54 protein-coding genes and 1 pseudogene (2 of these 55 cut by a window edge) are annotated in these 56208 nt (G+C 59.8%); 27 read left to right on the forward strand and 28 right to left on the reverse strand.

Translation table 11 applies throughout. The features are described 5' to 3' along the window. Together ACWKV9_RS21515 and ACWKV9_RS21520 are read left to right on the forward strand one after the other, a co-directional pair. Positions 1-634, forward strand: partial view of a sugar nucleotide-binding protein gene (locus ACWKV9_RS21515; protein ID WP_483838121.1) — the 3' portion only. 251 nt of this gene lie to the left of the window's left edge; 634 of the gene's 885 nt are visible here — the last part of the coding sequence; the start codon falls outside the window, past its left edge; its stop codon occupies positions 632-634. Beyond that, positions 627-1556 carry an NAD-dependent epimerase/dehydratase family protein gene (locus ACWKV9_RS21520; protein ID WP_483838122.1) on the forward strand — a complete coding sequence of 310 codons (930 nt, stop codon included), beginning with the start codon at positions 627-629 and terminating at the stop codon, positions 1554-1556. Before ACWKV9_RS21515 ends, ACWKV9_RS21520 begins: the two co-directional genes overlap by 8 nt. A gap of 114 nt (positions 1557-1670) precedes the next feature. Here the strand turns inward: ACWKV9_RS21520 and ACWKV9_RS21525 are convergent, their stop codons facing one another. From ACWKV9_RS21525 to ACWKV9_RS21545, 5 genes and pseudogenes are all read right to left on the reverse strand, one after another. Further along, complete coding sequence (locus ACWKV9_RS21525) at positions 1671-2354, reverse strand: OmpW/AlkL family protein (RefSeq protein WP_483838123.1); 684 nt, start codon at positions 2352-2354, stop codon at positions 1671-1673. A 195-nt stretch (positions 2355-2549) separates the two neighbouring features. Continuing rightward, positions 2550-3074 carry a DUF3299 domain-containing protein gene (locus ACWKV9_RS21530; RefSeq protein WP_483838124.1) on the reverse strand — a complete coding sequence of 175 codons (525 nt, stop codon included), beginning with the start codon at positions 3072-3074 and terminating at the stop codon, positions 2550-2552. Between the two features lie 8 nt (positions 3075-3082). Beyond that, entirely contained in the window at positions 3083-4348 is a 1266-nt protein-coding gene (locus ACWKV9_RS21535; protein ID WP_483838125.1) for an ABC transporter permease, read from the reverse strand. A 2-nt stretch (positions 4349-4350) separates the two neighbouring features. Next, positions 4351-5060: pseudogene (locus ACWKV9_RS21540) on the reverse strand (ABC transporter ATP-binding protein); the annotation flags it as partial. A 61-nt stretch (positions 5061-5121) separates the two neighbouring features. After that, a complete protein-coding gene (locus ACWKV9_RS21545; protein WP_483838126.1) occupies positions 5122-5700 on the reverse strand; it encodes a DUF2796 domain-containing protein in 579 nt (192 codons plus the stop codon). A gap of 231 nt (positions 5701-5931) precedes the next feature. On the opposite strand from ACWKV9_RS21545, the gene ACWKV9_RS21550 reads away from it, so the two are divergent. Continuing rightward, the gene (locus ACWKV9_RS21550; RefSeq protein WP_483838127.1) at positions 5932-6273 is read left to right on the forward strand and encodes a hypothetical protein; all 342 of its coding nucleotides are present in this window, start codon (positions 5932-5934) and stop codon (positions 6271-6273) included. Positions 6274-6395: 122 nt separating this feature from the next. Here the strand turns inward: ACWKV9_RS21550 and trxA are convergent, their stop codons facing one another. The 3 genes from trxA to ACWKV9_RS21565 all read right to left on the reverse strand — a co-directional run bounded on the left by trxA (position 6396) and on the right by ACWKV9_RS21565 (position 8609). Continuing rightward, positions 6396-7274 carry a thioredoxin gene (gene trxA / locus ACWKV9_RS21555; protein WP_483838128.1) on the reverse strand — a complete coding sequence of 293 codons (879 nt, stop codon included), beginning with the start codon at positions 7272-7274 and terminating at the stop codon, positions 6396-6398. Positions 7275-7503: 229 nt separating this feature from the next. After that, positions 7504-8157, reverse strand: a complete 654-nt coding sequence (locus ACWKV9_RS21560; protein WP_483838129.1) for a class I SAM-dependent methyltransferase — start codon at positions 8155-8157, stop codon at positions 7504-7506. Further along, positions 8154-8609 (reverse strand): hypothetical protein, encoded by a 456-nt coding sequence (locus ACWKV9_RS21565; RefSeq protein ID WP_483838130.1) that lies wholly within the window; start codon positions 8607-8609, stop codon positions 8154-8156. The genes ACWKV9_RS21560 and ACWKV9_RS21565 overlap by 4 nt, the downstream gene beginning before the upstream one ends. Positions 8610-8784: 175 nt before the next feature. On the opposite strand from ACWKV9_RS21565, the gene nrdR reads away from it, so the two are divergent. From nrdR to ACWKV9_RS21620, 11 genes are all read left to right on the forward strand, one after another. Continuing rightward, positions 8785-9249: a transcriptional regulator NrdR gene (gene nrdR, locus ACWKV9_RS21570; protein ID WP_268798185.1), complete on the forward strand. Its 465-nt coding sequence runs from the start codon at positions 8785-8787 to the stop codon at positions 9247-9249. A 2-nt stretch (positions 9250-9251) separates the two neighbouring features. Then, on the forward strand, positions 9252-10391 hold the full coding sequence (gene ribD / locus ACWKV9_RS21575) for a bifunctional diaminohydroxyphosphoribosylaminopyrimidine deaminase/5-amino-6-(5-phosphoribosylamino)uracil reductase RibD (RefSeq protein WP_483838131.1): 1140 nt from the start codon (positions 9252-9254) through the stop codon (positions 10389-10391). A 45-nt stretch (positions 10392-10436) separates the two neighbouring features. Further along, positions 10437-11108, forward strand: coding sequence for a riboflavin synthase (locus ACWKV9_RS21580; RefSeq protein WP_483838132.1), 672 nt, complete (start codon positions 10437-10439; stop codon positions 11106-11108). Between the two features lie 15 nt (positions 11109-11123). Then, a complete protein-coding gene (gene ribBA, locus ACWKV9_RS21585; RefSeq protein WP_483838133.1) occupies positions 11124-12215 on the forward strand; it encodes a bifunctional 3,4-dihydroxy-2-butanone-4-phosphate synthase/GTP cyclohydrolase II in 1092 nt (363 codons plus the stop codon). A gap of 142 nt (positions 12216-12357) precedes the next feature. Continuing rightward, positions 12358-12834 carry a 6,7-dimethyl-8-ribityllumazine synthase gene (ribH, locus tag ACWKV9_RS21590; protein ID WP_349800744.1) on the forward strand — a complete coding sequence of 159 codons (477 nt, stop codon included), beginning with the start codon at positions 12358-12360 and terminating at the stop codon, positions 12832-12834. Next, complete coding sequence (nusB, locus tag ACWKV9_RS21595; protein WP_268798180.1) at positions 12831-13328, forward strand: transcription antitermination factor NusB; 498 nt, start codon at positions 12831-12833, stop codon at positions 13326-13328. Before ribH ends, nusB begins: the two co-directional genes overlap by 4 nt. A 41-nt stretch (positions 13329-13369) precedes the next feature. Beyond that, positions 13370-14335, forward strand: coding sequence for a thiamine-phosphate kinase (gene thiL / locus ACWKV9_RS21600; protein ID WP_483838134.1), 966 nt, complete (start codon positions 13370-13372; stop codon positions 14333-14335). Next, entirely contained in the window at positions 14332-14859 is a 528-nt protein-coding gene (locus ACWKV9_RS21605) for a phosphatidylglycerophosphatase A family protein (RefSeq protein ID WP_483838135.1), read from the forward strand. Before thiL ends, ACWKV9_RS21605 begins: the two co-directional genes overlap by 4 nt. A gap of 228 nt (positions 14860-15087) precedes the next feature. Further along, positions 15088-15705, forward strand: a complete 618-nt coding sequence (gene ribA / locus ACWKV9_RS21610; RefSeq protein ID WP_483838136.1) for a GTP cyclohydrolase II — start codon at positions 15088-15090, stop codon at positions 15703-15705. Further along, complete coding sequence (locus ACWKV9_RS21615; RefSeq protein ID WP_483838137.1) at positions 15702-16121, forward strand: MFS transporter; 420 nt, start codon at positions 15702-15704, stop codon at positions 16119-16121. The genes ribA and ACWKV9_RS21615 overlap by 4 nt, the downstream gene beginning before the upstream one ends. Continuing rightward, a complete protein-coding gene (locus ACWKV9_RS21620; protein ID WP_483838138.1) occupies positions 16121-16915 on the forward strand; it encodes a cobalamin-binding protein in 795 nt (264 codons plus the stop codon). The genes ACWKV9_RS21615 and ACWKV9_RS21620 overlap by 1 nt, the downstream gene beginning before the upstream one ends. Before the next feature lie 155 nt (positions 16916-17070). On the opposite strand, the gene ACWKV9_RS21625 is transcribed toward ACWKV9_RS21620, so the two are convergent. The 5 genes from ACWKV9_RS21625 to ACWKV9_RS21645 form a co-directional block, all read right to left on the reverse strand. Next, complete coding sequence (locus tag ACWKV9_RS21625; protein ID WP_483838139.1) at positions 17071-18954, reverse strand: TonB-dependent receptor domain-containing protein; 1884 nt, start codon at positions 18952-18954, stop codon at positions 17071-17073. A 100-nt stretch (positions 18955-19054) separates the two neighbouring features. After that, complete coding sequence (gene dxs, locus ACWKV9_RS21630) at positions 19055-20956, reverse strand: 1-deoxy-D-xylulose-5-phosphate synthase (RefSeq protein ID WP_483838140.1); 1902 nt, start codon at positions 20954-20956, stop codon at positions 19055-19057. A gap of 215 nt (positions 20957-21171) precedes the next feature. Further along, complete coding sequence (gene ispA / locus ACWKV9_RS21635) at positions 21172-22059, reverse strand: (2E,6E)-farnesyl diphosphate synthase (protein ID WP_483838141.1); 888 nt, start codon at positions 22057-22059, stop codon at positions 21172-21174. Beyond that, on the reverse strand, positions 22056-22298 hold the full coding sequence (locus ACWKV9_RS21640) for an exodeoxyribonuclease VII small subunit (RefSeq protein ID WP_062384761.1): 243 nt from the start codon (positions 22296-22298) through the stop codon (positions 22056-22058). The genes ispA and ACWKV9_RS21640 overlap by 4 nt, the downstream gene beginning before the upstream one ends. A gap of 212 nt (positions 22299-22510) precedes the next feature. Beyond that, positions 22511-23518 (reverse strand): zinc-binding alcohol dehydrogenase family protein, encoded by a 1008-nt coding sequence (locus ACWKV9_RS21645; protein ID WP_483838142.1) that lies wholly within the window; start codon positions 23516-23518, stop codon positions 22511-22513. 138 nt (positions 23519-23656) lie between these two features. Between ACWKV9_RS21645 and ACWKV9_RS21650 the strand changes: the two genes are divergently transcribed. Then, complete coding sequence (locus ACWKV9_RS21650) at positions 23657-24562, forward strand: LysR family transcriptional regulator (protein ID WP_483838143.1); 906 nt, start codon at positions 23657-23659, stop codon at positions 24560-24562. Between the two features lie 117 nt (positions 24563-24679). On the opposite strand, the gene ACWKV9_RS21655 is transcribed toward ACWKV9_RS21650, so the two are convergent. Beyond that, complete coding sequence (locus ACWKV9_RS21655) at positions 24680-25528, reverse strand: oxidoreductase (RefSeq protein ID WP_483838144.1); 849 nt, start codon at positions 25526-25528, stop codon at positions 24680-24682. A gap of 326 nt (positions 25529-25854) precedes the next feature. Beyond that, complete coding sequence (locus tag ACWKV9_RS21660) at positions 25855-27639, reverse strand: IlvD/Edd family dehydratase (RefSeq protein WP_483838145.1); 1785 nt, start codon at positions 27637-27639, stop codon at positions 25855-25857. A gap of 188 nt (positions 27640-27827) precedes the next feature. Here ACWKV9_RS21660 and ACWKV9_RS21665 point away from each other — a divergent pair, with 188 nt between their 5' ends. Beyond that, on the forward strand, positions 27828-28880 hold the full coding sequence (locus ACWKV9_RS21665) for a LacI family DNA-binding transcriptional regulator (RefSeq protein WP_483838146.1): 1053 nt from the start codon (positions 27828-27830) through the stop codon (positions 28878-28880). A gap of 12 nt (positions 28881-28892) precedes the next feature. On the opposite strand, the gene ACWKV9_RS21670 is transcribed toward ACWKV9_RS21665, so the two are convergent. Next, positions 28893-30074: a fumarylacetoacetate hydrolase family protein gene (locus ACWKV9_RS21670; protein ID WP_483838147.1), complete on the reverse strand. Its 1182-nt coding sequence runs from the start codon at positions 30072-30074 to the stop codon at positions 28893-28895. Between the two features lie 127 nt (positions 30075-30201). Here ACWKV9_RS21670 and ACWKV9_RS21675 point away from each other — a divergent pair, with 127 nt between their 5' ends. The 4 genes from ACWKV9_RS21675 (at position 30202) to ACWKV9_RS21690 (ending at position 34857) form a co-directional block, all read left to right on the forward strand. After that, positions 30202-31158 carry a LysR family transcriptional regulator gene (locus ACWKV9_RS21675; protein ID WP_483838148.1) on the forward strand — a complete coding sequence of 319 codons (957 nt, stop codon included), beginning with the start codon at positions 30202-30204 and terminating at the stop codon, positions 31156-31158. A gap of 253 nt (positions 31159-31411) precedes the next feature. Beyond that, the gene (locus tag ACWKV9_RS21680) at positions 31412-32812 is read left to right on the forward strand and encodes an MFS transporter (RefSeq protein ID WP_483838149.1); all 1401 of its coding nucleotides are present in this window, start codon (positions 31412-31414) and stop codon (positions 32810-32812) included. A gap of 134 nt (positions 32813-32946) precedes the next feature. After that, positions 32947-33699 carry a maleate cis-trans isomerase family protein gene (locus ACWKV9_RS21685; RefSeq protein WP_483838150.1) on the forward strand — a complete coding sequence of 251 codons (753 nt, stop codon included), beginning with the start codon at positions 32947-32949 and terminating at the stop codon, positions 33697-33699. Between the two features lie 267 nt (positions 33700-33966). Next, the gene (locus ACWKV9_RS21690; protein ID WP_483838151.1) at positions 33967-34857 is read left to right on the forward strand and encodes a LysR family transcriptional regulator; all 891 of its coding nucleotides are present in this window, start codon (positions 33967-33969) and stop codon (positions 34855-34857) included. 8 nt (positions 34858-34865) lie between these two features. Here the strand turns inward: ACWKV9_RS21690 and ACWKV9_RS21695 are convergent, their stop codons facing one another. Genes ACWKV9_RS21695 through cbiE form a run of 3 tightly spaced genes read right to left on the reverse strand, consistent with a single transcriptional unit; the run spans position 34866 to position 37905 of the window. Next, the gene (locus ACWKV9_RS21695) at positions 34866-35609 is read right to left on the reverse strand and encodes a cobalt-precorrin-6A reductase (RefSeq protein ID WP_483838152.1); all 744 of its coding nucleotides are present in this window, start codon (positions 35607-35609) and stop codon (positions 34866-34868) included. Beyond that, positions 35606-36703, reverse strand: coding sequence for a cobalt-precorrin-5B (C(1))-methyltransferase (locus ACWKV9_RS21700; protein WP_483838153.1), 1098 nt, complete (start codon positions 36701-36703; stop codon positions 35606-35608). The genes ACWKV9_RS21695 and ACWKV9_RS21700 overlap by 4 nt, the downstream gene beginning before the upstream one ends. Beyond that, a complete protein-coding gene (cbiE, locus tag ACWKV9_RS21705) occupies positions 36703-37905 on the reverse strand; it encodes a precorrin-6y C5,15-methyltransferase (decarboxylating) subunit CbiE (protein WP_483838154.1) in 1203 nt (400 codons plus the stop codon). The genes ACWKV9_RS21700 and cbiE overlap by 1 nt, the downstream gene beginning before the upstream one ends. A gap of 128 nt (positions 37906-38033) precedes the next feature. On the opposite strand from cbiE, the gene cobG reads away from it, so the two are divergent. From cobG to ACWKV9_RS21740, 7 genes are all read left to right on the forward strand, one after another. After that, the gene (cobG, locus tag ACWKV9_RS21710; RefSeq protein WP_483838155.1) at positions 38034-39377 is read left to right on the forward strand and encodes a precorrin-3B synthase; all 1344 of its coding nucleotides are present in this window, start codon (positions 38034-38036) and stop codon (positions 39375-39377) included. Continuing rightward, positions 39370-39996: a precorrin-8X methylmutase gene (locus ACWKV9_RS21715; RefSeq protein WP_483838156.1), complete on the forward strand. Its 627-nt coding sequence runs from the start codon at positions 39370-39372 to the stop codon at positions 39994-39996. Before cobG ends, ACWKV9_RS21715 begins: the two co-directional genes overlap by 8 nt. Next, positions 39996-40727: a precorrin-2 C(20)-methyltransferase gene (locus tag ACWKV9_RS21720; RefSeq protein WP_483838201.1), complete on the forward strand. Its 732-nt coding sequence runs from the start codon at positions 39996-39998 to the stop codon at positions 40725-40727. The genes ACWKV9_RS21715 and ACWKV9_RS21720 overlap by 1 nt, the downstream gene beginning before the upstream one ends. Next, positions 40727-42457: a precorrin-3B C(17)-methyltransferase gene (cobJ, locus tag ACWKV9_RS21725; RefSeq protein ID WP_483838157.1), complete on the forward strand. Its 1731-nt coding sequence runs from the start codon at positions 40727-40729 to the stop codon at positions 42455-42457. The genes ACWKV9_RS21720 and cobJ overlap by 1 nt, the downstream gene beginning before the upstream one ends. 354 nt (positions 42458-42811) lie before the next feature. Continuing rightward, a complete protein-coding gene (locus tag ACWKV9_RS21730) occupies positions 42812-43636 on the forward strand; it encodes a hypothetical protein (protein WP_483838158.1) in 825 nt (274 codons plus the stop codon). Positions 43637-43692: 56 nt separating this feature from the next. Continuing rightward, positions 43693-44427 carry a hypothetical protein gene (locus tag ACWKV9_RS21735; RefSeq protein WP_483838159.1) on the forward strand — a complete coding sequence of 245 codons (735 nt, stop codon included), beginning with the start codon at positions 43693-43695 and terminating at the stop codon, positions 44425-44427. Continuing rightward, positions 44417-45061: a hypothetical protein gene (locus ACWKV9_RS21740; protein WP_483838160.1), complete on the forward strand. Its 645-nt coding sequence runs from the start codon at positions 44417-44419 to the stop codon at positions 45059-45061. The genes ACWKV9_RS21735 and ACWKV9_RS21740 overlap by 11 nt, the downstream gene beginning before the upstream one ends. A 21-nt stretch (positions 45062-45082) precedes the next feature. On the opposite strand, the gene ACWKV9_RS21745 is transcribed toward ACWKV9_RS21740, so the two are convergent. From ACWKV9_RS21745 to accC, 9 genes are all read right to left on the reverse strand, one after another. After that, complete coding sequence (locus tag ACWKV9_RS21745) at positions 45083-45679, reverse strand: MarC family protein (RefSeq protein WP_483838161.1); 597 nt, start codon at positions 45677-45679, stop codon at positions 45083-45085. A gap of 64 nt (positions 45680-45743) precedes the next feature. Next, positions 45744-48533 carry a hybrid sensor histidine kinase/response regulator gene (locus ACWKV9_RS21750; RefSeq protein ID WP_483838162.1) on the reverse strand — a complete coding sequence of 930 codons (2790 nt, stop codon included), beginning with the start codon at positions 48531-48533 and terminating at the stop codon, positions 45744-45746. A 90-nt stretch (positions 48534-48623) separates the two neighbouring features. Beyond that, positions 48624-49919, reverse strand: coding sequence for a phosphoribosylamine--glycine ligase (gene purD / locus ACWKV9_RS21755; RefSeq protein WP_483838163.1), 1296 nt, complete (start codon positions 49917-49919; stop codon positions 48624-48626). A gap of 144 nt (positions 49920-50063) precedes the next feature. Further along, on the reverse strand, positions 50064-51671 hold the full coding sequence (gene purH, locus ACWKV9_RS21760) for a bifunctional phosphoribosylaminoimidazolecarboxamide formyltransferase/IMP cyclohydrolase (protein ID WP_483838164.1): 1608 nt from the start codon (positions 51669-51671) through the stop codon (positions 50064-50066). 80 nt (positions 51672-51751) lie between these two features. Continuing rightward, entirely contained in the window at positions 51752-52072 is a 321-nt protein-coding gene (gene fis, locus ACWKV9_RS21765; RefSeq protein ID WP_007907419.1) for a DNA-binding transcriptional regulator Fis, read from the reverse strand. Then, complete coding sequence (gene dusB / locus ACWKV9_RS21770; RefSeq protein WP_483838165.1) at positions 52069-53082, reverse strand: tRNA dihydrouridine synthase DusB; 1014 nt, start codon at positions 53080-53082, stop codon at positions 52069-52071. Before dusB ends, fis begins: the two co-directional genes overlap by 4 nt. Positions 53083-53353: 271 nt before the next feature. Continuing rightward, complete coding sequence (locus ACWKV9_RS21775; RefSeq protein WP_483838166.1) at positions 53354-54823, reverse strand: DUF3426 domain-containing protein; 1470 nt, start codon at positions 54821-54823, stop codon at positions 53354-53356. Positions 54824-54880: 57 nt separating this feature from the next. Further along, positions 54881-55759, reverse strand: a complete 879-nt coding sequence (gene prmA, locus ACWKV9_RS21780) for a 50S ribosomal protein L11 methyltransferase (protein ID WP_483838167.1) — start codon at positions 55757-55759, stop codon at positions 54881-54883. A 295-nt stretch (positions 55760-56054) separates the two neighbouring features. Beyond that, positions 56055-56208 carry the end of an acetyl-CoA carboxylase biotin carboxylase subunit gene (gene accC, locus ACWKV9_RS21785; RefSeq protein WP_483838168.1) on the reverse strand. It continues 1196 nt past the right edge of the window, so only the last 154 of its 1350 coding nucleotides appear in the window; its start codon lies beyond the right edge, outside the window — the gene reads right to left on this strand; its stop codon occupies positions 56055-56057.

The raw sequence follows: 56208 nt of genomic DNA on the forward strand, positions 1-56208 counted from the left end.
GCGCCTGTCCGAACTGTGTCAGCACCACAACATTGTCCTCGTGCAGCCTTCGAGCTATCGCGTGTTCGATGGCTCGCGAGCCACGGCCTACAGCGAAAAAGACGAACCCGTGCCTCTGGGCTCCAGAGGTCAGGCGTTATGGCGTATCGAGCAAAGCGTGCGCGCGACCTGCCCACAGCATGTACTGCTGCGTTTTGGCTGGTTGCTCGATAACAGCGCTGATGGCGTGCTCGGCCGCCTGCTAACTCAGGCCCAATCCCCGGTTGAGCTGCTGTTGGCAGATGATCGCCGTGGTAATCCGACGCCGGTGGACGATGCGGCGCGGGTGATCATTTCCGTGCTCAAGCAACTCGATTGCGCAGCGCCGCTGTGGGGCACTTATCACTACGCAGGTCACGAGGCGACCACGCCGTTGGCGCTGGGCCAGGCGATTCTCACCGAAGCCCGGCTGATGCACCCGCTGGCCATCGAAGCACCGACGGCTCAGGCTCACGCCGCACGCCCCGACGCTGCCGAAGAGCCGCAAAACGCAGTGCTGGCCTGCAAGAAAATCCTTCACACTTTCGGCATCAAGCCGCGCGCCTGGCGTGCTGGCCTGCCGGGCTTACTGGATCGCTATTACCGTCATGTCTGATGCACCCGTCTTGATCACCGGCGGTGCCGGTTTTATTGGTTCACACTTGGCCGACGCCTTGCTGGCCGAGGGTTACTCGGTCCGAGTGCTCGATGACCTTTCCACCGGCAAGCGCAGCAATCTGCCGCTGGACAATCCTCGAGTAGAGCTGATTGAAGGCGATGTCGCGGATGCGGCTGTCGTTGCCCGTGCGGCTCTGGGCTGTCAGTCAGTGGTGCATTTGGCCGCTGTGGCCTCGGTGCAAGCGTCGGTGGATGACCCGGTCAAAACCCATCAAAGCAACTTCATCGGCACACTTAACGTGTGCGAAGCCATGCGTAAGGCGGGGATCAAACGCGTTATTTTTGCCTCCAGTGCGGCCATATACGGCAATAACGGCGAAGGCGATTCAATCAGCGAAGACACCCCCAAAGCGCCGCTCACGCCTTACGCTTCAGACAAACTGGCTGGTGAGTACTACCTGGATTTCTATCGGCGTCAGCACGGTCTGGAGCCGGTGGCGTTCCGGTTTTTCAATATTTTCGGGCCACGTCAGGACCCTTCCTCGCCCTATTCCGGCGTGATCAGCATCTTCGCCGAGCGCGCCGAAAAAGGCCTGCCGATCAGCGTGTTTGGTGATGGCGAACAGACGCGCGACTTCTTCTATGTCGGCGATCTGGCCGGGATTCTGGTGCAGGCGCTGGAGCAGCCGGTTGTGCAGGAGGGCGCGATCAATGTCGGCCTGAACGCCACGACTTCGCTCAATGAGTTGCTGGCGGCCCTGTCGGAAGTGGTTGGCGATTTGCCTGAGGTCACTTACTTGCCGGGGCGTTCGGGGGATATTCGTCATTCCCGCGCGGATAATCAGCGTTTGGTCGAGCGTTTCGACATGCCGGAGCCGACGCCGTTGAGGGTTGGGTTGGCGAAGTTGCTCGGTCGCTGAGAAGCGGCTCTGTGTAGGAGCGCGCTTGCCCGCGATTGCGGTATGTCAGGCACTAATGAGTTAACTGACACGCCGTATTCGCGGGCAAGCGCGGTGCTACAGGGTCCACCGTTTTCAGAACTTGTAGCCAATCCCCACCATATAAACCCATGGGTCCACATCAACATTGACCTTGGTGCGTCCGACGCTCAGTGCTGATGGCCCGTCCATGGTCGCTTCGGTGGCGATGTCCACGTACCAGACCGACGCATTGACCATCATCCGATCGGTGAGCATGTAGTCCATCCCCACTTGCCCAGCCCAACCCCACGAGTTCTTCAGATTCAGATTGCTGAAGCCTTCGTTCTTGCGCGTGCTGCTCAAGTCTTCGTCGTAAAACCAGGTGTAGTTCACGCCCAGGCCTGCATACGGCTGAAACTTTGACGCAGATTCCATCGGGTAGTACTGCAACGACAAGGTTGGTGGCAGCTGTTTGATGTCAGCCAGCTTGCCGTCCAGGCCTGCGCCGAGCCCCTTGACCGCGACGGTGTGCTGGAACGGCGTGGCCGCTAGCAATTCAAGGCCGACATGATCGGTGAGCATGTACGCGAAGGTCAGGCCCAACTGAGTGTCACTGTCCAGCGTGGCTTTAGTGCCCGCGACTTTCGCGCCATCGAGCTTGATGTTGCCACTGTCTTCGTTCGGCGCTGTAGTAGCCGCGCCCGCGCGAACGATGATGTCTCCAGCCTGGTGAGCGTTGGCAACGAGGGGGCAAAGGGCTAGCGCAATCAACGATGCGCCAAGCAGTGAGGTGTTCATGGGGGCTCCGTAAAGGCATCAGAAAAGGATGTCTGATGTTACGAAGGCTCTAACGCGGGAGTTTTGATCTGAGGCAAGGAAAAGTGTCTTGGTGGCGAATAACTGTAGGAGCGCGCTTGCCCGCGAATGCGGTTTGTCCGCCACATCTGTATTGACTGATACACCGCAATCGCGGGCAAGCGCGCTCCTACAAAATTATTGATCCTGCAGTTCATATATCAGGATTTTGTCGGCCTCCATCTGGTATCCCGCATCCGCCAAGTCCGTGGTCGAGGATTTGACCTGCATCGGCCCTTCGATCCAGTAAGGCTGGTACAGCTCATCGACTTTCACCCCCAGCTCGCTGGTGACGTGAACGATCTGGTTCGGCGGCGGCGGGGGAACATGGATACAGGCGCCGAAATACGGCACCAGCAGGAAATCCGTCACGCGGCCTTCTTCGCTCACTTCAAGTGGCACGATGTAACCCGGCAGGCGAACGGTCTGGCCGTTCAGGGATTTGACCACCGGCGCGTGGGGCGCAAGCTGATGCGCGGCGGGGGCGGACTCCATCGACAGCGTGTCCGCCATCTTCGACAGGTCGTGCATGGGCGCGGTAATCAGCTTCACCGGCGGGGCGTCGGCGGGGATCATTTCCTGCCACGTAAGCACACGAATCTGATCGGCCCACACAGGCGCAGCGATCACGATCAACACCATCAACCACAGCCAACGCATCATCCACTTCCTCACAAACGAATCGACAAACCATCGGCCAGCGACTGCCGATAAGCGCGCCACGCAGGCACGACCCCCATCAACACGGCCGCGCCGAGAATACCGCCGAGCAAGGTCCATTCATACTCGCTGGGCAGCGACAACGGCAGGAACAAACCGTAATTGGCCTGCACATAACCCTGCGCCGCCGCGATACCGATATACAGCAGCACGGTGCCGCTGATGACACCGGCCAGCGCCAGGGCGAACGCTTCAAGGATCAACAGACTGGCGATGTGCCAAGGCCGCGCGCCGACCGAACGCAGGATCGCCATCTCCCGACGACGCTCATTGAGGCTGGTGAGGATCGCCGTCAGCATGCCGATCAGCCCCGTCAGCACCACAAACAGCGAGATCACGAACAGCGCTTTTTCCGCCGTGCCCATCAGACTCCACAGCTCCTGCAGCGCCACGCCCGGCAGGATTGCCAGCATTGGCTCGCCGCGAAACTCATTGATCTCGCGCTGCACGGCGAAGGTCGCGATTTTGCTGTTAAGGCCCAGCATGAACGCAGTGATCGCGGTCGGCGTCAGGTCCATGTTTCGCGCTTGATCGGCGCTGATCCGGCCCGCGCCTTGGGCTGGGACGCCGTTATGCCAATCGATATGAATCGCCTCCATGCCGCCGAGGCTGATGTGCAACGTGCGGTCCACGGGTGTGCCGGTGCGCTTCAAAATACCGACCACGGTGAATGGTTTATCGTCGTGCTTGACCAGACTGATCGCCGCCACGCCGTGGGCCAGCACCAGCTTGTCGCCCAGCTTGTACTTCAGCGCATCGGCTACTTCGGCGCCGAGCACCACTTCAAAAGGGTCGGTGGCGAAGGCCCGACCTTCAGCCAGCTCAAGGCTCTGGTGCCTGCCGAACTGGTAGTGCTCGAAATAGGATTCGTTGGTGCCCATCACTCGGTAGCCGCGATGGGAATCGCCCAGGGAAATCGGGATCGCCCACTTCACCTGCTTGCTCTGGGCGAAGTGCTCGAAGCTGTCCCAGCGGATGTTGTTGGTAGCGTTACCGATGCGGAACACCGAATACAGCAGCAGATTCACCGAGCCGGAACGCGCGCCGACGATCAAATCAGTGCCGCTGATGGTGCTGGCGAAACTGGCCCGCGCTTCGGTGCGCACGCGTTCCACGGCCAACAACAGGCAGACCGACAGCGCAATGGCGAAGGCCGTGAGAAATGCGGTGAAGCGGCGGTTGGCGAGGCTGGCCATCGCCAGACGAAAAAGATACATCTCAAACCTCGGGGGCGACGGCGGCGCGATTGAGTTCGGACAACGACAGGTTCCGGTCGAATAGCGGCGCCAGGCTTTGATCATGGCTGACGAACAACAGACTAGCCCCGGCGTCGCGGCACTCTGCGAACAGCAAGCGGATAAACGCTTCGCGGGTGTCAGCGTCAAGCGCAGAAGTCGGCTCGTCAGCAATCACCAATTCTGGCTGACCGATCAGGGCCCGCGCGGCGGCAACTCGCTGTTGCTGGCCGATGGAAAGTGAGTCAGCGCGTCGGCTGAGCATTTCCGGATCTTTCAGGCCCAAGTGCGCAAGCAGCGTAGCGGCGGCTTGATCGACACTGCCGTGGCGCTGTGTTGCTCGTTGCGTGCGCAATTTGGAGAAATGACACGGCAGCTCGACGTTCTCGCGCACTGACAAAAACGGCAGCAGGTTGAACTGTTGGAAGATGTAACCGGTGTGATCGACCCGAAAACGGTCGCGGGCGCCAGCGGATAATTGCGTGAGTTCCTGCCCCAGCAGCCGGATGCTGCCGCGATTGGGCGCCTGCACGCCGCCGAGCAGACCCAGCAGCGTGGTTTTGCCGCTGCCGCTGGGGCCTTTAAGGAACAGCGTTTCGCCGGGCTCCAGACGGAACGCCGGAATGTCCAGCAACTGAGGGTGACCCGGCCAAGTGAAGCCAAGGTCGGACAGTTCGATGAGTGCTTGAGTCATGGCCTGCGTCATGTCGAAAAATGAAGCGACCGAGTGGCCGGTCGCATGTGAGGCAAGCGGTTTAGAACTTGATCACCGGATTGCTGGCGCGCACTTCGGCGCCCAGTTGACGCTTGGCAGTGATCAATTGCACCTGAATTTTCTGGGTGGCGGGGAAGGTCTGGAAGATCTGCGTCAGGTCCAGTTGGGTCAGTATCGATGGCACGTTGCAGGTGAACCGGTAATTACCGTGGATCTCGCTGTGCTCATGGTCGTGGTCATCGGCATGTTCGTCGGCATCGCCGTCTTCATCCTTGTCGCCGAACAGCGGGCTGCTGAGTTTCTGCGAAATTACCGAGCATTGCGCCGCTTCCGGGACGCTGAACAGGCCGTGTGGCTTGAGCAAGGCATCGCGGGCATCGGCGAGTTTGGCCTTGTCAGCGTCGCTGGTGGCAGCGTGTTCGAAGCCGACGATGTTCATGGCGGGGGTGTTGAAGTCAAACTCCAGCGTCGTACCTTCTTGCGCCACGTCCAGCCGCGCTACCCCGTGTTCGTGAGCGCCGAGGCTGGCGTGCTCATGATCGTGATCATGTTCGTCGGCGGCGTGGGCGATGGCGAGAGGTAACAAGGCGAAGGGCAGGGCGAGCAACAGACGACGCATGGGCAGGGCTCCGGGATGGGGGTTAGGTGTTGTTATGTGATCTTATAACAATACGGCTCGATGGTTTCTAAGTTTTTGCGCTGATCCTGTGGGAGCCAACTTGTTGGCGAGCAATTGACGCGATGATTCAGGCACGCCGCCTCGCGAATAAATTCGCTCCTACAGGGGGCCGCGTGCAGCCTGACAACAGCTGTGGGACCATGCTGCCAGCCAAATCAGAGGAATCGAACCATGCTACGTATCCGTGGAACCATCGGCGATCTGCCGGTGGATTTGACCCTTGAGCTGGACGACGGCGATTGGGCGCAGTTGGGCGCTCAACTTCAGGCAGCGAAGCCCGCGGCTGAAGACGTGAAAGCAGCGCCAAAGCGCCAGGACGACAAGATCTGGGAGATTGCCCAGGAATTGCTGCAAAAGGCCGGGCAGATCACCGGGCCGGATTTGCTGGAACAACTGGAAGGGCTGACCGGCAGTTCGGCGGCAGGCAAACGCCTGCTGGTGCGGTTGCGGCATAACCCGAACGTGAAGGTCGAAAGCGGCGCGGACACGCCGGTTTATTGCTGGGTGGGGTGAGGGCGGCAACGCGATGCTTCTCTGTAGGAGCGCGCTTGCCCGCGATTGCGGTGTGTCAGCCAATCATGTGTTAACCGGCATACCGTATTCGCGGGCAAGCGCGCTCCTACAGGGCGCGGTGATCAATACAACGCAGCAAATAGCTTGCGGCGGTAGGTGGTCACCAGCGGATGGTCATTGCCGAGCAGATCGAACACCTGCAACAGGGTCTTGTGCGGCAGACCTTCGTTGTAGCTGCGGTTGCGGATGAACAGCTTGAGCAACCCTTCCAGTGCCGCTTCGTATTGCTGGCGCGACAATTGATGCATCGCCAGTTGATGAGCCGCTTCATCATCCTGCGGGTTTTGCGCCAGACGAGTTTTCAGGTCAGCAGCGTCCGGCAGAGCAGCGGCTTGTGCGAGGAACGTCAACTGCGCCTTGGCGCCAGCCAGCGCTGCTTTGTGATCGTCACTTTTCACAGCGTCGAGCACGGCGCCTGCTTCCGTCAGTTCGCCACGTTCAGCCAGGCAGCGTGCGTACAGAATCAGCGCCGCTGCGTTGGTGTTGTCTTCGGCCAGCAGGGTTTTCAGAATCGCTTCGGCGTCGGCAAAACGGCTTTCGGCGAACAGCGACTGAGCGGTTTCCAGCGGGTCGGCCTCGGTGTCGATGGGCTCGGGCATCTGCACATGAGGCTCAAGCAGGGTGCGGATCTGCGATTCAGGCTGGGCGCCTGCAAAACCGTCCACCGGCTGACCATCCTTGAACAGCACCACGGTCGGCAGGCTACGAATGCCGAAGCGCGCGACGATTTCTTCGTTGGCGTCGCAATCGACCTTGGCCAGCAGAAGTTCGCCCTGGTAGTCCTCGGCGATCTTTTGCAGCAGCGGCATCAGCACCTTGCACGGCGCGCACCATTCAGCCCAGAAATCCACGAGCACGGGTTTGTGAAACGAGTTCTCGATGACCAGCTGATCAAAGTCAGCAACGGTCGCGTCGAAGATGTAGGGAGTGGCCTGGCTCATCGGTAATCTCGGGAAATCGTGAATGGGGCAACTATAAAGCGCTCGGGGGATTGTCGGAAGCGGGGTGTGTCAGATGTAGGAGGGATATAGCTCGATCGTCTGTAGGAGCGCGCTTGCCCGCGATCTCGGTGTGCCAGACGCCAACGATGTATTTGATCCGACGCCATCGCGGGCAAGCGCGCTCCTACAGGTCGCTCAGCGTTCGCGAGGTCCCTATCGAAGCGGGAGTTCAACGGGCCGCGTGATACAGACTCACCTTGCGAAACTCCCACGGCTCGGCCAGATCCGGCAGCGTCAACGCCTCCAGAATCGCGAGTCGCTGATACAGCGGATGCTGGAAATCCCTGACCCGCGAATCGGCCACCAACGCCTGCCGACCGCGACTCAAAAACGCATCCAGCAACGGCAGATTCGCGCGGTCATAGAGCACATCGGCCACCAGAATCAGATCGAAACGGTCCGCCTCGCCAAAGAAATCATCCGAATAACCTAGCGCCACATCATTTAACGCCGCATTGGCCCGACAGGCCTCAATCGCCAACGGATCAAGATCACACGCCACCACTTCCAGCGCGCCAGCTTTCATTGCTGCAATCCCCGCCACCCCAGAGCCTGCGCCGAAATCCAGCACGCGCTTGCCTTCGACCCAATGCGGATGCTCGGCCAGAAATCGCGCAACCGCCAGACCGCTGGCCCAGCAAAAAGCCCAGTAGGGCGGGTCGTCGAGGATGCGTCGGGTTTCGTCAGGGCTGAACGCGCGATCCATGTTCTGCGCATCGATCAGCCACAGTCTCAGATCGGTATCAGGCAACGACTCAGCCACCAACCGGGCATCGCCGAGCAGTTCGCTCAGCGCTGCCTGGAGTTGAAGCGGTGGGCTCATGGCGCGGTGACGAACTGCAACTGGCCCAGGGCTTGAGTCTCTGGTGTCTGGATCAGCACCGATGGCAAATGCAGAATCAACTGACCGGACTGGCTGGCGCGGCCACGCAACTCGACCCGCGCGCCCACCGGGAAGGCTTCAGGGTTGAAGCGCAACTGGAAGGGCAACGACTTGCTGTTGCCGATCAGCTTGGTGCTCGACAGCAGTTTTTGCGGGCGATTGCGGTCATCGATCACCAGCAGCGCCATTTCGACTTCAGCGCCTGCAGGTACGCCCAGCAATTGGCCGCTCAGCTCGCGCTGATAAGGCAGCAATGGCCCCGGTCCTTCAGGCAGTTTGAGCGGGGCCGTTTTGGTGGCGGCGGGCGCTGGCGCGGGCGTCGGTGGCTCAGTGCTGCTACACGCGGCCAGCAGGCCGGCAAAGCTGAATACGGCGAGCAATCGTAGCGTCATGAACAACTCCGGGAAAAACCAATGCGAGGAGGGGCGGGGCGTGATGTCACGCAGTATCGCCGACGGCGGCTGTTTTGGCAGCGCTTGATGGGCGTCTGTATACCGCAAACCCCGAGACTTGTCTTGCCAGCGGGATGCGCTACCATGGCCCTCCCTTTTATTGTTGCCTGCCACCATGCACTGTCCCTTTTGCGGTGCCAACGACACCAAAGTCATTGACTCCCGCCTGGTCGCCGAGGGCGATCAAGTCCGCCGTCGCCGTGAATGCGTGGCCTGCGGCGAGCGTTTCACCACGTTCGAGACCGCTGAACTGGTGCTCCCACGTCTGATCAAGCAAGACGGCAGCCGCCAACCGTTCGACGAGGACAAGCTGCGTGCCGGCATGCAGCGAGCGCTGGAAAAGCGCCCCGTCAGCGTCGAGCGCCTTGAAGCCGCGATCGCCCACATCAAAAGCAAGCTGCGCGCCACCGGCGAACGCGAGGTCAAGTCATTGATCGTCGGTGAACTGGTGATGGGCGAGCTACAAAAACTCGACGAAGTGGCCTATATCCGCTTTGCTTCTGTTTACCGGCGGTTCCAGGACCTCAACGAATTCCGCGAAGAAATCGACCGACTGGCCCGCGAGCCGGTTAAAGAGTGAGCATGTCTTCGACTGAACAAGCCGCACTGGACGCCTTCTACATGGCTCGCGCGCTGGAACTGGCGCGCAAAGGCGTTTATTCCACGCACCCCAATCCCCGAGTGGGTTGCGTCATCGTGCGCGACGGCACAATCGTCGGCGAAGGCTGGCATGTCCGGGCCGGTGAGCCCCACGCCGAAGTTCATGCCCTGCGCCATGCTGGCGACAAAGCCCGTGGCGCTACTGCGTACGTCACCCTCGAACCTTGCAGCCATCATGGCCGAACCCCACCTTGTGCCGACGCCTTGCTCGAAGCGGGCATTTCCCGCGTCGTGGCCGCCATGCAAGACCCCAATCCTGATGTCGGCGGACGCGGTTTGCTGCGGCTGATGAATGCGGGGGTCAACGTGCAGAGCGGCGTGCTGCAAAGCGAAGCGCGGGCGATCAACAAGGGCTTTCTCAAGCGTATGGAGCACGGCTTGCCGTACGTGCGCGTGAAAATGGCGATGAGCCTCGACGGCCGCACCGCCATGGCCAGCGGCGAAAGCAAATGGATCACCGGCCCCGAAGCGCGCTCGGCAGTACAGCGTCTGCGCGCGCAATCGAGCGTGGTGCTGACCGGCGCCGATACGGTGCTGTCCGACGATGCTCGCCTGACCGTGCGCCCCGATGAATTGGGCCTGAGCGCCGAGTTGACCGCGCTGGCGGTGACTCGTCCGCCGCTGCGCGTACTGATCGATGGCCGACTGCGCGTCCCTCTCGATGCGCCGTTTTTCAAGGCCGGTAGCGCGCTGGTAGTGACCTGTGCAGCGGCGTCGGCCCGCGAGCGTTATCACGCCGAAGGCCACGATATGCTGGCGCTGCCGAGCAGTGGCGGGCACGTGGACCTGCGCAAATTGTTGGTCGAGCTGGCAGCCCGGGGCGTCAATGACGTGCTGGTCGAAGCCGGGCCGAAGCTGGCGGGTGCATTTACGCGGTTGGGGCTGGTGGATGAATTCCAGATCTTTGTCGCCGGCAAGTTTATGGGCTCAAGTGCGCGTCCGTTGCTGGATCTGCCACTGGCGCAAATGAATGAAGCGCTTGAACTGCAAATCGTCGAAATGCGCGCCATTGGAAATGATTGGCGCGTCATCGCAATACCCGCGTCGCACCCCGGCGTATAATTTCCGGCCATTGCTCATCGCTGGCCCTGTTCTCCTGGAGGACCCATGTTTACCGGCATTATCGAATCCATCGGCAGCATCCGCGCCCTGACCCCTAAAGGCGGCGATGTCCGCGTTTATGTTGAGACCGGCAAACTTGATCTTTCCGACGTCAAACTCGGCGACAGCATTGCCGTCAACGGCGTTTGTCTGACGGCGGTAGAGCTGCCCGGCGATGGCTTCTGGGCTGATGTCAGCCGCGAAACACTGGACGTCACCGCGTTCATCGATCTGAAGGCGGGCAGCCGGGTCAATCTGGAAAAAGCCCTCACCCCCACCACCCGTTTAGGTGGTCATCTGGTCAGCGGCCACGTCGATGGCGTCGGCGAAGTCCTGTCCCGCGAAGAGAACGCCCGTGCGATTCAGTTCCGCATGCGCGCGCCCCGTGAGTTGGCCAAATACATTTCCCACAAGGGTTCGATCACCGTCGATGGCACCAGCCTCACGGTCAATGCCGTCAATGGCGCCGAGTTCGAACTGACCATCGTCCCGCACACGCTGGCCGAAACCATCATGGGCGACTACCGTCCGGGCCGTAAGATCAACCTCGAAGTCGACTTGCTGGCGCGCTACCTAGAGCGTCTGTTGCTCGGCGACAAGGCCGCCGACCCGACACCCGCCCAGGGCGGCAGCATCACCGAAGGTTTTCTTGCCGCCAACGGCTACCTCAAATCCTGATTAAGGGGGTGCCGCGTGGCGCTCAATAGCATTGAAGAGCTGGTTGAAGACATTCGCCAAGGCAAGATGGTCATCCTCATGGATGACGAAGATCGCGAAAACGAAGGCGATCTGATCATGGCCTCCGAGTGCGTCAAGGCCGAGCACATCAACTTCATGGCGCGTTACGCCCGTGGACTGATCTGCATGCCCATGACCCGCGAGCGCTGCGAAACCCTGAAGCTGCCCCTGATGGCGCCACGTAATGGCTCGGGTTTCGGCACCAAGTTCACCGTTTCCATCGAAGCTGCCGAAGGTGTTACCACCGGCATTTCCGCCGCTGACCGCGCGCGCACCGTGCAAGCGGCCGCTGCAAAAGATGCCCGCGCCGACGATATCGTCAGCCCCGGTCATATCTTCCCGTTGATGGCGCAAGCGGGCGGCACTTTGTCCCGCGCAGGCCATACCGAAGCTGCCTGCGATCTGGCCCGGATGGCCGGTTTCGAGCCGACCGGCGTGATCTGCGAAGTGATGAACGACGACGGCACCATGTCCCGTCGCACAGAACTCGAAGCATTTGCCGCTGAACACAGCATCAAGATCGGCACCATTGCCGACCTGATCCATTACCGCATGATCCACGAACGTACCGTTCAGCGGATTGCCGAGCAGCCGATGGACAGCGAACTGGGCCAGTTCAACCTGGTGACCTACCGCGATTCGGTTGAAGGCGATGTTCACCTGGCGCTGACGCTGGGCAAGATTTGCGCAGAAGAACCGACTCTGGTGCGCGTTCATAACATGGACCCGTTGCGCGACCTGTTGATGGTCAAGCAGCCCGGCCGCTGGAGCCTGCGTGCCGCCATGAGCGCCGTTGCCCAAGCTGGCAGCGGCGTGGTTTTGCTGCTCGGACATCCGCTCGATGGAGACGTGTTGCTGGCGCATATTCGCGACACGGCCGAGAACACCACACCTAAATCGCCCACTACTTACAGCACTGTGGGCGCCGGTTCGCAGATTCTTCGTGACCTCGGCGTGCGCAAAATGCGCCTGATGAGTTCGCCAATGAAGTTCAATGCGATATCCGGTTTCGATCTGGAAGTTGTAGAATACGTGCCCTCCGAATAAAGACCGGCAGCGAATACGTGCGAAACCCCGTTGTTCAACACGTTTGCGCTGCCTTTTCTGTTTCGTGGCCTAAAATCCCTGGAAGCGCGCGCCTGATGCGCGCTTGCTTGCTCTTTAATACGAGAATACGAGACTCAGCCGAATGACCCTGAAGACCATCGAAGGTACCTTCATCGCCCCACAAGGCCGCTACGCCCTGGTGGTTGGCCGCTTCAACAGCTTCGTCGTGGAAAGCCTGGTGAGCGGTGCCGTTGATGCCCTGGTTCGCCATGGCGTGAGCGAAGACGACATCACCATCATCCGCGCGCCGGGTGCTTTCGAAATTCCACTGGTCGTGCAGAAGGTCGCTCAACGCAGCGAATTCGCCGCGATCATCGCTCTGGGCGCTGTCATTCGTGGCGGTACTCCGCACTTCGAATACGTTGCCGGCGAATGCGTCAAAGGCCTGTCCCAGGTCTCCATGGAGTTCGGCGTGCCCGTCGCCTTCGGCGTGCTGACCGTCGACTCCATTGAACAAGCCATCGAACGTTCCGGCACCAAAGCCGGCAACAAAGGTGCTGAAGCAGCGCTGTCCGCCGTTGAGATGGTCAGCCTGTTGGCGCAGTTGGAGGCCAAGTGATTAACGACGAAAGCGACCAGTTCAACCCACGCGATGCCAAGTCGCCCGAGGCTGCCAAAAATCGTAGCGCCAAGCGCCGCGAAGCACGTCAGCTGGCGATGCAGGCCCTGTATCAGTGGCACATGGCGGGTCACTCGCTGAACGAAATCGAAGCGCAGTTCCGCGTCGACAACGACTTCAAAGACGTTGATGGCGTTTATTTTCACGAGCTGCTTCACGGCGTTGCCACCAACAAGACCGAGATCGACACCGCGCTCGCGCCTTGCCTGGACATCACGATCGAAGAGCTTGATCCGGTTGAACTGGCCGTTCTGCGCCTGTCCACCTACGAGCTGCTCAAGCGCATCGACGTGCCGTATCGCGTGGTCATCAACGAAGGCATCGAGCTGGCGAAAGTCTACGGTTCGACCGACGGCCACAAGTTCGTCAATGGCGTGCTCGACAAGCTGGCTCCGCGTCTGCGCGAAGTCGAAGTGAAGGCTCACAAGCGCTAAGGGCCTCTGGGGTTTGCCCCAGGACCTGAGCGTCTGACGCCATGGGCGAATTCGAGCTGATCCGCAATTATTTCGCCGCTTCGCCCTGTGCGCAGTCGGGCGAAGGCGTTGTGTTGGGGATCGGCGACGATTGCGCCCTGTTGTCGGTGCCGTCGGGTGAACACCTGGCGATCTCCACTGACACGCTGGTGGCCGGGGTGCATTTCCCTGAAGCCTGCGATCCTTCCCTGCTGGGCCAGCGCGCCCTCGGCGTTTCTGCCAGCGATCTGGCTGCCATGGGCGCCACGCCTCTTGTTTTTACTCTTGCGTTGACCTTGCCAGACGTTTCCGCTGACTGGTTGCAGGCGTTCGCCCAGGGTTTGAACCAGATGGCGCAAAGCTGCTCGATGCGCCTGATTGGTGGCGACACGACGCGCGGGCCGTTGAGCATTACCGTCACGGTGTTCGGTCGAGTGCCGTCAGGTCTGGCGTTGACCCGCAGCGGCGCGAAGGCTGGCGATCTGCTGTGTGTCGGCGGCCCGTTGGGCGATGGGGCGGGGGCGCTGCCACTGGTGTTGAACCAGCGCAGCGCCGAGGCGTCTACCTCAAAGGCCTTGCTGGCGCGCTATTGGTCGCCGCAACCGCAATTGGCTCTAGGGCAAGCGTTGCGCGGCAAGGCTACGTCGGCACTGGATATCTCTGACGGACTGCTGGCTGATTGCGGGCATATCGCGCTGGCTTCTGGTGTTCGGCTGCTGGTCGAGCGGGAGAAGGTGCCGATGTCCGAAGCGTTGCTGGACTTTTTCGGACACGATGCGGCGCAGCAAGCTGCACTCACCGGCGGCGACGACTACATTCTTGCGTTCACACTGGCGCCATCATTTTTGCCTGACTTGCTGGCCGAGGGCTGGCCGATATCTGTCATCGGTCGAGTGGTTGAAGGGCAGGGCGTCACGCTCGTCGATGGCCAAGGCCAGGACGTCACCCCGATCATTCGGGGCTACCAACATTTTCGGGAGACACGGTGACAGATCATCCTAATCAGGTCCCGGCGGAAAACGTTCCACCGTCGGTGTGGACCAATCCCTGGCATTTCCTGGCCTTTGGCTTCGGCTCCGGCACGCTGCCGAAAGCGCCGGGCACCTGGGGTTCCATCGTTGCCGTGCCGTTCATTCCGTTGTGGCAAATGCTGCCGGACTGGGGCTATTGGTTGATGCTGGGCATCACCATGCTTTTCGGCTTCTGGCTGTGCGGGAAAGTGGCTGACGATCTGCGCGTTCACGACCACGAAGGCATCGTCTGGGATGAGATGGTCGGCATGTGGATCACCTTGTGGCTAGTGCCTGAAGGTTGGGTCTGGTTGCTGGTGGGTTTCCTCGTGTTCCGATTTTTCGACATCCTCAAACCATGGCCGATTCACTGGATCGACAAGCACGTGCATGGCGGGGTCGGCATCATGCTCGACGATGTCCTGGCCGGCGTCTTCGCCTGGCTGGCGATGCAGGGTCTGGTGTGGGGATGGGCGAAGATGTGGGCGATGGGGTTTTTCTAAGCGTCCATTGATTCTGCAGGAGCGAATTTATTCGCGATGCGGTGGCACGGCCGATGAACCTGCATTGGCTGAGCCTGCCTTTCGCGAATAAATTCGCTCCTACAGGAACTGTGCATTGATCAAACTTCCCGATCTGTTTACCCGACAATTCAGCCTAAGCTTCTCCTGAAAGCTGCTGTTACAATGCCGCCTGCAAATCTCCAGTCCCACACAGATCAGGAGCACACGGTGCCCGTCGTCTTTGTCGCCGCTTCCAAGCTGCCTACCCCTTTCGCGCAATTCACCATGAACGGCTTTCTCGAAGAGGAAAACGGACGTGAGCACGTAGTCCTCACCTTGGGTAACGTGTCCGATGGCCTGCCGGTTCTGGGTCGTGTTCATTCGGAATGCCTGACCGGCGATGCACTGTTCAGCCAGCGTTGTGATTGCGGCTCCCAGCTTGAAGCGGCCTTGCGTGCGATTGCCGCCGAGGGTCGTGGCGTGTTGTTGTACCTGCGCCAAGAAGGGCGTGGCATTGGCCTGATGAACAAAATCCGCGCGTACGAGTTGCAAGATGGTGGCGCCGACACCGTTGAAGCCAATGAGCGTCTGGGCTTCGCTGCCGATCAGCGTGATTACGGCATTTGCCTGCCGATGCTTGATCACTTGGGCATCCATTCACTACGTCTGATGACCAACAACCCTCGTAAGGTCAAAGCACTTACCGAAATGGGCATTACCGTTGCAGAACGCGTACCGCTGCATACCGGCCACAACCCGCACAACAAACTGTACCTAGCGACCAAGGCCGGCAAACTGGGCCACATGATGGGCAACGAGCACCAGAGTGAGGTCGACCCCGCGTGACTCGGGGCAACGTTCGGCGGCGTCTGGCAATTGCCTGGTGGTGGCAATTGCTGCTGACGCTGGCGCCGTTGTTCGTGGTTGCAGTCTTTTTTGGTAGCAACGCCCCCGTAATTCCTGTGCTGGCAATGCCAATGTTCATTGCTGGCATCGCTTCGATGTTTGTGAGCCTCAAGCCGTTTGGCGTCTACAAGCGTTCGCTGATCGCTACAGAGACCGCGCTCAATACCCCTGAAGAGCCTGCTGCGTGGATCAAGCTCGCCGCTGATCGTCGTGCCGCCTTTTTGGTGGCCGGGTTGCCGGCATGGATCGCTGCGTTATCAGTGTTCGTCGGCCTTGAACCGGTAGCGCAAGCGCTGCTGGCGCTGTCGAGCGTGATCCTGCTTTATCTCTATCGCATCCCTCGCCAACTGGCCTGATGCGCTGGCTTCTTACTTTTCTGCTGCTGTTGCTCGGTCAGGCCCAGGCTGCCGAGCGAGTGATCAGCCTTGCGCCTTCTCTCACTGAAATCGTCGTTGAACTGGGCGCCTCCGATCTGTTGGTCGGTGTGCTGGACGGCGGCGATCGTCCCCCTCAAGTTGCAAAGCTGCCCTCGGTCGGACGTTACGGCCAACTGGAGATGGAGCGGCTACTCAGCCTCCAGCCCGATTTGTTGCTGCTCTGGCCTGGCAGCGTCGCCGTCGCTCAGCGCGATCAATTGCGCCGCCTGAACATCCCCACTTACGTGGCTGAACCGCACTCGCTGGAGCAATTGGCCGAGCAGTTCGAGCAGATCGGCGCGCGTCTCGGGCGCAATGAAAGCGCCGAGCTCATGGCAGACCGGTTTCGCCAACGGCTGATGGATTTGCGCGCTCGTTATCGGCGGGATGTGCCGCTGAGGGTGTTTTATCAGGTCTGGGCCCCGCCGTTGTACACCGTTGGGGGCGGGCAGATCATCAGCGATGCGCTGGCGGTGTGTGGCGCGCAGAACCTATTTTCCGACCTGCCGCAGCCTGCGCCGCAGGTCAGTATCGAGAGCGTGTTGCAGCGCAATCCACAGGTGATCGTTGCAGGTTCGCAGACCCAGCTGAACGCCTGGAAGGCCTGGCCGCAGGTAGCGGCAGTCCGTGATGAGCGATTGGTGCTGGTCCCTGACAAAGGCCTTGAGCGGCCGAGTGGGCAGATGATTGAAGCGCTGGCGAAGCTGTGCGCGGTGATCGCGCCGGAGCGGTGAGTGGCGGTGATTGTTCACGCTTGGCCACTGATTATTGATTGTAGGAGCGCGCTTGCCCGCGATGGCAGCCGTTCAGACATTAATTCCTGACTGACACACCGCAATCGCGGGCAAGCGCGCTCCTACAGCGGCTATCAGACCAAGCCTCGTTTCGCCTACAGCTCCGGCGTCCAGGTCACGCCCAACAGCCACGTCCGACCCTCTTCTCGATAGCCATAATTGGCGCCATCAAAACTGTACAGCGTTCGGCTATAGCGTTTGTCGAGGGCGTTGTCGATCTTGAATTCCAGCTTCACTTCATCGCTGGCCTTCCAACTGCTGCGCAGGCCGAACAGTGCGTAGCCACCGATGGATTGCTGGTTGGCCTCGTCGTTGTAACTACCGCTGACCGCCTGCCAGCTGGCGCCTAGACCTAAGCGATCAAATTGCCGGTCCATGTCCAGATTCAACGTCCGGCGTGCGCGGCGGTTCAGTGTTCGCCCGGTGTCTCGGTCGCGAGGATCGATGATCGAGACGCCCAGATCTGCGTTCCAGCCCAACACCTGCTGCTTGAGGGACGCTTCAAAACCGTTAATGCGCGCCGACCCTATGTTTTCCGGGCGGAAATTGGCATCCAGCGCGATGGCGTCCTCAAGGTCCGTGCGATACAGCGAAGCCTCCAGCTGGGTGGTCTCGCTCACGCGGCTGCGCCATTGCAGTTCGTAGCTTTTCGAGTGTTCGGGCTTGAGATCCGGATTGCTGAAGTCGGGGTAATACAGATCATTGAACGTTGGCGCTCGGAAGCCTTCGCTGTAGGACAGCAGCAAGTCGTTGCGCTCATTCAGAGGCATGGTCAGCGTGCCGCTCCAGGTGTTCTGGCTGCCGAACTGCTGGTTCTGGTCGCGACGCACGCCCAGTTCCGTGGAGAAGTGTTCACCCTTGAATCGGTGCTGCACGAACACGGCGCGGTTCCAGCGGCTGTCTTCGTCGAACGGCGTGCTGCTGTTGACCCGATCTTCGTACCAGTCGCCGCCAATCATCAGGCTGTGCTGATCGTTAAGCGCCAGGTCGTTCTGCCAGTTCACCGAATCGCGGTAGGTGTTGAACACGTAGCCATCGGTGCTGAGCTTGTCGAAGGTCTTCTCGCGGTTCTCGCTGTGGCTCAGTTCAAGCCGGGTTTTCCAGTGTTCATTGACGCGCATGTCCAGGTAAGTGCCCAGACTGCTGAGCTCGAAATCGCTGTATTGCTGCTGGCCGACGCTGTTGAACGTGACCGGGTCGAACAGCCCGAAGGGGTTGTCGAATTCGGTTTTGCCGCGGTTATCCAGCGCGCTCATGCCGATCTCTACATCGTCGCTTAACTGGTGGCTGAGGTTCAGGCTCACTGACTTGTTGCGATAGGCGTCTTCGTCATTGTCGCTGGCGAATGACGTTCCGGTGCGATCGATGCCTTGGGTTTCATCGAGACTGGCACCGAGGTTGAAGCGGGTTTTCGCGTCGCCTCCCGACAACCCAAGACTGCGTTGCGCTGCTCCGTGATTACCAACGCCCATGTGCAGCCGCGCTTGCAACGGTTGCTCGCCACCGCGCCGGGTGAAAATCTGAATCACCCCACCAATCGCATCCGCCCCATAAATGGCCGAACGCGAACCCCGTAGCACTTCCACGCGCTCGATCTGATCGATGTTCAAATACTGCAGCGCGCTGTCGGCCGAGGTCGCGTTGGCGATGCGCACACCATCTACCAGCACCAGGCTTTGCGCGGCTTTGGTACCGCGAATGTAAATACCTGGCAGGCTCCCGCGTCCGCCGCTGGGCGCCACTTGCACGCCGGGCACGCGATTGAGCAGGTCGGTGACGCTGGTCGGTTGCAGGCGGTCGATGTCTTCGCGGGTGAACACGCTGTTGGCGGCCGTGCTGGCGCTGCGTTCTTCAACCTGACGATTGGCGCTGATGAGTACGTCTGGCAGCTTTAGCGCGTCATCGCGGGAGGGCGCGTCGGCGAAGGCCTGGGCGCAAGGAAGCAGCGAAAGGGTCAGAGCAAGGCGGGGGAGTGTCATGGGGAACCCTGAACTGTAGGAGCCAACTTGTTGGCGAGGATTGATGCGGTGTGTCAGTTGCACCGCCTCGCGAACAAGTTCGCTCCTACAGAGTTTTGCGTTAAATCGGCAGGATTTTTTGTAGGCGCTTGGTGATCGACACTTCAATCCCGGCTGCATCCAGTCCACATTCGGCCAGCATCTGTGCGGGCTTGGCGTGCTCGACGTAAACATCTGGCAGGCCCAGGTGCAGCACTGACTTGAGAATGTCTTCCCGCGCCAAAAACTCGCTGACCGCCGCACCGGCGCCGCCCATGATCGCGTTTTCTTCGACGGTCACCAGCAGGTCGTGACTGGCGGCCATTTCACGAACCAGTGCTTCGTCCAGCGGTTTGACGAAGCGCATGTCGACTACGGTAGCGTCCAGCTTTTCGGCCACTTTCAGCGCCTCGGACAGTTGAACGCCAAAGACCAGAATCGCGACCTTGCTGCCATTACGGCGGACGATGCCCTTGCCAATTTCCAGCGGCTCAAGATTGCTGTCGATCACCGCGTTCGGGCCGGTACCGCGCGGATAACGCACGGCTGCCGGACCCTTGAACAGATGACCGGTGCTGAGCATTTTGCGCAATTCGTTCTCATCGCTTGGCGTCATCACCAGCATGCCGGGGATGCAGCGCAGGAATGACAGATCGAAGCTGCCTGCGTGGGTCGGGCCGTCTTCGCCCACCAGACCTGCGCGATCGATGGCGAACAGCACGTCGAGATTTTGCACCGCGACGTCGTGAATCAGTTGGTCATAGCCGCGTTGCAGGAAGGTCGAATATATCGCCACAACCGGTTTGGAGCCTTCGCAGGCCATGCCAGCGGCGAGCGTTACTGCGTGCTGCTCGGCAATCGCCACGTCGAAATAACGGTCTGGGAAGCGCTCGCTGAACTCAACGAGGTCCGAGCCTTCTTTCATCGCTGGCGTGATGCCGACCAGACGCGAGTCCGCTTCGGCCATGTCGCACAGCCATTGGCCGAACACGCCGGAATACTTCGGCCCGCTGGCTGGTTTGGGCGCTGCGGCCGGTGCATCCAGCGGGTCGAGCTTGGTGATGGCGTGATAGCCGATTGGATCGACCTCGGCTGGCCCGAATCCTTTGCCCTTTTTGGTCACCACGTGCAGGAACTGCGGGCCTTTGAGGTCACGCATATTGCGCAGGGTGGCGATCAGCGTCGGCAGGTCGTGGCCGTCGATTGGGCCGATGTAGTTCCAGCCCAGCTCTTCGAACAGTGTGCCGGGGACCAGCATGCCCTTGGCGTATTCCTCGGTACGGCGGGCGATTTCCCACGCGCCGGGCAGACGCGACAGCACTTTTTTGCTGCCTTCGCGCATGCTGGTGTAGGTGCGGCTGGAAAGAATTTTGGCCAGGTAGTTAGACAGCCCGCCGACATTGCGCGAGATCGACATGTCGTTGTCATTGAGAATGACCAGCATGTCTGCGGCGACTTCCGGCGCGTGATTCAGCGCTTCGAAAGCCATGCCAGCGGTCAGTGCGCCATCCCCGATCACGGCGATGGCTTTGCGGTCGCTGCCTTGCAGGCGCGAAGCGAGAGACATGCCCAGTGCCGCGCTGATCGAGGTGCTGGAGTGGCCAACGCCGAAGGTGTCGTACTCGCTCTCGCTACGACGCGGGAAGGCTGCGACGCCGCCTTTCTGGCGCAGGGTCGACATCTGCTGGCGACGCCCGGTGAGGATTTTGTGCGGATACGCTTGATGACCGACGTCCCAGACCAGCCGGTCGTCGGGGGTATCAAATACGTAATGCAGAGCAATGGTCAGTTCGATCACGCCAAGGCCGGCGCCAAAGTGGCCGCCCGTCTGGCCAACGGTGTAGAGCAGCTCCAGGCGCAGTTCGTCAGCCAGGGCTTCGAGCTCTGCTTCACCTAACCGGCGCAGGCCATCCGGCGTCACTGCACTGTCGAGCAGAGGCGTGGACGGGCGCTCGCGGGGAATCTCTTTGAACGTCGTGGGCATCAGGCGAATCGTTATCCGTAAAAGAGGCAGCAGTTTACCTGATGCATCGCATGCTGCACATGAACTGCAACCGATGGATGCTCAGATTGCGCAAGCGGGGCGCGGGGGGTATGCACTTGTAGGAGCGCGCTTGCCCGCGATTGCGGTGGGTCAGTCACAAACATATTGACTGAACGGGCCCCATCGCGGGCAAGCGCGCTCCTACAAAGGTGAAATCAGCTGCGGCGTTCAACGATGTATCGCGCCAGCGCCCGCAACGGTTCGGCGGCGGAGTTGAACGCGTCCAGCGCAGTCAGCGCCTGATCACGCAGTTCTAGGGCGTAGAGTTTGGCTTCGTCCAGCCCCAGCAGCGCTGGGTAGGTCGGCTTGTCGCGGGCGATGTCGGCACCCTGACGTTTGCCCAAGGTGGCGGTATCGCTCTCGACATCGAGAATGTCGTCCTGCACCTGAAACGCAAGGCCAATGGCGCGTGCGTAGATTTGCAGCGCATCGAGCTGAACCTGACTGGCATTGCCACTGGCGAGGGCGCCGAGCCGGACACTGGCTTCGATCAGCGCGCCGGTCTTGTGCCGGTGCATGAAGGCCAGCGCAGTCTGGTCGAGTTTGAGTCCGACCGAGCCCAGATCGATGGCTTGACCGCCGACCATGCCCGCCGGCCCGGCCGCTTGAGCCAGGGTGCTGACCATGCTCAGACGTGTTTCGGCCGAGTGAGGCGTGAGGCGCGGATCGGTCAGCACGCTGAAGGCCAGGCTTTGCAGGCCATCACCGGCCAGAATCGCACAAGCTTCGTCAAAAGCCTTGTGAGTCGTGGGCTGGCCGCGACGCAAATCATCGTCGTCCATGGCCGGCAGATCGTCATGCACCAATGAATAGGCATGAATCAGTTCAACCGCGCAGGCGGCGCCGTTAGCCTCGTCCGCGTTGCCCTCGAGGGCTTCGCAGGCCGCGTAAACCAGCAGCGGTCGTACGCGTTTGCCGCCGTTCATCACGCTGTAGCGCATGGCGTCGTAGAGGCGGTTGAGTTCAGGGCTGGGTGCGACGAACAGACTGTCCAGCGCCGTATTCACGCGCGCCTGACTGAGGGCCTGATAGTCGGAAATCATTCGGGTTGTTCTGCGTCGAAGGGTTCTTCGGCCAGTTCGCCATCACGTTCCAGCAATACCTGAACCTTTTGCTCGGCCTGGGCGAGGGCGCTTTGGCATTCGCGGGTCAGGCGGATGCCTTGTTCGAACGCGGTCAGCGAATCTTCCAGCGACAGCTCGCCGTTCTCCAGACGCTCAACCAGCGTTTGCAAATCGGTGAGGGACTGTTCGAAATCCAGTGCAGCTTTCTTGCGGGCCATGGCGGCTATCCCGGTAGACGTTAAACGGGCGCGACACTAGCAGAGCGGGGGCATTGGGGCAAATCAACGGCGCCGATCGGGCATGGCGACCCGATTGCGCCGAAACTTTGTAGGAGCGCGCTTGCCCGCGATTGCGGTGTGTCAGACGACGTAGTCATTACAGACATACGGCGATCGCGGGCAAGCGCGCTCCTACAGGTCATCTGCGTTGCTTAAAACCCTTCCAGCACGATCTTGCCCTTAGCTTTCCCGCTTTCGATCACCGCATGGGCACGACGCAGGTTAGCCGCATTGATCGCACCAAAATGCTCGCCCAGCGTGGTCTTCAGCACGCCTTGATCGATCAGGTCGGCAACGCGGTTGAGCAGTTCGTGCTGTTTGATCATGTCCGGCGTTTCGAACAGCGAGCGAGTGAACATCAGTTCCCAATGCAGCGACAGCGCCTTGCGCTTCATCGGCATCACGTCGAGGGTTTTCGGGTCGTCGATCAGTGCCAGTTTGCCTTGTGGGCGCAGGGCTTCGATCAGTTGGGCGAAGTGGCTGTCAGTGTGTGTGAGGCTGGCGACATGGCTGACCTGGCCGATGCCGATCTGCTCCAGTTGTTCAACCAGTGGCTTGCTGTGGTCGATCACATGATGCGCGCCGAGTTGCTTGATCCAGTCGCTGGTTTCAGGGCGGGAAGCGGTGCCGATCACCGTCATTTTGGTCAGCTGCCGCGCCAGTTGCACGAGGATCGAGCCGACACCGCCGCCGGCACCGACAATCAACAGGCTGTCACCTTCACCGCCACCTTCAGGCACGCCCAGTCGATCAAACAGCAACTCCCAAGCGGTGATCGACGTCAGCGGCAGGGCAGCAGCGTGGGCATCATTAATCGATTTGGGCTTGTGCCCGACGATGCGTTCGTCCACCAGATGAAATTCGCTGTAGCTGCCCGGGCGAGCAATGGAACCGGCGTAAAACACCTCATCGCCTGGCTGGAACAACGTCACATCGCTGCCCACTTCACGAACGGTGCCGACGGCGTCCCAACCCACAACTTTCGGTTCGGTGGCCGCAGAACCGGCGCGGATCTTGGTGTCCACCGGGTTCACGGAAATGGCCCGTACTTCTACCAATAGATCACGAGGACCCGGTGTAGGTTTGGGCAGATCCATGTCGATCAGCGCGTTCGGGTCTTCGATGGGCAGGCCGTGTTGGGTAAAGGCGATGGCTTTCATGAGGCTTCCTTTTCAAGGCGTAAAAACGTTCGAACGTCCGCAGCGGACATTCATTCAAATTAGTGACCCCATATTCACCTTCGCTGCGGAAAAGAAAAACCGGCAGAATGCGCGAACACTTTCACAGCTGGAGTGAAAATGATCCGCATCGACGATCTTAATCTCTTCGTTCGCACGGCGGCGCTGGGCAGCTTTTCAAATGCTGCGCGGGAGGTAGATTTACTGCCGGGGCAAGTGGCGGCGGCGATCAAGCGTCTGGAGCGCGAACTGGATATTCGGTTGTTCGCGCGATCGACGCGCAGCCTGCGCCTGACCCTTGAGGGCGAACAATATTTGCCCACCGCGCAAACCGTGCTTGATGCGCTGAGAGATGGCCGTGAGAAACTGCGCCGCGAAAGCGCCGAATTGCGTGGAGTGCTGCAAGTGGCAGCGCCTTCGGACCTGGGACGCAATATCCTGCTGCCGTGGCTCTCCGAATTTCGGCGGCAACACCCGGCGCTGGCCATGCGGTTCTTTTTGTCTGATCAAGTCGCAGACATGTTTCGCGATCCAGTCGATGTCGCGATCCGCTACGGCGTGATCGAGGACGCCAACTACATCGCGCTGCCCCTCGCACCGTGGAACAGGCGGGTATTGGTGGCCGCTCCGGATTACCTTGCGCGCCATGGACGTCCGCAAACGCCGGATGACTTGTTGCGTCATGACTGTCTGCTGTACACCTTGAGCGGGCGTATTTACGACAAATGGCGGATCGGCTCTCGGGCGCTGAGTGTGACGGGACCGCTGTTCAGCGATGACGCCGACGTCGCCCGGCGTTGGGCGGTTGCAGGGGAGGGCATCACCTACAAATCGTGGCTGGATGTCAGCGAGGACGTGCGCGCAGGGCGGCTGGAAGTACTGATGCCGGATTATCCCGGCGAACCGACGCCGTTGAACCTGGTGTGCCCGCACCGCAAGCAGTTTTCTCCAGCGATACAGCAGTTGCATTCGTTGCTGCGCAGCCGGTTTGCCGAGATGCAGGCGGGTTTGCCGAAGCTGATCTGAAAAAGGACCCCTGTAGGTGACAAATTGTTGGCGAGCACTTCATGCGGTGTCTCATGCACACCGCCTCGCGAACAAGTTCGCTCCTACAGAGATTGCGCGTTTACAGGGGTGATGCGTTTACTCAGGGAAATCCGCGCTCTCGCTGACTGTGGTCCAGTCGTCGAAATTCTTGCTCAGCGTCTTCAGCTTGCCTTGCGCGACACCCACTGCAATTTTGCCCAGCAACAGGCGCAATGGCGGGTTCGGCGCGTTAACGGTATCGACGATCGCCACGGCGGCGCGCTTTGGATCGCCCGGCTGGTTGCCGCTATAACTGCGGGTAGCTTCGGTGCGCTTGCCGGACGTTTCCTGATAATCGGCAATCGTGCTGGTGGCCTGGTTGGCTGAGCGGCCTGCCCAATCGGTGCGAAACGGTCCGGGCTCGACCAGCAGCACCTTGATGCCCAGCGGCTCGACTTCCTGAGACAGCGATTCTGAAAGCGCTTCCACCGCAAACTTGGAGGCGTTGTAAAAGCTCAGCGACGGGAACGCTACCAGTCCGCCCACCGATGAGATGTTCACCACCGTGCCAGATCGGCGCTTGCGCATGCCGGGCAGCACGGCGCGGGTCATCGCGGTCAAGCCCCAGACGTTGATTTCGAACATCTGCCGAACTTCGCTGATGTCGCTTTCCTCGAACGCGCCAAAGTAGCCGACACCCGCGTTGTTCACCAGCACGTCGATCTGGCCGAAACGCTCAGTGGCGGCCTTCACCGCAGCATCCACTTGCGCGGCGTCGGTGACATCGAGCTTGAGCACTAGCGCATTGCTTTCGTGACCTTTGACGATGTCCTCGACCTGCTGCGGATTACGCGCGGTGACGACTGTCGGGTAGCCCAGGCTCAGGGTGTGCATGGCCAGCTCGCGGCCAAAGCCAGTGGAGCAGCCAGTGATGAACCAGACGGGTTTTTGCGTCGATGAAGTCATGCCGGGATTTCCTCATTCAGAAGTGAGTTCCAGGGATTGATACTGCTTTGAATGCGACCGCCGAACCTGCGCGTGGTGCCATTGGTGTGGGATGACGCGCGGTCTTGTAGGAGCCAACTTGTTGGCGAGCGCTTCATGCGGTGTCTCAGGCACGCCGCCTCGCAAACAAGTTCGCTCCTACAGGTGCTGTGTCGGATCGAAAAATCAGCAACGCCCGAGATCCAAACCTCTGTAGGAGCCAACTTGTTGGCGAGCACTTCATGCGGTGTCTCAGGCATGGCGCCTCGCGAACAAGTTCGCTCCTACAGGTTGTGCTTGATCTCCAATCAATGGGAATGCCGTGGCTCTCCGCTTCTGGCGATCACCCGCAGATGCAACGTCGCCGGTTCAAGACAGCCGCCTGTGGATAACTGCCCGACCAGTTGCCGATACAACTCCTGCCACGGCGTTTGCGATGGCGGCATGCTCGGTACGAAGCTCGCCCGCCGCTCTGCCATTTCCTCGTCCGACACCAGCACGTTCACGCTGCGATTGTTCAGGTCCACCCGCAGTCGGTCGTTGGTTTTCAGCAGCGCCAAGCCTCCACCGACGGCCGCTTCCGGCGACATATTGAGAATCGACGGGCTGGCCGAGGTCCCGCTTTGTCGGCCATCCCCCAAGCACGGCAGCGAATCGATCCCGCGCTTGATCAGCTCGGCGGGTGGCGCCATGTTTACCACTTCCGCGCTGCCCGGATAACCTACCGTCCCTGCGCCACGAATCACCAGAATGCAGCGTTCGTCTATCTCAAGGGACGGGTCATTAATGCGGGCGTGATAGTCCTCCGGCCCTTCGAACACGATGGCTCGCGCATCGAAGCTGTTCTCGTTGCCCGGTTCCGACAGATAGGTCTTGCGGAAAGCCTCGCCGACCACCGACATCTTCATGATCGCGCTGTCGAAAAAGTTACCGCTGAGCACGATAAAGCCCGCCCGGTGCTTGAGGGGGTCGTCGTACGGGCGAATCACATCAGCATCGCTCGCCACCGTCGTACGTACGATCTCTCCAATGGTTTTGCCTGAGACCGAGGCGCAGTCTTCGTGCAGTTTCCCGGCCTTTTGCAGCTCATGCATGACAGCCGGAACGCCGCCCGCGCGGTGAAAACCTTCGCCCAGGTATTTGCCAGCGGGCATGCAGTTCACCAAAAGCGGCACGTCTTCGCCGATGCGCTGCCAATCGTCCAGGCTCAACTCGATGCCCATGTGCCGGGCAATGGCGATCAGATGCGGCGGGCAGTTGCTCGAAGCCCCCAACGCCGAGGCCACGGCAATGGCGTTTTCGAAGGACTCGCGGGTCATGATCTGCGACGGCCGCATGTCCTCGCGAACCATGTCGCAAATACGTTTGCCAGTGATGTAGGCCATCTGCCCGCGCTCGCGATACGGCGCCGGAATGCTTGCGCAACCAGGCAGCGACATGCCCAGCGCTTCGGCCAGCGCGTTCATCGAAAGCGCGGTGCCCATGGTGTTGCAGTGACCCACCGATGGCGACGCGGCAGTGGTCATTTCCATGAAGCCTTCATAGTTGATCTCGCCAGCCGCCATCAGATTGCGCGCATGCCACAACACTGTGCCGGAGCCGATCAGTTCGCCCTTGTGCCGACCGTCCAGCATCGGCCCGCCGGACAAAACAATCGACGGCAGATCGGTAGTCGCCGCCGCCATCAAACAGGCCGGGGTGGTTTTGTCGCAACCAGTGGTCAGCACCACGCCGTCGAGGGGGTAGCCGTGCATGATTTCCACTAGCCCCAGATACGCCAGGTTGCGATCCAGAGCCGCCGTGGGTCGACGGGTTTGTTCGGCCATGGGATGCACCGGAAACTCCATCGGAATCCCGCCCGCGTCACGAATCCCTTCCCGCACGCGCTTGGCCAGTTCCAGATGATGACGATTGCACGGCGCAAGGTCGCTGCCGGTCTGCGCGATGCCGATGATGGGACGACCGGACTGCAACTCTTCGCGGGTCAGGCCGTAATTCATGTAGCGCTCGACGTAGAGCGCGGTCATGTCGGCGTGTTCGGGGTCGTCGAACCAGTTCTGGCTGCGCAGGCGGCGTTTTGAAAGGTCGGTCATGGCTCAGGTCTCTTGAGTATTAGCAGCCCTGAAAGCTGCTTATTTATATTTGTTACCGGTAACATTGCTTGTGCGAATTCATTTTGTAAACCGCTTTGTTGTGTTTTCAGCTGTGCTGTATCCCGCCTCCGACAGGATTGGCGCTATGTATAATCGGGAGCGCTTTATCTCCCCTTAGAAGGCACTCAATGAGTCTGGACGTCCCTGGCAGCAGCATCCCCGAGCAACGCATTGCTGCACCGCGCATGGCCGACGTGGCAAAACTGGCGGGCGTCTCGAAGATGACGGTATCCCGCGTGCTGGCCGGTCGCGAGGTTTCCGACAAGACCCGCGACAGCGTGATGGCCGCCATCGACAGTCTCGGATATCTGCCGGATGCGTCGGCGGGCACGCTGTCCAGCGGCCGCTCGGAATTCATCGTTGCGCTGGTGCCCTCGCTGGTCAGCTCCAACTTTGCAGACACTGTGCGCGGGCTCAACGATGTCGTGCGCGAGAAAGGCTTGTGCCTGTTGCTTGGCGATACCGATTACCACCTCGAACAGGAAGCACTGCTGGTGCGCACGCTGCTGCGCCACCGCCCACTGGGTGTAATGCTCACTGGCGCCGCGCACCTGGACATCACTCGCAAGCTGCTGCACCAAGCGCAAGTGCCGGTTGTGGAGACCTGGGACCTGCCTGAGCAGCCCATTGATCAGGCCGTGGGGTTTTCCAACGCGCAAGCTGCCGCCGCGATGGTGGCGCATTTGCACCAGCGCGGTTATCGACGCATCGGCTACATCGGCGGCGCATCCCCGCTGGATCATCGAGGTCAGCAGCGCCAGCGGGGTTACCTTCAAGCCGTGGCCGAGCTGGGCTTGGGCGAGCCGCGCTTGATGGAATACGGCGACTCGCCAATCACCATGAGTCATGGCGGCGAGTCAGTGCGCAGGTTGCTGGAAAAGTGGCCAGACACCGAGGCGGTGATGTGCGTGAGTGATCTGTCAGCGTTCGGGGCGATCATGCAGTGTCATCGTCAGGGCCTTCGCGTGCCGCAGGACATCGCAGTGGCGGGCTTCGGCGATTTTGAAGTGTCGCGCTATTGCAACCCCACGATCAGCACTGTCGCGGTCGACCCTTACGGTATTGGTCGTCGCGCCGGTGAACTGTTGATCGCCAGCGCCGATGCGCTGCGCTCGAGGACTGATCGACCAAAAGAAAGCATTGCCGTCGGTTATCAGGTGCTCGCTCGTGAAAGCACCTGATTGAGTCAGCACTCAACGCGACAACAGATTCCGCGCCGCCAGATTGCGCACCAGCGCGCCGACGCCGAAGGTCCAGGGCTTGGCCTTGCTACTGTGGGTCACCTGATTATGCAGACTGCCAAGCAGGGGGCTGCTGATGCTTACCTGATCGCCCAGCTTGTGGGTGAAGCCGCCGCCAACGTTGTCGCGGTCCTCGGTGGGCGCGAACAGGGTGCCGAGATAAAGCAGGAAGCCGTCCGGGTATTGGTGGTTTTCGTTGAGGGTCTGCGCGGCCAGGTCTTCCGGGTCGCGGCTGATCTGCGACATCGAGCTTGAGCCCTTCATCACGTAACCGTCTTCGCCTTTGACCTGCAACTCGACCACGCAATTGCGCACGTCATCCATGCTGAACGTCTCGTCGAAGAGGCGAATGAACGGGCCGATGGCGCATGACGCGTTGTTGTCCTTGGCCTTGCTTAACAGCAGCGCACTGCGGCCTTCGAAATCCCGCAGGTTGACGTCGTTACCCAGGGTCGCGCCGTGGATCTGTCCGCGGCTGTTGACCGCCAGCACCACTTCGGGCTCCGGGTTGTTCCATTCGGATTTGGGGTGAATACCAATTTCGCTGCCAGTGCCCACGGCCGCCAGAACCGGCGCTTTGGTGAAGATTTCTGCGTCTGGCCCGATGCCGACTTCCAGATATTGCGACCACATGCCCTGCTCGATCAAAAGCGCCTTGAGTTTGGTCGCCTGTTCGGAGCCCGGCTTGATGCTGCGCAGGTTGTCGCCAATTGCCGCGTGTACAATCGCGCGCACGCTTTCGGCCTTGGCCGGATCACCCGCGGCCTGCTCCTCGATCACGCGCTCGATCATGCTGGCCGCAAAGGTCACCCCAGCGGCCTTGATCACTTGCAGATCGGCAGGGGCGAGCAGAAACGGTTTATTGAGGTCCGGATGAGTGCCGGAGTTCGCCAGCAGGTCTTCGACGCTGCCGACCAATGTGCCCTGGATCTGGCGCACGGCCTGCAAGGGCGATTCGGATTCAAGCAGCTCACTCAAGGTGGCGAAACGCTCGGATACATCAAACACGCCGTCGGCGCGCAGCACTACCGCAGAAGGCCCGGCAACATTGCCCGGCACCCAGGCGCGACCAATCAGCGTGCCACTCAAACCATCGGCAGGCAGGGAGTTTTCAGGAGTCAGTTGGAGGGGCATGGGCGAAGTCCTTGAGCTGAAATTCTTGTTATGGAAAGTTTCACGCTAATGACCGGGCCCGATAAACTCCAATGACATCTGCTCAATTATCGATAACACTGGGTTATCGCTTGCTGAGGTCATCTTCGTGTCCGATATCTCCTTGCCGCACCTGTGCAACTGGCTGAAGTACAAGCATCTGATGCTGATCGACACGCTGGCGCGCACCCGCAACATGCACCTAGCCGCGCAGCACATGAACCTCAGCCAGCCCGCCGTGAGCAAGATGCTGCGCGAGATAGAGAAGCAGCTGGGCTTTGATTTGTTCGAGCGGCTGCCGCGTAATATGCCGCCCACGGCTTTGGGCGAACATGTGCTGCGCTACGCGCAGATCGCCCTGAATGACGCGAGTAAGTTCGTCGATCAAATCAGCAGCCTGCGCGAAGGTGGTCATGGTTTTTTGAAGGTCGGGGCGATTTTTGCGGCAACCGCCGTGGTGCTTCCGGACGCCATTGTGCAGATCAAGCAGCGCTGGCCGCTGCTGTCGATAGAGGTGGTGGAGCAAACGAGCGACCACCTGATGGAGATGCTTGAGGACAAAAAGCTCGATCTCGCCGTCGCCCGTTTCACCCATGAAAATCAACAGCAGATCTATGACTTCCGTGCGCTGGCGCCAGAACCTTTTTGTATGGTGGTCAACAGCCGGCACCCGCTGACGCAGCAAGACGAAACACCGCTGGAAGAACTGGGTAAATGGCCGTGGATCATGTACCCGATTGGCACGCCCATTCGTGCGCGAATGGAACAGGCGTTTGCGAAAGCGGGCATTGCCACGCCCAAGAACACCGTGGATACGATTTCGATGCAGACCTTTCTACAGGTCCTGCAGTCGGGGCCGATGGTCGCTATGTTGCCGGAATCGATGGTCGGGCCGCATCTGGAGAGCGGTCTGCTGACGATCCTCAATACCTCGTTGAAACTTGCCCCCCAGGACTACGGCATCCTCACACGTAAGGGCGAGCCATTACTGGGTGCGGCGTTGGAGTTCGCCGAGATCCTTTTTAAGAATGCACGCGACGCGAAATCATTGCAGGGGATTGATTAGGAAAGCGGCATACCAGCGGCAGACTTATCACCTGACGACGCCGCAGGCGGGCACGTTCCTGTAACAGCGAACATGTGAGGTTTGCCTTTCACCCCGATAACGCGCCGTTATCACTCAATCGAAACATGTCATCGAGCAAGTCCCCACCGACTCTGGATTAACCGGATTGTTACCGGTAACATCGCTCGTCACGCCACACTGCTTCACTCCCAATAAAAACAATCAGGCACTCACAGTGCCTAGGGGCCCTCACATGCAAACTGTTTCCCAGCGCCAACCCGGTGCCACGGGTGCGGGCGACGCCGGCTTTGAAGACCGGACTTATCGCAAAGTCATCCTGCGCATCCTCCCCGTCCTGCTGCTGTGTTACATGGCGGCCTATCTGGACCGTGTGAACATCGGTTTTGCCAAGCTCGATATGCTCAACGACCTAGGCTTCAGCAACACCGTCTACGCCCTTGGCGCGAGCGTGTTTTTCTGGGGTTATTTCTTGTTTGAGGTCCCGAGCAATCTGTTGCTGCATCGCTTCGGCGCGCGCTTCTGGATCGCCCGCATCATGCTCAGTTGGGCTGTGGTATCGATTGCCGTGGCCTTCACTGTGCCGCTGGCTGGTGTTTTCCACGTCCAGTCGGAAACCATGTTTTACATCCTGCGGTTCTTGCTCGGGATCTGCGAGGCGGGTTTCTTCCCCGGTGTGATTCTGTACCTCAACTACTGGTTCCCAACTCGCCGTCAAAGCCGGGTGATGTCGGGTTTTCTGATGGCCATGCCGATCAGTCTGACGCTGGGCGGGGTTTTGTCCGGCTGGCTGATGACCAAGATGCAAGGCGTACACGGCATGGCAGGCTGGCAGTGGATGCTGATCGTCGAGGGCATCCCTTCAGTGATAATGGCGGTGGTGGTGATTTGCCTGTTGGCCGACAACATCGACAAAGCCAAATGGTTGTCACCGGCTGAGAAGGCCATGCTCAAGGCCAACCTGAAAACCGACAACAAAGGCAAGGCGACGAGCCTGCGTGAGGTGTTTTTCAACGGTCGTGTCTGGCTGCTGGTGCTGATTCTTCTGACGTTCAACACCGGCTTTTACGGCTTGGCATTCTGGATGCCTTCGATCATCAAAAGTGCCGGGATTTCCAACCCGCTGGACATTGGCCTGCTGACCGCCATTCCTTACGGCATTGCCGTTATCGCCATGACGCTCAACGCACGTCATTCCAACAAGACCGGCGAGCGCCGTTTGCACGCGGCCATCCCGGCCTTCATTGGTGGGGTGGGGTTGATCCTCAGCGCCTATTTCGCCAACAACGTCGTGCTGTCGATTATCTTCCTCAGCGTTTCGGCCTCCGGCGTGCTCAGCCTGATGCCGATCTACTGGACCCTGCCAGGGTCGGTGCTGTCAGGCGTCGCGGCCGCAGCAGGGATTGGCATGATCAACGCCATTGGCAATCTGTCAGGCTTTACCGGTTCAATGATCACCGCTGTGGCAGAAAACCTGACCGGCAACATCAACAATGGGACATACGTTCTTGGCGCCTGTTTGTTCGTCAGTGGCGCGTTGATTCTGTCGATCCCCCGAGCAATGTTGGCAACAGGCGATAAGGTAGAGGACCACACCCAGAGCTCGGCGTCCGACGCTGCGCTTTCTCGCGGATAACTCTTTACAACGCTTTGGAGGTTGCCATCGCCGTACGCGATGGCAACCTCGCCAATGCCTGATATGCCGCTTCAGCCCTCACGCCTAACATCGGTCGCAGATGACATTCGTTCGACCAAGTGAGAGGACTGAACATGAAAAACTTTCGGATTGGCCAAATCGTTCCCAGCTCCAACACCACGATGGAGACCGAAATTCCGGCGATGCTGACTTCGCGTTACTCGCTGTTCCCGGAAGAGCATTTCACCTTCCACTCTTCGCGCATGCGCATGATGAAAGTCAGCCCTGAAGAGCTGAAAAAAATGGACATCGACAGCGACCGCTGCGCGCTGGAATTGAGTGATGCGCGTGTGGATGTGATGGCCTACGCCTGCCTGGTGGCGATCATGTGCCAGGGCGCGGGTTACCACAAAGTTTCCCAGGACCGCCTGAGCAAAACCGTGCAGGACAATCAGGCGCCGACGCCGGTGCTCAGCTCGGCGGGCGCACTGATCGACAGCCTGAACCTGATGAACTACAAAAAAGTTTCGATCATCACCCCGTACATGAAGCCGCTGACGCAACAGGTTATCGATTACATCGAAGCGGCGGGGATCGAGGTGGTGGATTCCATCAGCCTGGAAGTGTCTGACAACCTGGCGGTCGGTCGTCTGGACCCGATGGATCTGGTGGCCCACGCGGACCGGTTGAACATCGGACAGGCTGACGGCGTTGTGCTGTCGTGCTGCGTGCAGATGCCTTCGCTGCCTGCAATCCAGGTCGTACAGGATCGCCTCGACAAACCCGTTTTGTCGGCGTCGGTCGCTACCGTTTATCAAATCCTCAAAACCCTGGGCCTGGAAGCCAAAGTGCCGAATGCCGGGCATCTTCTGTCGGGTAAATACTGAACTGAAGGCACTTCCTTGTAGGAGCTGCCGAGCCCGTGCGAGGCTGCGATTGCAGCGTGTCAGATGAATCGCTTCGCAGCCTCGCGTTGCTCGTCAGCTCCTACAGGATGTGTGTTCGGGCGCAATTTGTAGGAGCGCGCTTGCCCGCGATAACGGTATGTCTGCGACAAATCTGTTGTCTGACACACTGCTATCGCGGGCAAGCGCGCTCCTACAAAAGCCGAGGTAAGATGGCGGCCATTCTGGTCAGCACGCCCGGTACGTTAAATGAAGCTCGATCCTGTCTCACTGCGCCTGTTCGTCAGCGTCATCGAAGAGGGCACTATCGCGGCAGCCGCCAAGCGCGAGCACATTGCGGCAGCGGCGGTGAGCAAGCGGCTCAGTGAGCTCGAAGAGCTGCTCGACGCTCAGTTGTTGAACCGCACCAACAAAGGCATCACTGCCACCGACGCCGGGCTGTCGCTGCTATTCATGGCCCGCAGTGCGCTGAACAACCTCAACGAAATCGTCGTGCAGATGCGCGATTATTCCCACGGCCGTCGCGGCTCGGTGCATGTGCTGGCAAATATTTCCGCCGTCACCCAGTTCATGCCCGCGCTGATCAAGTCGTTCATGGACCAATACCCGCTGATCAACATCGTGCTCGAAGAGCAGCAAAGCCTGGGCATTACCAAAGCCGTCGCTGAAAACCTTGCCGACGTCGGCATCTTCACCCGCTTGCCCCATGGCGCTGACATTGAAGTGTTCCCGTTCCGCACCGACCGTCTGGTATTGCTCGTGCCTGACGGCCACCCCTTGGCTGATCGGGAAAGCATTAAGTTCAGCGACGCCCTGGACTATGAATTCGTCGCCCTCAGAAGTGGCACGCACCTGAATTTTCAGCTGATCAAAGCCGCCAACGACCTCGGTCGCTCACTGAAAATCCGCATGGAAGTGTCGAGTTACGACGCCCTGTGTCTGATGGTGCAAGCAGGCGTTGGCATCGGCATCATGCCCCTGGGCAGCGCCGGCATTTACAAGATGGATGGCGCTCGGGTGATTGCGCTGGATGAGGGCTGGGCCACTCGCGAGTTGACGCTGTGCGTGCGCTCGCGTGAAGGATTGTCGACGGCGGCGGCGTTGTTTGTGGATCACCTTTTGGCGTCCCCCGCCCTGTAGGAGCGAATTTATTCGCGAGGCGGTGTGTCTGGCAGTAAATCCGTTAATGCCTGTTGTAATTCCTCGACCCCAAAAAACTCCCGATCCACCATCGGCAATGCCGGGCGCTTCAACACCAATACCGGGACGCCGCTTTCGCGCGCCACTTCCAGCTTGGGCTCGGTCGCGCCGCTGCCGCTGTTCTTGCTGATCAACACATCGATGTCGCGCCGCGCAAACAAAGCTCGCTCATCCTCCAGAAGAAACGGCCCGCGCGCGCCAATCACTTCGCAGCGCTCGTTACCGGGATAATCGTCCAGCGCACGGAGAGTCCAGAACTGATGCGCCGGGATCTCATGCAAATGCTGCAACGGCTCGCGACCCAAGGTGAACAACGGGCGCTTGAACGGTGCCAGCGCGGCAATCAATTCGTCCCAGTTTTCTACCTCGCGCCAGTCATCCGCCGGACTTGCCACCCAAGCCGGACGCCGCAACGCCCAACACGGGATGCCCGCCGATTGTGCGGCGGTGGCAGCGTTCTGGCTGATCTGCGCGGCATACGGGTGCGTGGCGTCCACCAGCAAATCGATGCACTCATCGCGCACGAATTGCGCCAGCCCTTCAGCCCCGCCGTAACCGCCGACTCGCACCCGACACGCAAGATCCGTCGGCACCCGTCCCACGCCCGCCAGGCTGTAAATATGTTCCGGCCCCAATTGCCGCGCCATCGCCAGTGCTTCAGTCACGCCGCCCAACAGCAACAAACGCTTCATGCCGAAACCCCCGCGCGCCCGACGATGCCGCCTTGTCGATCGATGGCGAACACCTCCACCTGAACCTGCGCAGGCACCACGCTACGGGCGAAATCCAGCGCGTGCTGACAAACCGCGTCACCCAAGGCGATCCCTTGAGTAGCGGCCATCGCCAACGCCTGCTGACTGGTGTTGGCGCCCACAATCGCCGCTTGCAGCGCAGCATCAGCGCCCACGTCTGCGGCCCACCGCGCCAGTTGCGGCAGGTCGATGCTCGAATGTCGGCTGTGCAAATCCATATGGCCGGCCGCCAGTTTGCTGATCTTGCCGAAACCACCGCACAGACTGAGTTTTTCCACCGGCACTTTGCGCAAGTGCTTGAGTACCGCGCCGACAAAATCACCCATCTCGATCAAAGCGATGTCGGGGATGCCGTACACCGCGCGCATAGTGTCTTCGCTGGCGTTGCCGGTGCAGGCGGCGATGTGCAGATAACCGTTGGTTTTCGCGACGTCGATGCCCTGATGAATGGACGCGATGTAGGCCGCACAGGAAAACGGCCGGACGATGCCGCTGGTGCCCAGAATCGACAGGCCGCCGAGAATGCCCAGCCGGGGATTCATAGTCTTGAGTGCCAGCTCGCCGCCGTTTTCGACGCAGGCGGTCACTTCGAAACCGCCCTGATACCCTAACTCTTCGGCCAGCCCACCCAAATGCTCAATGATCATCTTGCGCGGCACGGGGTTGATGGCTGGCTCGCCGACACCTAGAACCAGCCCTGGGCGGGTAACGGTTCCTACACCGGGGCCTGCCAAAAACTTCACACCTTTCTCGGCCATCAGCCGGACCTGCGCAAACACCAAGGCGCCGTGGGTGACATCGGGATCATCCCCTGCGTCCTTGATCGTTCCGGCTTCGGCGCCGTCTGCGATCAAACGGCAAAACTCCAGGCGCATCTGCACCTGCTTGCCCTTGGGCAGGACGATCTGCACCGCATCGTTGGTTTCGCCGCCGAGCAACAAGCGCGCTGCGGCCAGACTGGTTGCTGTAACGCAACTGCCAGTGGTCAAACCGCTTCGCAGCGGCGCAGGTTGTTCGGCGGTTTCTTCGCGCATCAGGGCTTTACCGTTTCCAGCATCGTAATCGGCAATGCCTGACGCCAGGTGTCGAAATCGCCCAAGGGTTTGGCGTGGGCCAGATGAATGCGCGTCAGCTCGCCGCCGTGGATTTCGCGCCAGTTGACCAGCGCAGCCTCGCTTTGCAGCGTTACGGCGTTGGCGATCAAACGACCGCCTGACCGCAGGTTTTGCCAACAGGTGTCCAGCACGCCGGGCCGGGTGACGCCGCCGCCAATGAAGATCGCGTCGGGGGCTTCCAAATCTGACAACGCCTGGGGCGCAGTACCACGCACCAGTTGCAGTCCCGGAACGCCTAGCGCATCGCGGTTGAATTCGATCAGTTGCTGACGGCCCTCATCGGCCTCGATCGCCAGCGCGCGACAGGTCGGGTGCGCGCGCATCCACTCGATGCCAATGGAGCCGCAACCGGCGCCGACGTCCCACAGCAGCTCGCCCGGCTTGGGCGCAAGGCGGGCTAGGGTCATGGCGCGGATGTCGCGTTTGGTCAGTTGGCCGTCGTGCTCGAAGGCTTCGTCTGGCAGACCAGCCAGGGTCGAGAGCCGCAGCGCGTTAGCGTCTGCGCGGCAGTCGATGGCGACCAGATTCAAGGCAGCAATTTCTGGATTGGCCCATTCGCTGGCGATGCCGTCGACGCGTCTTTCGGCATCGCCCCCCAGATGTTCCAGCACGCTCATGTGGCTGGGGCCAAAACCGCGCTCGCGCAGCAGGCCTGCAATCCCGGCAGGGCTTGTGCCGTCATTGCTCAGCACCAGCAAACGCACGCCGTGGTGAAACTGGGCATTCAGCGCCGCCAGTGGACGCGCGACGACAGACAGCGTGACCACATCCTGCAATGCCCAACCCATGCGCGCCGCCGCCAATGAAAAGGAAGAGGGCGCCGGATGCACGAGCATTTCCTCGAACGGCACCTGACGCGTCAGGCTCACGCCCACGCCGAACAGCATGGGATCACCGCTGGCCAGCACGCAGACCGGTGCGCCGCGCTGTTCAAGCACTGCGCTCAGCGAAAACGGGCTCGGCCAATGACGCCGCGCTGCCTGAATGCACGGCGGCAAAAGGGCCAGCTGACGCGAGCTGCCGAACACTAGCTGCGCTTTTAACAGCGCGTGGCGTGCGTTCTTTCCCAGCCCCTTGTAGCCGTCTTCACCGATTCCCACGACTGTCAGCCACGGCGACATGCACTTTCCTCAATCGAACTTCCGACAGACCGGCTTTTCATGCCTGCGGACAAAGCAGGCATAATACCGCGCCCACGGGGGACAAGTGTTTCTTCACGTTTCCATCCAGCCTCAGATCAGGTGAACCATTGACCGAGCCGCTATCCGCTCGCCCACTTTCCACGCCTTTACGCCCCTCGGCCTGTCCGGGGTTGTTGCGTATCGTCCCGGCGCTGGATGGCGGGATCTGCCGGATCAAGCTCGCGGGGGGCGTGATCACAGCAGCTCAGGCCAATGCTGTGGCGGGCGCCGCCGAGCGCTACGCGAGTGGCGTGATCGAGGCGACCAACCGCGGCAATCTGCAGATTCGCGGGATCGGCGCTGATCAGAAGGGTTTGATCGCCACGATGCTCGATGCCGGGCTGGGCCCGAGCAATCCGGCCAGCGATGACGTGCGTAACCTGATGCTCAGTCCCACCGCAGGGGTCGATCCGCAGCAGCTGATCGACACGCGACCGCTGGCCCGGCTAATCCTGAATTCGCTGGAAAACCACCCTGGCTTTAACGACTTGTCGCCCAAATTCGCGCTGTCGCTGGACGGCGGCGAAGGGCTGGTGATGCTCGAGCACCCCCATGATCTGTGGCTGTCGGCGGTAAAGGTCGAGAGCGAAACGCTGCTGGCGTTTGGTCTGGCAGGTTGCCCCGCGAATGATTCGCCTGTTGGCGCAGTGCCGCTGGATCAGGCCCATGAACTGGTGATCGCGGTGCTTGAGCTGTTTCTCACATCAGCCCGTCCTGAGCAAACCAGGATGCGTCATTTGCTGGCGCACATGCCGATCCAGACATTCATCCAGCAGTTGTCGGCTCGGCTGAAAAAACCGTTGCGAACTGATCAGACCATCACTACTTGGCGCCGTCATCTGACGAAACCAAACAGCCATATCGGCATTTATCCACAGGCCGAAAATGGTCTTGTGGCGGTTGGTGCTGTGGTCCCTCTTGGGCGTCTCAGTCCATCGATGCTGGCCCACGCGGCGCACCTCGCCGAGCAACTGGGCGACGGCACGTTGACGATGACGCCTTGGCAAAGCCTGCTGCTGCGCAACGTTGCCGTTCAAGATACTGACCAAGCGCTCAGCGGTTTGCAGGACGCAGGTTTGATCGTCAGCGCCGACCAGCCGCTGGCGCAGATGATCGCCTGTACCGGCTCTGCCGCCTGCGCAAAAGGTCTGGCGGATACCAAGGCCGACGCTTTCAAGCTGGCGGGTTGTCTGCGTTCAAGCCAACCGGTTCACCTGACCGGTTGCCTGCGTTCCTGTGCCGCCGCGCACATAGCGCCGGTGACCCTGCTCGCCGTGTCCGCTGGCCATTACGACCTCTATTTTCGCCACGCAGATCAGCCGGGTTTCGGCGAGTTGCGTGGGCGTGACCTCACTATTGAAGCAGTCGGCGCGCAGTTGAACGCCGACTCACGGAGCAACACCGATGATTGATTACATCCGCGACGGTCAGGAGATTTATCGCAACTCCTTCGCGATCATTCGTGCCGAAGCCAAACTCGACACGATCCCGGCCGACCTGGAAAAACTCGCCGTGCGGGTGATTCACGCCTGCGGCATGGTCGACGCCATCGCCGGATTGCGCTACTCGCCGGGTGCGGGCAAGGCCGGGCGTGACGCGTTGGCCGCCGGTGCGCCGATCCTGTGCGACGCGCGGATGGTGTCCGAAGGCGTAACGCGCACGCGTTTGCCTGCCAACAATCAGGTGATCTGCACCCTGCGCGACAGCAGCGTGCCGGACCTGGCCCGTGAGCTGGGCAACACCCGCTCTGCTGCGGCGCTTGAGCTGTGGCGGCCGCACCTGGAAGGCAGCGTTGTGGTCATCGGCAACGCGCCGACCGCGCTGTTTTATCTGCTGGAAATGCTTGATGCAGGCGCGCCGAAACCTGCGTTGATCCTCGGGTTTCCGGTTGGATTCGTTGGCGCTGCCGAATCAAAAGACATGCTCGCCGCTGACAGTCGGGGCGTGCCGTACGTGATCATGCAAGGCCGTCTCGGCGGCAGCGCCATGGCCGCAGCAGCGGTCAACGCGCTGGCTACGGAGGTCGAATGATGCAGCCTCGCGGTCGATTGATTGGCTTGGGCGTAGGCCCTGGCGATCCGGAACTGATCACCGTCAAGGCCCTGCGCCTGCTGCGCGAATCCCCCGTGGTGGCGTATTTCGTGGCCAAGGGCAAGAAGGGCAACGCCTTCGGCATCATTGAAGCGCATTTGCAGGACGCGCAAACACTGATGCCGCTGATTTATCCGGTGACCACTGAAGCGCTGCCGGCGCCGATGTCCTACGAGCAGGTGATCAGCGATTTCTACGACACCTGCAGCGCCGATCTCGCCGCGCACTTGGACGCCGGACGCGACGTGGCGGTGATCTGCGAAGGCGACCCGATGTTTTACGGCTCCTATATGTATCTGCATGATCGCTTGGCCGAGCGCTACGAAGCACAAGTCATTCCGGGCGTGTGCTCGATGCTCGGTGGCGCGTCGGTGCTGGGTGCGCCGCTGGTTTATCGCAATCAGAGTTTATCGGTGCTGTCGGGCGTGCTGTCGGCTGAAGAGCTCAAACGCAAGCTGGTGGATGCCGATGCGGCGGTGATCATGAAACTGGGGCGCAATCTGCCGAAAGTGCGTCAGGTGCTGATGGAAACCGGTCTGGCTGACCGCGCCCTGTACGTCGAGCGCGCGACCATGGCCAATCAGAAAATCGTGCCGTTGGCTGAAGTCGATCCGATGTCATCCCCTTATTTCTCGCTGATCATTGTGCCGGGCGAACGGTGGCAGGGCTGATGAGCACTTCTACTTTCAACGGCGGCTCGCCGAAAGCACCGGCAATTGTCATCTTGGGCAAAGGCGCGCTGGAAACGGCGCGGCGGATTCAACGGCTTTACCCTGATGCTTTGATTTATGGCCTGTCTGAGCGCGTCGAAGGCGCCGATCGCAGTTACAACGAATTCGGCGCCACGCTGCGTCAGTTGTACCAACAGGACACACCGATCATTGCGCTGTGCGCGGCCGGTATTGTCATCCGCACGCTGGCGCCGCTGTTGCTGGAAAAAGGCGCTGAGCCTCCAGTTTTGGCGGTCGCGGAGGATGGCAGTGCGGTGGTGCCATTGCTCGGCGGGCTGGGCGGCGTCAACGTCATGGCCCGCGAGATTGCGGCGGGCCTTGAGGTCGCTCCGGCAATTACTACGAGCGGCGAATTGCGTTTTGGCACCTGTCTGCTTAATCCGCCCTCCGGTTACGCACTGGGCGATCTTGAACTGGGCAAGCGTTTCGTCTCGGATTTGCTAGCTGGCGAAAGCGTACGCATTGAAGGTGCCGCCCCGTGGCTGGATCAGGCGCAACTGCCGGAGGACGATGGCGCGCAGTTGGCGATTCATGTGGGCAACGCCGAGCGCGAACCTTCCCCGCATGAGCTGCTGATCTACCCGCGTAACGTATTGGTGGCCGTAGACGCGTCAGTGCCTGAATTGGCAAGCGCTGTGCGTGCTGCATTGCACGACGCGCGGATTGCGATTCAGTCCCTCGCGTGTCTGGTGGTCAGTGAAACCGACATGGCCAACCCCGGCCTGCATGCGGCGGCGGCTCAGTTGAATGTGCCTCTGCGCTTTGTCGATGCTTCGCCTGATGTGGCCGAACTGGCTCAGCGCGCCTTGCCGCAACTGCCGCCGCCGATCATTGACGTTGCAGGCATTGCAATCGTCGTGGCGCCGCAGCCTTTGGATGTCGATCAGATCGGACGTGGGCGAGGGCGGCTGGCGGTCATCGGTCTCGGCCCTGGCGCGCGGGATTACATGATCCCTGTCGTTAAGGCCGAGCTTGAACGTGCCAATGATGTGCTCGGTTATGAAACCTACGTGCGTATGGCCGGGCCATTTCGCCCTGACCAGGTGTTGCACTGCACCGACAACCGCGAAGAAATGCAGCGCGCGCGGCATGCTTTTGAGTTGGCGGCGCAGGGGCGCTCCGTTGTCGTCGTATCTTCTGGGGACCCTGGCGTGTTCGCCATGGCAGCAGCGGTACTCGAAGCGCTCCATGAGTCGGAAAACGCCACTTGGCACGCCGTCGAGCTGGAAATCCTGCCGGGGGTCTCGGCTTCGCTGGCGACCGCTGCACAAGCAGGGGCCCCTCTGGGTCACGACTTCTGCGTGATGTCTTTGTCGGACAACCTCAAGCCTTGGGACATCATTGAAAAACGTCTGGATCTGGCCTGCCAGGCTGATCTGGCGCTGGCGTTCTACAACCCGATTTCACGCTCGCGGCCGTGGCAACTGGGGCGTGCGCTGGAGATCGTGCGTTTGCATCGCAAGCCCGAAACGGTGGTGACACTGGGGCGCGATATCGGTCGTCCGGGTCAATCGTTGCGGGTGCTCACCTTGGGTGAGCTGAATCCCGAGCAAGTTGATATGCGCACGATGGTGCTGATCGGTTCATCGTTGACCTGCTCCTTTGCGCGGGCCGATGGTCGGGCATGGGTCTACACACCTCGCTGGTACGGGGCCAAACCTACAGCTTGATGCTAAGGGGCCGTCGGAGATTTCTCCCTGTTACCGAAGAAACTCCTGAGAGTGCATCGCTTTCAGGTTGAGGCCCGGCAGGAATAACTCCTGCCACATCGTGTGACAAGTGAGCACCGTCACGACACAACGAGTGGTCCTTTTCCCGTTCTGGGCGCGGAATTGCCCAAGAGCCCATTGGTATGGGGATCGTGGCGAGTCTGATGTTCCTGATCTTTATTGAGCCGAAGAAGTTGCGTGGATTATTTATCCGCACAATTGTGTTTTCAGATACCTGGGCGACGCCAGCACGCCACAACAAACTTCGTTAGTCTCCTGTGTGTCCATCAAGGACATTCAATTAAAGGATTAAAGATGAAACAGGAAATGGACATGGGCCACATCGAACTTATTGATTACATCGAAGCGACTGAACTGGCGGATGAGCAGTTTGATAGTGTCGACGCTCCTGCCAAGCGCGTAAGACGTTCTGCAGAAACAAGTTCACCGATCCTGCCTTCGGACGACGAGCTTAGAGCGACAGGGGCGGTGGTGGAAGGCAATATCCTTGCATTCACCCAGGGCATGAGCCGTCAGAACAAAGAAGACATTATGGACAGTTTTCTGTTCGCGTCCCTGGCGGCCAACAAGGCGTTTAATCAGAAGACCCACCGCAAACAGTGGTACGACAAATACACCGAAGTCCTGACCGTATTGGGCTGGGTCTCGACCAACTGGAATTACGAAGAGTCCAGCGCTACCGCCCAACGTTTCACTATGGAACAGGCAGGGCTTGAAGTTATCAGCTCGATTATCGCTGCGGCGACAATGCCGGCTACTGCATCGGTCGCCATGCTAAAAGTGGCAGCCGACACCGTTGAGGCGCTCAAAGTCAGCGATAAGCCGTTGCGTCTGTTCGAGCGTCAGTCGAAATCCAGTCACGGTGGAAGTGTTCGTATCGTCACTTGCAACGAATCTGAAGACGGCACCGTCACTGTGGTGCTGGCTGTCGTCAGCTTTGCAGCGCGTGTCGATGTTACGAACGTCCTGTTCTGGGAATGGAATCATACCGATGTTGAAACCTATAAAGAGGGAGATGGACTTGCGCTAAATGCTCGTCACTACTCGACACTTCGTGAGGCGGTTCAGAAGAAACTGGGAGGCCGTGGCTTAACAGCGATTGAAGAGTTCGAAATCTAAAAAGCTTCGGGGGTGCCAAGCATCCCCGATCTTGAAGTTCTACAAGGATGATGACCATGAATCATGGAAAAGATGAGGCTGTGGTGTGCGCCGGGTGTCTGTTGTTTATTCCGGCTACCTGCACACAACAAGATAAAGAAGATGCTTTGAACTCGACGTTGTACATGCAACTTGCTGCCTCGAAAAAACATTCGCGTTTTACTGAGTTCGCGCAGTGGGACGATACGTTTGTCCGAGCGAGCATCGCGTTTGGCTGGCAGTTGAAAGGCAACGTGAACCTCAGGCAGACGCCGCCTGATATCGGGCCGCGCACACTGTGGGACTGGATAAAAGCTGACCTGCCGTCATTTATTCCCGCCGAGGTACTGATGTCGGCGCAAGCACAGATCCGGCATTGTTATCTGACGGACCCTGATCAATCCGCGATCCGGCTATATGCAGATCAGGTGCAGCAACGTACGCCTCTTTCTTCGAGCCTTTCTGGTGATCAGGATCAACACGGCCACACTGCGTGCAAGACTAATGTGTCTCTGCAGTTGGGGTTTCTAAGTCCGGATTCCGCGCTGTGCATGATCGGGGTCAGCTTCACCAGTCTCATGCCGCTGGAACCTGATTTCATGTTCCAACCGATCGCCGCGCATAACCTGTGGGGGGATATCGAACTGACATTTTATGCGCTGCGTAATCAGGAGCAGGAATTTAGCCGTAATCGTTCTCTGATTTCGGCGGCACTGGTCAGCAGGCGCGAGGCGCTTATCAGCCCGTTGCGGGAGACAGCCGATGGCCAGTGACGGCGCAATATTGTTTGGTGACAGTGTGCTGTCCTTTGGTGCCAGCATTGATCAGCCTCTACGTGAGGACATTCTTGACTGCCTGCTGTACGCGCAATTGTCTGCCGACAAGAAGCATCAAAAGCGTGCAGCCTGGAGGCCCTGGATCGAGCAGTATCAGCGGGTCATTTATCAGAACGGCAGCCCTTTGAACGGGGCCATCGACCCCATGAATCTGAAGATCAAGCGGCTGCGTGATCTGCGCAATCTACCCCTTGCCTCAAGAGGCACCGCCACATCGCCTCAATTGCGCGCGTTGATGAACTCATCGTTGGAGAAGCTTCTGGAAAGCGAACACGCGAAGACATTTTTCAGTTCGTGGTTCAGTGCTGGGCGTTCGGAGAGTTTTCAAGTCGTACCCTGCCAGATTGACGAAGCAGGCGGGGTGACCATCTTGGTCTGCGGGCTACAGATGACAACCACTGCCGTCAGCCATTCTCCGTTCTTTTGGCAAGCCCTGAGCGGGGACATGACTGTGCGCTCCAATGGCGCCTCGTTCCGCTTCAGCGCACAAGGCTATGCGCCATATCGGGACAAGATCCGAGGCTATCTGACTGGCAATGGGCTAAAAAATCTTGAAGTTTTCACCCTGTAAGGCTTGGACCTGCTCGCAGGCTTAAGGCACCAGATAGCCTTTAATCCCCGTGAAGATAATCTGCGCGGCAAGCGCGCATACAAACAGCCCCATCAGGCGGCTGGCGATCTGCAGGCCCTGATCGCCGAGGATCCGTTCGATGCTGTTGGACAGGTAGAGCACGACGCCGACAGTCAGGCTCGCGAGTGCGATGCTGACGATAGCGGTTAGCTTGTCGTCCCAGTGCGGCTGGCTGACACCCATTACCAACAGCGCGCCGATGGTGCCGGGGCCGACGGTCAACGGGATGGTCAGCGGTACGATGGTGACGTCTTGTTGAACGTTATCGGTCTGGACCGCTGATTTGCCTTGCGCCATCGCTAGCGCCGAGATGAACAGCACGCTGCCGGCGCCAATTCTGAAGGCGTCGGCGGTGATGCCAAATACGCTGAAAATCACTCTGCCAAACAGATACAGCAGGACGCTGGAGATCAGCGTGGCAAGCGCAACCTTCCAAGCGAGGTGGCGCCGCTCCTTGCGAGAGTAACCGCGGGTCAGGCTGATGAAGCAGGACAAAACAAAGAACGGGCTATACAGCACCAGCATCTTCAAATAAACGCTGAACAACACGTGGAGCATGGTATGGGCTCGCGGCAGCAGTCATGGACGAGGGAAGTCTATCAGGCGCCGCGCACCTGGAAGGTCAGTTTTGCTGGTAGCGATCGCGGTCAGCGGCGTTGGCCTGACTGAGCGCACGCTGCTCGACCCAGTACTCCACCAGTTCACGCAGCTGCGACAGTTCGACCGGCTTGGCCATGTGTCCGTCCATGCCGGACTGTCGGGCGCGGTCCTTATGCTCTGTAAGAATGTGCGCGGTAAGGGCTACGACAGGCGTACGAATCCGCTGATTGCCCACTTCCCAGGCCCGCAATTGCTGCGTCGCTGAAAATCCATCGAGAATCGGCATCTCACAATCCATCAGCACCAGGTCGTAACGCTGGGCTTTCATAGCACGCAGCGCTTCTTCGCCGTTGCTGGCGGTGTCAGGCTGCAGGTTGAGCTTGCCCAGCATGCCGCGAATCACTTTGGTGGAAATGCTGTTGTCTTCGGCCACCAGAATGCGGAAGTCACTCGGCACGTTGATTTCAGGATTCATGACGGTAGCCGGCAGGTAGGGCGACTGGCCTTTGTTACGTTGATTCAGCTCATCGGCCAGCGTGGTCTTCAACGTGTATCCGGCTACTGGCTTGGCCAGAATGCGTTTGATCCCCGCATTGCGCGCGATGACTTTGCTCGGCGCATTGCTGATGCCCGTCAGCATGATCAACAGGATGTCGTGGTTGAGGCTTGGGTCTTCCTTGATCTTGGCCGCCAGTTGCATGCCGGTCATGCCGGGCATGTTCTGATCAAGCAGGACGATGTCGAAGTAATCACGCAAATGAGCTTTGGTACGCAGCAGCGCCAGCGCCTCCTTGCCCGACGGTACGGCGCTGACATTCAGGCCCCAGGCGCTGCATTGCTGCACCAATACTTTACGGCAGGTGTCGTTGTCATCGACCACCAACACCCGAGCGCCTTTGAGCGGGCCGTCCAGGTCTGCGGTCGGTTGCTCCAGACGATCGGGGTCCAGCGGCAAGCTCAGCCACAGTGTGCTGCCCTGATTGCTGCCGCTTTGAATGCCGAACTCGCCATTCATCAACAGGATTAGCTGCCGTGCAATGACCAGCCCGAGGTGGCCGCCAACCTTGCTCGCGGCCAGGAAATTCTTGCTGTGCAGCTCGGCGTGGAGCAAGGCATCGCGCTCTTTGGGTGTGAGCGGCGAGCCACTGTCCTGTACGGCGATGCGCAGACGCGGTTTCCCACCACGAGAATCCAACGCCACCACCAGCAAGATCTCGCCTTCATCAGTCTTCTTTAGGGCGTTTTCCAGCAGGCTCAGCAGAGTCTGGCGCAGGCGCGTCGGGTCGCCGCTGATCACGCGTGGTACTTGCGGCTGGATGAAGCTGATCAGTTCGACACTTTGCTGCTCGGCTTTGGCGCGGAAGATACTCAGGCAGTCTTCGATCATGGCGTTGAGATCGAACTGCACGTCGTCCAGTTCGATCTGCCCGGACTCAAGCTTGGAGATGTCGAGAATCTCGTTGATCAACGTCAGCAGCTCGTTGCCCGCGCTGTGAATGGTTTGCACGTAATCACGTTGTTTCACGGAGAGCGGTGTGCCCAGCAGCAACTCCGTCATGCCCAGCACGCCGTTCATGGGCGTGCGAATTTCGTGGCTGATCTTGGCCAGAAACTCGGCCTTGGCGTTGATCTCGGCAGTGCTCGCGGCCAGTTCGCGACTGATGCTGAAGTTGTCTTCGGTGATGCTGCGATGGCGTTCGCTCAGGGCAATGCTCATCAACAAGCCGCACAGACAGAAGACTGCCAGCAGGCCGATGATCAGCGTTTGCGCCGGGATGCTGGTCAACCAGAGCAGAGCGGGAAGAATCACCAGGCATCCCAGGTTGAAGACGATCATCGCGATGACGAATGGGCGCGCCGGTGCGTAGCCTTTTTGCAGGTGATAAATGGATACCAGCGTGATAGTGAGGGTGGTGCAGGCCACCAACAAAAAGGTCAGAACGTTGAGCGGGAGGGTGTCGACGAACAGCACCAGCAGGGCGCCGAACCCGATGACCAACAGCGAACCCATCAGTAACCGGTTCAATGCTTCGACGCCGCGTTGCACGAAGAAACAATGGGCGAATAGCAGCCCGGTTGCCGCCGCCATCAGCAACGCGATGTGCGCGCTCGGCGTTTGGGCGATATGCCAGTGGGTAAGCCATGGCGCCTGAAGATTCAACAGCAGCATGGCGCTCAGGCCCAGACACGCCTCACAAGCGGCCAGCCAAAGACTGCTTGTGGAACGGGTTTGGGCGAAGCGGGTAATGTTTTGCAGGATCAGCATGGCCAACGAGCCGAAGAACAGCCCCAGCAGAAGGGGCTGGCGCTCGTCGGCGGCTGCCGTGATGGCTGGCTGCAGCGAAATGTTGGGGCGCAGTTCCTGTTCGGATTTCAGTCGCAGGTAAATATCCAGCGGGCGATTGCTTTGCGGTATGGGCAGAAGGAAATCGACGGAGGGCAGCGGTTGAGCGTTTCGCGGCACATCGTTGCCGGTGCGCGAGTGGTCAATCAGGTGTTGGCCGTCGAGGACGTACATGTCGACGGTGGCAAGATCTGGCGCAAAGATGCGCAACAATTGTTCGTGAGTGGTTGGCGGCATTTGATAATGCAGCCAGAGTGCGGCTTCGCGATTGGCAGCGCGCACTTGATCGAGCTGGACTGGGCTGAACTGAGTTTCGTAACGGGAGGAGCGGACATCGCTGAGTTGCAGATTGGCCTGATCGTCGACGAGCGTCGACCATCCTGCACTGACCTCGGCGTACGCCATGGGCGTGCAGAGCAAGGTCAGCAGTGTGACGATCAATCCTGTGGCAATCCTGAGCCAGCGCACGGCGAAATCCCTTCGTGAATGAAGCCATTAACTCTCGGCGGCACTGGGAGTTCAGACAGGCATTTACCGCAAATGCCTGTCCGAGCAGCCTTATTCCAGGTTCCCACCGTTTTCACGAGCAATGGCACGGTAGCCAATGTCGGTACGATAGAAACAACCTTCCCAATCAATCTTTGCAGCCAATGCGTAAGCCTGTTTCTGTGCATCGCCAACAGTGTCGCCCAACGCTGTCGCGCACAACACTCGACCGCCCGACGTCACGACCTGACCATCCTTGAGCGCCGTGCCAGCGTGGAACACCTTGCCGGGCAAGGCGGCCGCTGCGTCCAGCCCCTCAATTACCGTGCCTTTAGCGTAGTCGCCTGGGTATCCGCCTGCCGCCAGCACAATGCCAAGGCTCGGACGCGGGTCCCATTGGGCTTCAACCTTGTCCAGCGCCTGCGCAAGGGCGGCTTCAACCAGCAAAACCAGACTCGACTGCAAACGCAGCATGACCGGCTGGGTTTCCGGGTCGCCAAAGCGGCAGTTGAACTCGATAACCTTCGGGTTGCCTGCCTTGTCGATCATGAGACCAGCATAGAGGAAGCCGGTATAAATGTTGCCTTCCTCAGCCATGCCTCGGACGGTCGGCCATATGACCAGGTCCATGACCCGCTGATGAACCTCGGCGGTGACCACCGGCGCCGGGGAATAAGCACCCATGCCGCCGGTATTTGGTCCGCTGTCGCCGTCGCCGACGCGCTTGTGGTCCTGACTAGTGGCCATTGGCAGAACGTTCTTGCCGTCAACCATGACGATGAAACTGGCTTCTTCGCCGTCAAGGAATTCTTCGATCACTACGCGTGAACCGGCGTCGCCAAAAGCGTTGCCAGCAAGCATGTCACGCACGGCATCTTCGGCTTCGCCCAGCGTCATGGCGACGATGACGCCTTTGCCTGCGGCCAGACCGTCGGCCTTGATCACGATCGGTGCGCCTTTTTCGCGCAGGTACGCCAGCGCTGGCTCGATCTCGGTGAAGTTCTGATAATCGGCAGTCGGGATCTTGTGACGCGCCAGGAAGTCCTTGGTGAATGCTTTCGAACCTTCCAGTTGCGCAGCTGCGGCGGTCGGGCCGAAGCAGTCCAGGCCACGAGAGCGGAACAAATCAACCACACCCGCCACCAACGGCACTTCCGGGCCGACGATGGTCAGGGACACGTTCTTCTCGGCGAAATCAGCCAGTTGCTCCAGTGCCAGCACGTCGATGTCAACGTTCTCGCACTTCGCTTCCGTGGCCGAACCTGCGTTACCAGGAGCAACGAATACCTTCTGCACGCGTGGGTCCTGTGCAACTTTCCAGGCTAGTGCGTGTTCACGGCCACCGCTGCCGATGATCAATACGTTCATTTCAAAAACCTCGATGACGCTAATTCTGTGTGGGATCGGCTTGCGACCCTGTTCTGTAGGAGCCAACTTGTTGGCGAAGCGGTGGTCCTGCGTACACAGGAATCCGTCTCGCGAACAAGTTCGCTCCTACAGGGGATCAGGCACTCAGTGCCTAAAGTGGCGCATCCCGGTGAACACCATGGCGATGCCGGCTTCGTCGGCCGCTGCAATTACTTCCGCATCACGCATCGAACCGCCTGGCTGGATCACCGCAGTGATGCCCACCTTGGCGGCGTTGTCGATACCGTCACGGAACGGGAAGAACGCGTCCGAGGCCATGACTGCGCCCTGCACCTGCAAACCTGCATGTTCTGCCTTGATGGCGGCGATGCGCGCCGAGTTAACGCGGCTCATCTGACCTGCGCCGACACCGATGCTCTGGCGATTCTTGGCGTAGACAATGGCGTTGGATTTAACGTATTTGGCGACTTTCCAGGCGAAGATCAGGTCATGGATTTCCTGTTCGGTCGGCGCACGTTGAGTGACGACTTTAAGGTCATCGGCGCTGATCATGCCGATATCGCGGCTCTGAACCAGCAAGCCACCGTTGACCCGTTTGTAGTCCCACGCCGCGCCGCGCTCGGCGGCCCATTGGCCGGTGGTCAACAGACGAACGTTGGTTTTGGTGGCGATGACAGCCTGAGCTTCAGCGCTGACGCTCGGCGCAATGATGACCTCGACGAACTGACGCTCGACGATGGCCTTGGCTGTTTCAGCGTCCAGTTCGCGGTTGAATGCGATGATGCCGCCAAAGGCCGATTCGCTGTCGGTGGCGTAAGCCAGTTCGTACGCCTGACGAATGCCGCCTTCGGCATCCAGCGCAACCGCCACGCCGCACGGGTTGGCGTGTTTGACGATGACGCAGGCAGGTTTGACGAAGCTCTTAACACACTCAAGTGCGGCGTCGGTGTCGGCCACGTTGTTGAACGACAGTTCTTTGCCTTGCAGTTGGGTGGCAGTAGCAATGCCGACTTCGGCTGGCTTGGCTTCAACGTAGAACGCCGCGCTCTGGTGCGGGTTCTCGCCGTAGCGCATTTCCTGTGCTTTCACGAACTGGCTGTTGAAGGTGCGCGGGAACTGGCTGCGGCCTTCAGTGCTCAAGGTCTCGGCGGTCTGGTCGACGCTGCCGAGGTAGTTGGCAATCATGCCGTCGTAGGCGGCGGTGTGTTCGAACGCTTTGAGCATCAGGTCGAAGCGCTGAGCGTAGGTCAGGCCGCCCGCTTTCAGGCCTTCAAGCACTTGCGCGTAGTCGCCTGCGTTAACCACGATGGCCACGTCTTTGTGATTCTTGGCAGCAGAACGGACCATGGTCGGGCCGCCGATGTCGATGTTTTCGATGGCGGTCGGCAGATCGCAGCCAGGTTTGGAAACAGTGGCTTCGAAAGGGTAGAGATTGACTGCCACCAAGTCGATCGGCTTGATGCCGTGTTCGCTCATGATCGCGTCGTCGATGCCACGACGGCCGAGGATGCCGCCGTGGATTTTCGGGTGCAGGGTCTTGACCCGACCGTCCATCATTTCCGCAAAGCCGGTGTAATCCGCGACTTCTACCGCAGCGACGCCGTTGTCCTTGAGCAGCTTGAAGGTGCCGCCGGTGGACAGAATTTCGACGCCGAGGGCTTCGAGTTCGCGGGCGAATTCAAGGATCCCGGTCTTGTCGGAAACGCTGATCAAGGCGCGGCGGATCGGCAGGCGGGTAGTCTGGTCGGTCATCTCAACTTCCATCAAAAGCAAAAAGGGTCAGCAAAAAAAACGACCGCAGGGGACTGAGGTCGCTTTTCTGTTTTGAATGCTTACAGCAGATCGTACTGCTTGAGTTTCTTGCGCAACGTGCCTCGGTTCAGCCCGAGCAGCTCGGAAGCCTTCGTCTGGTTGCCCTTGACGTAGTTCATCACGCACTCGAGCAACGGGGCTTCGACTTCCGAGAGCACCAGGTTGTAGACGTCAGTGACAGCAGCACCCTCAAGGTGAGCAAAATAATTGTGCAGCGCTTTCTCAACGCTGCCGCGCAGGGTTTGACCCTCTTCGCTCGGCGTGTTGAGGTGCTGTTTCAAATTTACGTTGTCGCTCACGGGTGTCGTTCCACTCACTAAAGTCTCTGTCATCATCGTCATGCGGCCACCTCTTGTTCGTCCCCTGCATCCGGGCTTTTATCTCGTTCAAGGAAGAACTCCCGAACGTTGGCGCACTGTGCTTCCGTATCTTCCAAACGATTGAACTGGGCGCGAAACTCCCTGGCGCCCGGCAAGGTTGCGAGATACCAGCCGACATGCTTGCGCGCAATCCGCACGCCCAGCACATCGCCATAGAAAATGTGAAGCGCAGCCAGATGCTCTAGCAGAATGCGTTCCACTTCACTGAGCTGCGGTGCAGGTAGTTTTTCCCCGGTGCGCAGGTAGTGTTCTATCTCGCGAAAAATCCAGGGTCGCCCTTGGGCGGCCCGGCCAATCAACAGCCCGTCTGCGCCGGTCGCATGCAGCACGTGCCGGGCCTTTTCGGGTGAATCAATGTCGCCATTGGCGAACACCGGAATCGACACCGCCTGCTTGATAGCGGCAATCGTGTCGTACTCCGCTTCCCCGGTGTACAGATCTGCACGGGTTCTGCCATGTACCGCCAGCGCCGTTATGCCCGCCTGCTCGGCGATTTTGGCGACCGTGAGACCATTTTTGTTCGCCCGGTCCCAGCCGGTGCGAATCTTCAGCGTGACCGGTACATCGACTGCACCAACGACGGCCTGCAGGATTTCGGTCACTAACTGTTCGTCCTTCAACAACGCGGAGCCGGCGGCCTTGTTGCAGACCTTCTTGGCCGGGCATCCCATGTTGATGTCGATAATCTGTGCGCCAAGTTCAACGTTTGCGCGTGCGGCGTCTGCGAGCATTTGCGGATCACCACCGGCGATTTGCACTGAGCGCGGCTCGGGATCACCTTCGTGGATCATGCGCAGTCGCGATTTGCGACTGTTCCACAGGCTCATGTCACTGGTGACCATTTCCGAGACCACCAGGCCTGCGCCGAGTTGGCGACAAAGCTGGCGAAAGGGTTGGTCGGTGACTCCCGCCATCGGGGCGAGGATCAAGCCGTTTTGCAATGTATATGGACCGATGCGTACCGCCGACATAGGGTGTGCCTGTTGTGGGGCCGAATCACGAGGTCTGGTCTGAAAAATGCTTCTTGGGCAATTCAGCCGGGACCCAGAGTATGAAAAAGGGTGGGCATGATACCCGCTCTCGATGACTGGATAAAGGCTGAATTGGATAAAATCTGAACAGTTGATTTGTTATGGCAAACAGTTCGGTTGCTACGTGCGATGTCATAAAACTGTCGTCGTCTTTTCGGCGGCAGTGTGCTGCATTGCAGTGCGCTGGCCCTCTGCCGGGCGGGCGCGGTTTTTACTCTGGCGAGCGAAAACTCAAACTGTAATTCACGGCTTTTGTGCCAGGGTCCAGGACGTCCAGCGCAATATGGATAGGTGTCTGCGGCGGCATTTCGTCCTTGCCTGCCATCTCGCCGCTCAAATATTCGGCTGGTTTGAACCGACGATTGGCAACGGACTGACCACCGGCGTCGGCGAATTTCAATTCCAGTACAGGGAAGGGTTGGGGAAACGAGGCGCGGTTATAGATGATAGCGTCGACCACCAGTGCGCCTTGAAACTCGGGATGGCTGCGCACCACCAGATTGCTGCTTTTGAGCAGCTTGATGTCGACTTTAGCTGGCACCTTGCACCCAACCTGCGGGCAAATCTCCTCGATCAGTGATCGATACTGATCCTGCCGCGCGAGCTCATCGAAGTGATACCACACGTACTGGCCCGCAAGGGCCCCCAGCGCGATCAGCAATAACAGCAGCCACAACACGCGCCGTCCCCAGCGTGGCTTGGGTTTTTGCCAGTCCAGTTGCAGTGGGTCGTCCATCAGGTCGCGCAGCGCTTCGTCCCGCAATCCAGGCTCATTACGACTGCGCTGGTTACGGGGTAATGATTGCGGTGGTTCGTCCTCAGGCTCCACGCGAGCCTCGCCGTCGAGGGCGGAGAAGCGTTGAGATTTGCTCAGGCCAAGTTCTTCGTCATCGTCGTGCCGATGATCGAACTCGCGGCCGTTGTTGACGTCGAGCGGGTCTTTCGCATCGCGCTCGGTGAAGCGGGTTCGCTTGATGGGCGCGTCGTTGAAGTCATCTGGTGTCGAGGAAAACGAAGGCTCCGTGCGATTGTCATCACGTTTGAAATCGTGGTGGTCGTCTGGTTCGAAAGGCGTTTCCAGAAGTGCATCGTCGTCACGCTCATCGATGACTTGAGCCTTGAGCTCGGGCAACTGCTCGACGTCATCGTTGGTCAGTGCTTCGTTCCAGTGATCATGGGCCGTATCGGCGTCGCCGCGATGGGCGCTCATGGGCGAAAGGTGATCGATATCCTGTTTGTTCCGGTCTCGCCCGAATGTCTCGGGCAGCTGGATTTCGCGCTGTTCAAGGCGTGCGAGCTCGACGTCAAGATCGTCCAGATCCAGGCTGTCGAGATCCAGTGACCGCGTTTGAGTGTTGACGCTGGGCGGCTTGGGTTCGGCAGGCGAGGCTGGCGCTGGTTCTGACTGGATTGCGGGAGTTGGCTGCGGGGCAGCCAGTACCGGCAAGGCACTTGGCTGTTCTGTGGGCAAGGCAATCGAAGCGGGTGTTTCTTGCCCTGTCGTTACAGTTGCCGGGACCTGAGGGGCTGCGGCGCGCTGTTCCAGCAATTGCTTGGCTGCATTGAACACCTGCAGGCACGAGCCGCAGCGAACCACGCCACGGGCCACGCTCAACTGAGCGTGGCTGACACGAAAACTGGTCTGGCAGTGCGGGCACTGAGTGACGAAACTATCGGTCATGCGGGTATCCGGGGGTTCAAGCGAGCGCCTAAGGGTAATTGACGACGGTGCTGGCCGTTAACGACGGCGGCCAGTAATGCGCACCCAGCCGTCCCGATTCGCGATCGGATCAAGGTCAAACGTCTTGGCATACGCGGCAGCCACATCCTCACCTTGCTCGGCAAGAATACCGGACAGCGCCAGACGGCCACCGGTTTTTACCAGCGTCGCCAACTGTGGCGCCAAAGACACCAGTGGACCTGCAAGAATATTAGCCACAAGCACGTCGGCCTGCTCAGGCGGCAGGTCTTGCGGAAGGTACAGTGGAAAGCGTTCTGGCGCGATGTTGTTGCGACCGGCGTTGTCACGGGAGGCCTCAAGCGCCTGCACGTCTATGTCGGTTCCGACTGCTTGTTTTGCACCCAGCAGCAAGGCGGCAATGGCAAGAATTCCCGAGCCACACCCGAAATCCAGCACGTTGCTGTCTTTGAGGTCCTGGCCGTCGAGCCATTCCAGGCACAGTGCGGTAGTGGGGTGGGTCCCGGTGCCAAATGCCAGACCCGGATCGAGCAGCAGGTTAACCGCTTCAGGCTCCGGCGCCGCGTGCCAGCTCGGCACGATCCACAGGCGCTGACCAAAACGCATCGGCTGGAAGTTGTCCATCCAGCTGCGCTCCCAGTCCTGATCTTCGATCACTTCGTGCATGTGCTCTGGCAACTCGGCGCCGGTGAGCAATTGCAGGTGAGCGAGGACCTGATCGGCGTTGGTGTCGGCTTCGAAAAGGGCGAGCAGATGGGTGTGCGACCACAGCGGCGTGGTGTTGAGTTCGGGTTCGAAAATCGGCTGATCTTCAGCGTCCATGAAGGTCACGGACACGGCGCCGACTTCGAGAAAGGCGTCTTCGTAGGTTTCGGCTTGTTCTGGGCTGATGGCGAGACGGACTTGCAGCCAAGGCATGGCGGATTACCTTCGAGTAAAAAATTGAGTGGCGGCCCGATGCCGCGAAAGACCGGCAAGTTTACGGGTTTCAATAAAAAACAACAAAGAGGGCAGTTGACCTGTAGGAGCGCGCTTGCCCGCGATCCAGTGCGCAGCGCTGGCAGAAATGGGAAATCCGTTATTTCTACGATTGCTTCGCAGCCGATCGCGGCCTCGCGTTGCTCGTACGCTCCTACAGTTCAACGGGTGAGGCCCACAAACAACAAAGCCGCTCGAAAGCGGCTTTGTTGTTCTGGAGCAGTTGGCTAGAGAATCAATGTTTCTCGTCGGCCAGCTTGTGTTCCAGGTAGTGGATGTTGACGCCGCCTTTGCAGAATTCTTCGTCGCGGGTCAGATCACGGTGAAGCGGGATGTTGGTTTTGATCCCGTCGACCACGATTTCGTCCAGGGCATTACGCATGCGCGCC

Source organism: Pseudomonas corni, assembly GCF_057128765.1.

Excerpts from the sequence above, each read along its gene's own strand:
- ACWKV9_RS21775 (WP_483838166.1), bottom strand. The coding sequence starts at position 54,823 with ATGACCGATAGTTTCGTCACTCAGTGCCCGCACTGCCAGACCAGTTTT.
- ACWKV9_RS21740 (WP_483838160.1), top strand. The coding sequence starts at position 44,417 with ATGGCCAGTGACGGCGCAATATTGTTTGGTGACAGTGTGCTGTCCTTT.
- ACWKV9_RS21640 (WP_062384761.1), bottom strand. The coding sequence starts at position 22,298 with ATGGCCCGCAAGAAAGCTGCACTGGATTTCGAACAGTCCCTCACCGAT.
- ACWKV9_RS21520 (WP_483838122.1), top strand. The coding sequence starts at position 627 with ATGTCTGATGCACCCGTCTTGATCACCGGCGGTGCCGGTTTTATTGGT.
- ACWKV9_RS21690 (WP_483838151.1), top strand. The coding sequence starts at position 33,967 with ATGAAGCTCGATCCTGTCTCACTGCGCCTGTTCGTCAGCGTCATCGAA.
- ACWKV9_RS21665 (WP_483838146.1), top strand. The coding sequence starts at position 27,828 with ATGAGTCTGGACGTCCCTGGCAGCAGCATCCCCGAGCAACGCATTGCT.
- fis (WP_007907419.1), bottom strand. The coding sequence starts at position 52,072 with ATGACGATGATGACAGAGACTTTAGTGAGTGGAACGACACCCGTGAGC.
- dxs (WP_483838140.1), bottom strand. The coding sequence starts at position 20,956 with ATGCCCACGACGTTCAAAGAGATTCCCCGCGAGCGCCCGTCCACGCCT.
- ACWKV9_RS21645 (WP_483838142.1), bottom strand. The coding sequence starts at position 23,518 with ATGAAAGCCATCGCCTTTACCCAACACGGCCTGCCCATCGAAGACCCG.
- ACWKV9_RS21730 (WP_483838158.1), top strand. The coding sequence starts at position 42,812 with ATGAAACAGGAAATGGACATGGGCCACATCGAACTTATTGATTACATC.
- ACWKV9_RS21580 (WP_483838132.1), top strand. The coding sequence starts at position 10,437 with ATGTTTACCGGCATTATCGAATCCATCGGCAGCATCCGCGCCCTGACC.
- ACWKV9_RS21655 (WP_483838144.1), bottom strand. The coding sequence starts at position 25,528 with ATGACTTCATCGACGCAAAAACCCGTCTGGTTCATCACTGGCTGCTCC.
- cobJ (WP_483838157.1), top strand. The coding sequence starts at position 40,727 with ATGAGCACTTCTACTTTCAACGGCGGCTCGCCGAAAGCACCGGCAATT.
- trxA (WP_483838128.1), bottom strand. The coding sequence starts at position 7,274 with ATGAGCCAGGCCACTCCCTACATCTTCGACGCGACCGTTGCTGACTTT.
- prmA (WP_483838167.1), bottom strand. The coding sequence starts at position 55,759 with ATGCCTTGGCTGCAAGTCCGTCTCGCCATCAGCCCAGAACAAGCCGAA.
- ACWKV9_RS21745 (WP_483838161.1), bottom strand. The coding sequence starts at position 45,679 with ATGCTCCACGTGTTGTTCAGCGTTTATTTGAAGATGCTGGTGCTGTAT.
- ribD (WP_483838131.1), top strand. The coding sequence starts at position 9,252 with ATGTCTTCGACTGAACAAGCCGCACTGGACGCCTTCTACATGGCTCGC.
- ACWKV9_RS21720 (WP_483838201.1), top strand. The coding sequence starts at position 39,996 with ATGCAGCCTCGCGGTCGATTGATTGGCTTGGGCGTAGGCCCTGGCGAT.
- dusB (WP_483838165.1), bottom strand. The coding sequence starts at position 53,082 with ATGTCGGCGGTACGCATCGGTCCATATACATTGCAAAACGGCTTGATC.
- ACWKV9_RS21650 (WP_483838143.1), top strand. The coding sequence starts at position 23,657 with ATGATCCGCATCGACGATCTTAATCTCTTCGTTCGCACGGCGGCGCTG.
- ACWKV9_RS21680 (WP_483838149.1), top strand. The coding sequence starts at position 31,412 with ATGCAAACTGTTTCCCAGCGCCAACCCGGTGCCACGGGTGCGGGCGAC.
- ACWKV9_RS21545 (WP_483838126.1), bottom strand. The coding sequence starts at position 5,700 with ATGCGTCGTCTGTTGCTCGCCCTGCCCTTCGCCTTGTTACCTCTCGCC.
- ACWKV9_RS21565 (WP_483838130.1), bottom strand. The coding sequence starts at position 8,609 with ATGACGCTACGATTGCTCGCCGTATTCAGCTTTGCCGGCCTGCTGGCC.
- ACWKV9_RS21560 (WP_483838129.1), bottom strand. The coding sequence starts at position 8,157 with ATGAGCCCACCGCTTCAACTCCAGGCAGCGCTGAGCGAACTGCTCGGC.
- ACWKV9_RS21550 (WP_483838127.1), top strand. The coding sequence starts at position 5,932 with ATGCTACGTATCCGTGGAACCATCGGCGATCTGCCGGTGGATTTGACC.
- ACWKV9_RS21715 (WP_483838156.1), top strand. The coding sequence starts at position 39,370 with ATGATTGATTACATCCGCGACGGTCAGGAGATTTATCGCAACTCCTTC.
- thiL (WP_483838134.1), top strand. The coding sequence starts at position 13,370 with ATGGGCGAATTCGAGCTGATCCGCAATTATTTCGCCGCTTCGCCCTGT.
- ACWKV9_RS21660 (WP_483838145.1), bottom strand. The coding sequence starts at position 27,639 with ATGACCGACCTTTCAAAACGCCGCCTGCGCAGCCAGAACTGGTTCGAC.
- ACWKV9_RS21695 (WP_483838152.1), bottom strand. The coding sequence starts at position 35,609 with ATGAAGCGTTTGTTGCTGTTGGGCGGCGTGACTGAAGCACTGGCGATG.
- ribH (WP_349800744.1), top strand. The coding sequence starts at position 12,358 with ATGACCCTGAAGACCATCGAAGGTACCTTCATCGCCCCACAAGGCCGC.
- ACWKV9_RS21620 (WP_483838138.1), top strand. The coding sequence starts at position 16,121 with ATGCGCTGGCTTCTTACTTTTCTGCTGCTGTTGCTCGGTCAGGCCCAG.
- ACWKV9_RS21535 (WP_483838125.1), bottom strand. The coding sequence starts at position 4,348 with ATGTATCTTTTTCGTCTGGCGATGGCCAGCCTCGCCAACCGCCGCTTC.
- ACWKV9_RS21700 (WP_483838153.1), bottom strand. The coding sequence starts at position 36,703 with ATGCGCGAAGAAACCGCCGAACAACCTGCGCCGCTGCGAAGCGGTTTG.
- purD (WP_483838163.1), bottom strand. The coding sequence starts at position 49,919 with ATGAACGTATTGATCATCGGCAGCGGTGGCCGTGAACACGCACTAGCC.
- cbiE (WP_483838154.1), bottom strand. The coding sequence starts at position 37,905 with ATGTCGCCGTGGCTGACAGTCGTGGGAATCGGTGAAGACGGCTACAAG.
- purH (WP_483838164.1), bottom strand. The coding sequence starts at position 51,671 with ATGACCGACCAGACTACCCGCCTGCCGATCCGCCGCGCCTTGATCAGC.
- nrdR (WP_268798185.1), top strand. The coding sequence starts at position 8,785 with ATGCACTGTCCCTTTTGCGGTGCCAACGACACCAAAGTCATTGACTCC.
- ACWKV9_RS21530 (WP_483838124.1), bottom strand. The coding sequence starts at position 3,074 with ATGATGCGTTGGCTGTGGTTGATGGTGTTGATCGTGATCGCTGCGCCT.
- ACWKV9_RS21670 (WP_483838147.1), bottom strand. The coding sequence starts at position 30,074 with ATGCCCCTCCAACTGACTCCTGAAAACTCCCTGCCTGCCGATGGTTTG.
- ACWKV9_RS21735 (WP_483838159.1), top strand. The coding sequence starts at position 43,693 with ATGAATCATGGAAAAGATGAGGCTGTGGTGTGCGCCGGGTGTCTGTTG.
- ispA (WP_483838141.1), bottom strand. The coding sequence starts at position 22,059 with ATGATTTCCGACTATCAGGCCCTCAGTCAGGCGCGCGTGAATACGGCG.
- ACWKV9_RS21685 (WP_483838150.1), top strand. The coding sequence starts at position 32,947 with ATGAAAAACTTTCGGATTGGCCAAATCGTTCCCAGCTCCAACACCACG.
- ACWKV9_RS21525 (WP_483838123.1), bottom strand. The coding sequence starts at position 2,354 with ATGAACACCTCACTGCTTGGCGCATCGTTGATTGCGCTAGCCCTTTGC.
- ACWKV9_RS21625 (WP_483838139.1), bottom strand. The coding sequence starts at position 18,954 with ATGACACTCCCCCGCCTTGCTCTGACCCTTTCGCTGCTTCCTTGCGCC.